52 protein-coding genes and 1 pseudogene (2 of these 53 only partly in view) are annotated in these 56,978 nt (G+C 72.3%); 38 read left to right on the top strand and 15 right to left on the bottom strand.

Going from position 1 to position 56,978, the window contains the following annotated elements:
• From ribH to ACWCSU_RS11700, 6 genes are all read left to right on the top strand, one after another.
• Positions 1-206: the 3' portion of a 6,7-dimethyl-8-ribityllumazine synthase gene (ribH, locus tag ACWCSU_RS11725; protein WP_357705359.1), read on the top strand. It extends 262 nt beyond the left edge of the window; only the last 206 of its 468 coding nucleotides appear in the window; the start codon falls outside the window, past its left edge; its stop codon occupies positions 204-206.
• A gap of 19 nt (positions 207-225) precedes the next feature.
• Positions 226-684: a PH domain-containing protein gene (locus ACWCSU_RS11720; protein ID WP_364091177.1), complete on the top strand. Its 459-nt coding sequence runs from the start codon at positions 226-228 to the stop codon at positions 682-684.
• Positions 685-797: 113 nt separating this feature from the next.
• The gene (locus ACWCSU_RS11715) at positions 798-1,664 is read left to right on the top strand and encodes an AAA family ATPase (RefSeq protein ID WP_357705361.1); all 867 of its coding nucleotides are present in this window, start codon (positions 798-800) and stop codon (positions 1,662-1,664) included.
• Positions 1,657-2,730 carry a vWA domain-containing protein gene (locus ACWCSU_RS11710; RefSeq protein ID WP_449934939.1) on the top strand — a complete coding sequence of 358 codons (1,074 nt, stop codon included), beginning with the start codon at positions 1,657-1,659 and terminating at the stop codon, positions 2,728-2,730. Before ACWCSU_RS11715 ends, ACWCSU_RS11710 begins: the two co-directional genes overlap by 8 nt.
• On the top strand, positions 2,723-3,814 hold the full coding sequence (locus ACWCSU_RS11705) for an XdhC family protein (protein WP_449934938.1): 1,092 nt from the start codon (positions 2,723-2,725) through the stop codon (positions 3,812-3,814). The genes ACWCSU_RS11710 and ACWCSU_RS11705 overlap by 8 nt, the downstream gene beginning before the upstream one ends.
• Positions 3,811-4,365: a nucleotidyltransferase family protein gene (locus tag ACWCSU_RS11700; RefSeq protein WP_449934937.1), complete on the top strand. Its 555-nt coding sequence runs from the start codon at positions 3,811-3,813 to the stop codon at positions 4,363-4,365. Before ACWCSU_RS11705 ends, ACWCSU_RS11700 begins: the two co-directional genes overlap by 4 nt.
• A gap of 34 nt (positions 4,366-4,399) precedes the next feature.
• On the opposite strand, the gene ACWCSU_RS11695 is transcribed toward ACWCSU_RS11700, so the two are convergent.
• Positions 4,400-5,287 (bottom strand): endonuclease/exonuclease/phosphatase family protein, encoded by an 888-nt coding sequence (locus tag ACWCSU_RS11695; RefSeq protein WP_449934936.1) that lies wholly within the window; start codon positions 5,285-5,287, stop codon positions 4,400-4,402.
• Between the two features lie 93 nt (positions 5,288-5,380).
• Here ACWCSU_RS11695 and ACWCSU_RS11690 point away from each other — a divergent pair, with 93 nt between their 5' ends.
• Complete coding sequence (locus ACWCSU_RS11690; RefSeq protein ID WP_364091167.1) at positions 5,381-6,421, top strand: LLM class F420-dependent oxidoreductase; 1,041 nt, start codon at positions 5,381-5,383, stop codon at positions 6,419-6,421.
• 249 nt (positions 6,422-6,670) lie between these two features.
• Complete coding sequence (locus ACWCSU_RS11685; protein ID WP_357705367.1) at positions 6,671-7,969, top strand: dicarboxylate/amino acid:cation symporter; 1,299 nt, start codon at positions 6,671-6,673, stop codon at positions 7,967-7,969.
• A 43-nt stretch (positions 7,970-8,012) separates the two neighbouring features.
• On the opposite strand, the gene ACWCSU_RS11680 is transcribed toward ACWCSU_RS11685, so the two are convergent.
• Positions 8,013-8,222, bottom strand: coding sequence for a helix-turn-helix domain-containing protein (locus ACWCSU_RS11680; protein WP_357705368.1), 210 nt, complete (start codon positions 8,220-8,222; stop codon positions 8,013-8,015).
• Positions 8,222-8,830, bottom strand: a complete 609-nt coding sequence (locus ACWCSU_RS11675) for a hypothetical protein (protein WP_449934935.1) — start codon at positions 8,828-8,830, stop codon at positions 8,222-8,224. Before ACWCSU_RS11675 ends, ACWCSU_RS11680 begins: the two co-directional genes overlap by 1 nt.
• A 152-nt stretch (positions 8,831-8,982) precedes the next feature.
• Here ACWCSU_RS11675 and ACWCSU_RS11670 point away from each other — a divergent pair, with 152 nt between their 5' ends.
• The 8 genes and pseudogenes from ACWCSU_RS11670 (at position 8,983) to ACWCSU_RS11635 (ending at position 16,257) form a co-directional block, all read left to right on the top strand.
• Entirely contained in the window at positions 8,983-10,680 is a 1,698-nt protein-coding gene (locus ACWCSU_RS11670) for a protein kinase domain-containing protein (protein WP_449934934.1), read from the top strand.
• Between the two features lie 179 nt (positions 10,681-10,859).
• Positions 10,860-11,945: a M24 family metallopeptidase gene (locus ACWCSU_RS11665; RefSeq protein ID WP_449934933.1), complete on the top strand. Its 1,086-nt coding sequence runs from the start codon at positions 10,860-10,862 to the stop codon at positions 11,943-11,945.
• Between the two features lie 25 nt (positions 11,946-11,970).
• On the top strand, positions 11,971-12,531 hold the full coding sequence (gene efp, locus ACWCSU_RS11660) for an elongation factor P (protein ID WP_357705372.1): 561 nt from the start codon (positions 11,971-11,973) through the stop codon (positions 12,529-12,531).
• Between the two features lies 1 nt (position 12,532).
• Positions 12,533-12,943: a transcription antitermination factor NusB gene (gene nusB / locus ACWCSU_RS11655; protein WP_449934932.1), complete on the top strand. Its 411-nt coding sequence runs from the start codon at positions 12,533-12,535 to the stop codon at positions 12,941-12,943.
• A 216-nt stretch (positions 12,944-13,159) separates the two neighbouring features.
• A pseudogene (locus tag ACWCSU_RS11650) lies at positions 13,160-13,447 on the top strand (MmcQ/YjbR family DNA-binding protein); the annotation flags it as partial.
• A gap of 144 nt (positions 13,448-13,591) precedes the next feature.
• Positions 13,592-14,347, top strand: coding sequence for a methyltransferase domain-containing protein (locus ACWCSU_RS11645; RefSeq protein ID WP_357705420.1), 756 nt, complete (start codon positions 13,592-13,594; stop codon positions 14,345-14,347).
• A gap of 32 nt (positions 14,348-14,379) precedes the next feature.
• Complete coding sequence (dinB, locus tag ACWCSU_RS11640) at positions 14,380-15,621, top strand: DNA polymerase IV (RefSeq protein WP_357705374.1); 1,242 nt, start codon at positions 14,380-14,382, stop codon at positions 15,619-15,621.
• Between the two features lie 240 nt (positions 15,622-15,861).
• Positions 15,862-16,257, top strand: coding sequence for a DUF3040 domain-containing protein (locus ACWCSU_RS11635; protein ID WP_357705375.1), 396 nt, complete (start codon positions 15,862-15,864; stop codon positions 16,255-16,257).
• 87 nt (positions 16,258-16,344) lie between these two features.
• Here the strand turns inward: ACWCSU_RS11635 and ACWCSU_RS11630 are convergent, their stop codons facing one another.
• From ACWCSU_RS11630 to ACWCSU_RS11620, 3 genes are read right to left on the bottom strand one after another with little or no spacing between them, the layout of a single operon-like run.
• Entirely contained in the window at positions 16,345-18,771 is a 2,427-nt protein-coding gene (locus ACWCSU_RS11630) for a transglutaminase family protein (protein WP_357705376.1), read from the bottom strand.
• Positions 18,768-20,030 (bottom strand): DUF58 domain-containing protein, encoded by a 1,263-nt coding sequence (locus ACWCSU_RS11625; RefSeq protein WP_357705377.1) that lies wholly within the window; start codon positions 20,028-20,030, stop codon positions 18,768-18,770. Before ACWCSU_RS11625 ends, ACWCSU_RS11630 begins: the two co-directional genes overlap by 4 nt.
• Positions 20,027-21,004, bottom strand: coding sequence for an AAA family ATPase (locus tag ACWCSU_RS11620; RefSeq protein WP_352326975.1), 978 nt, complete (start codon positions 21,002-21,004; stop codon positions 20,027-20,029). The genes ACWCSU_RS11625 and ACWCSU_RS11620 overlap by 4 nt, the downstream gene beginning before the upstream one ends.
• Before the next feature lie 466 nt (positions 21,005-21,470).
• Between ACWCSU_RS11620 and mraZ the strand changes: the two genes are divergently transcribed.
• From mraZ to ACWCSU_RS11530, 18 genes are all read left to right on the top strand, one after another.
• Positions 21,471-21,902: a division/cell wall cluster transcriptional repressor MraZ gene (gene mraZ, locus ACWCSU_RS11615; RefSeq protein WP_357705378.1), complete on the top strand. Its 432-nt coding sequence runs from the start codon at positions 21,471-21,473 to the stop codon at positions 21,900-21,902.
• Positions 21,903-22,120: 218 nt separating this feature from the next.
• On the top strand, positions 22,121-23,086 hold the full coding sequence (gene rsmH / locus ACWCSU_RS11610) for a 16S rRNA (cytosine(1402)-N(4))-methyltransferase RsmH (RefSeq protein ID WP_357705379.1): 966 nt from the start codon (positions 22,121-22,123) through the stop codon (positions 23,084-23,086).
• Positions 23,076-23,567: a hypothetical protein gene (locus ACWCSU_RS11605; RefSeq protein ID WP_449934931.1), complete on the top strand. Its 492-nt coding sequence runs from the start codon at positions 23,076-23,078 to the stop codon at positions 23,565-23,567. The genes rsmH and ACWCSU_RS11605 overlap by 11 nt, the downstream gene beginning before the upstream one ends.
• 887 nt (positions 23,568-24,454) lie before the next feature.
• Entirely contained in the window at positions 24,455-26,185 is a 1,731-nt protein-coding gene (locus tag ACWCSU_RS11600) for a peptidoglycan D,D-transpeptidase FtsI family protein (RefSeq protein WP_449935103.1), read from the top strand.
• A gap of 40 nt (positions 26,186-26,225) precedes the next feature.
• Positions 26,226-27,758 (top strand): UDP-N-acetylmuramoyl-L-alanyl-D-glutamate--2,6-diaminopimelate ligase, encoded by a 1,533-nt coding sequence (locus ACWCSU_RS11595; RefSeq protein WP_357705382.1) that lies wholly within the window; start codon positions 26,226-26,228, stop codon positions 27,756-27,758.
• On the top strand, positions 27,755-29,185 hold the full coding sequence (locus ACWCSU_RS11590; protein WP_449934930.1) for a UDP-N-acetylmuramoyl-tripeptide--D-alanyl-D-alanine ligase: 1,431 nt from the start codon (positions 27,755-27,757) through the stop codon (positions 29,183-29,185). The genes ACWCSU_RS11595 and ACWCSU_RS11590 overlap by 4 nt, the downstream gene beginning before the upstream one ends.
• The gene (gene mraY / locus ACWCSU_RS11585) at positions 29,182-30,240 is read left to right on the top strand and encodes a phospho-N-acetylmuramoyl-pentapeptide-transferase (RefSeq protein WP_357705384.1); all 1,059 of its coding nucleotides are present in this window, start codon (positions 29,182-29,184) and stop codon (positions 30,238-30,240) included. The genes ACWCSU_RS11590 and mraY overlap by 4 nt, the downstream gene beginning before the upstream one ends.
• Positions 30,237-31,607, top strand: a complete 1,371-nt coding sequence (gene murD, locus ACWCSU_RS11580; protein WP_397039020.1) for a UDP-N-acetylmuramoyl-L-alanine--D-glutamate ligase — start codon at positions 30,237-30,239, stop codon at positions 31,605-31,607. The genes mraY and murD overlap by 4 nt, the downstream gene beginning before the upstream one ends.
• The gene (ftsW, locus tag ACWCSU_RS11575) at positions 31,597-32,898 is read left to right on the top strand and encodes a putative lipid II flippase FtsW (RefSeq protein WP_397039021.1); all 1,302 of its coding nucleotides are present in this window, start codon (positions 31,597-31,599) and stop codon (positions 32,896-32,898) included. The genes murD and ftsW overlap by 11 nt, the downstream gene beginning before the upstream one ends.
• A gap of 12 nt (positions 32,899-32,910) precedes the next feature.
• The gene (gene murG / locus ACWCSU_RS11570; protein WP_357705386.1) at positions 32,911-33,987 is read left to right on the top strand and encodes an undecaprenyldiphospho-muramoylpentapeptide beta-N-acetylglucosaminyltransferase; all 1,077 of its coding nucleotides are present in this window, start codon (positions 32,911-32,913) and stop codon (positions 33,985-33,987) included.
• The gene (murC, locus tag ACWCSU_RS11565; RefSeq protein WP_357705387.1) at positions 33,984-35,381 is read left to right on the top strand and encodes a UDP-N-acetylmuramate--L-alanine ligase; all 1,398 of its coding nucleotides are present in this window, start codon (positions 33,984-33,986) and stop codon (positions 35,379-35,381) included. The genes murG and murC overlap by 4 nt, the downstream gene beginning before the upstream one ends.
• A gap of 72 nt (positions 35,382-35,453) precedes the next feature.
• A complete protein-coding gene (locus ACWCSU_RS11560) occupies positions 35,454-36,116 on the top strand; it encodes a cell division protein FtsQ/DivIB (RefSeq protein WP_449934929.1) in 663 nt (220 codons plus the stop codon).
• Between the two features lie 335 nt (positions 36,117-36,451).
• On the top strand, positions 36,452-37,981 hold the full coding sequence (gene ftsZ, locus ACWCSU_RS11555) for a cell division protein FtsZ (protein ID WP_449934928.1): 1,530 nt from the start codon (positions 36,452-36,454) through the stop codon (positions 37,979-37,981).
• A 151-nt stretch (positions 37,982-38,132) separates the two neighbouring features.
• A complete protein-coding gene (locus tag ACWCSU_RS11550) occupies positions 38,133-38,825 on the top strand; it encodes a YggS family pyridoxal phosphate-dependent enzyme (RefSeq protein ID WP_364091130.1) in 693 nt (230 codons plus the stop codon).
• A gap of 138 nt (positions 38,826-38,963) precedes the next feature.
• Entirely contained in the window at positions 38,964-39,464 is a 501-nt protein-coding gene (locus tag ACWCSU_RS11545) for a cell division protein SepF (RefSeq protein ID WP_357705391.1), read from the top strand.
• A gap of 80 nt (positions 39,465-39,544) precedes the next feature.
• Positions 39,545-39,838, top strand: coding sequence for a YggT family protein (locus ACWCSU_RS11540; protein ID WP_125630468.1), 294 nt, complete (start codon positions 39,545-39,547; stop codon positions 39,836-39,838).
• Between the two features lie 107 nt (positions 39,839-39,945).
• A complete protein-coding gene (locus ACWCSU_RS11535) occupies positions 39,946-40,821 on the top strand; it encodes a DivIVA domain-containing protein (protein ID WP_357705392.1) in 876 nt (291 codons plus the stop codon).
• 41 nt (positions 40,822-40,862) lie between these two features.
• Entirely contained in the window at positions 40,863-42,677 is a 1,815-nt protein-coding gene (locus tag ACWCSU_RS11530) for a hypothetical protein (protein WP_449934927.1), read from the top strand.
• Between the two features lie 130 nt (positions 42,678-42,807).
• On the opposite strand, the gene ACWCSU_RS11525 is transcribed toward ACWCSU_RS11530, so the two are convergent.
• Positions 42,808-43,491, bottom strand: a complete 684-nt coding sequence (locus ACWCSU_RS11525) for a nucleotidyltransferase domain-containing protein (protein WP_449934926.1) — start codon at positions 43,489-43,491, stop codon at positions 42,808-42,810.
• 76 nt (positions 43,492-43,567) lie between these two features.
• Complete coding sequence (ileS, locus tag ACWCSU_RS11520; protein WP_449934925.1) at positions 43,568-46,708, bottom strand: isoleucine--tRNA ligase; 3,141 nt, start codon at positions 46,706-46,708, stop codon at positions 43,568-43,570.
• 449 nt (positions 46,709-47,157) lie between these two features.
• Here ileS and ACWCSU_RS11515 point away from each other — a divergent pair, with 449 nt between their 5' ends.
• Genes ACWCSU_RS11515 through ACWCSU_RS11505 form a run of 3 tightly spaced genes read left to right on the top strand, consistent with a single transcriptional unit; the run spans position 47,158 to position 49,029 of the window.
• Complete coding sequence (locus ACWCSU_RS11515; protein ID WP_449935102.1) at positions 47,158-47,547, top strand: TraR/DksA family transcriptional regulator; 390 nt, start codon at positions 47,158-47,160, stop codon at positions 47,545-47,547.
• Positions 47,511-48,107 carry a signal peptidase II gene (gene lspA, locus ACWCSU_RS11510; protein ID WP_397039032.1) on the top strand — a complete coding sequence of 199 codons (597 nt, stop codon included), beginning with the start codon at positions 47,511-47,513 and terminating at the stop codon, positions 48,105-48,107. Before ACWCSU_RS11515 ends, lspA begins: the two co-directional genes overlap by 37 nt.
• Positions 48,100-49,029, top strand: coding sequence for an RluA family pseudouridine synthase (locus tag ACWCSU_RS11505; protein ID WP_357705397.1), 930 nt, complete (start codon positions 48,100-48,102; stop codon positions 49,027-49,029). The genes lspA and ACWCSU_RS11505 overlap by 8 nt, the downstream gene beginning before the upstream one ends.
• Positions 49,030-49,040: 11 nt before the next feature.
• On the opposite strand, the gene ACWCSU_RS11500 is transcribed toward ACWCSU_RS11505, so the two are convergent.
• The 6 genes from ACWCSU_RS11500 to ACWCSU_RS11475 are packed head-to-tail and all read right to left on the bottom strand — an operon-like array spanning position 49,041 to position 55,691.
• On the bottom strand, positions 49,041-50,321 hold the full coding sequence (locus ACWCSU_RS11500) for a protein kinase domain-containing protein (RefSeq protein WP_449934924.1): 1,281 nt from the start codon (positions 50,319-50,321) through the stop codon (positions 49,041-49,043).
• A 9-nt stretch (positions 50,322-50,330) separates the two neighbouring features.
• Positions 50,331-50,642 (bottom strand): AzlD domain-containing protein, encoded by a 312-nt coding sequence (locus ACWCSU_RS11495; protein WP_357705399.1) that lies wholly within the window; start codon positions 50,640-50,642, stop codon positions 50,331-50,333.
• The gene (locus ACWCSU_RS11490) at positions 50,639-51,301 is read right to left on the bottom strand and encodes an AzlC family ABC transporter permease (protein ID WP_357705400.1); all 663 of its coding nucleotides are present in this window, start codon (positions 51,299-51,301) and stop codon (positions 50,639-50,641) included. Before ACWCSU_RS11490 ends, ACWCSU_RS11495 begins: the two co-directional genes overlap by 4 nt.
• Before the next feature lie 10 nt (positions 51,302-51,311).
• Entirely contained in the window at positions 51,312-52,175 is an 864-nt protein-coding gene (locus ACWCSU_RS11485; protein ID WP_357705401.1) for an AraC family transcriptional regulator, read from the bottom strand.
• Entirely contained in the window at positions 52,172-53,896 is a 1,725-nt protein-coding gene (locus ACWCSU_RS11480) for a protein kinase domain-containing protein (RefSeq protein WP_449934923.1), read from the bottom strand. Before ACWCSU_RS11480 ends, ACWCSU_RS11485 begins: the two co-directional genes overlap by 4 nt.
• Positions 53,897-53,906: 10 nt before the next feature.
• Positions 53,907-55,691, bottom strand: coding sequence for a serine/threonine-protein kinase (locus tag ACWCSU_RS11475; protein WP_449934922.1), 1,785 nt, complete (start codon positions 55,689-55,691; stop codon positions 53,907-53,909).
• A 286-nt stretch (positions 55,692-55,977) separates the two neighbouring features.
• Here ACWCSU_RS11475 and ACWCSU_RS11470 point away from each other — a divergent pair, with 286 nt between their 5' ends.
• Positions 55,978-56,871 (top strand): chorismate mutase, encoded by an 894-nt coding sequence (locus ACWCSU_RS11470; RefSeq protein WP_449934921.1) that lies wholly within the window; start codon positions 55,978-55,980, stop codon positions 56,869-56,871.
• 27 nt (positions 56,872-56,898) lie between these two features.
• Here the strand turns inward: ACWCSU_RS11470 and ACWCSU_RS11465 are convergent, their stop codons facing one another.
• Positions 56,899-56,978: the final stretch of an SGNH/GDSL hydrolase family protein gene (locus ACWCSU_RS11465; protein WP_449934920.1), read on the bottom strand. Its footprint extends 1,003 nt past the window's final position; 80 of the gene's 1,083 nt are visible here — the last part of the coding sequence; its start codon lies beyond the right edge, outside the window — the gene reads right to left on this strand; the stop codon is at positions 56,899-56,901.

The following is a 56,978-nucleotide window of genomic DNA, read 5'->3' as shown; positions in this document are numbered from 1 at the left end:
TCGACTACGTCTGCGACTCGGTCACCAGCGGGCTGACCCGCGTCTCGCTCGACGAGGAGACGCCCGTCGGCAACGGCGTGCTCACCTGCGAGACGATGGACCAGGCTCTCGACCGTTCCGGACTGCCCGGCAGCAAGGAGGACAAGGGGTACGAGTCGGCCATGGCCGCCCTGGAGACCGCACTCCTCCTGAGGGACCTCCACTGAGCTGCGGTAGGTTTCCCTCGTGCCCGAGCCCGTTACCCCGCCGCCCCTGCCCGTGACCTGGCGTCCCAGCCGGGGCCGGGTCGTGCCCTATGTCTTCGCCGCGCTGGTCGTGGCGGGGGCGGTCCTCATGGCGATCTTCATCGCCGACCCGTTCAAGCTGCCCGACCGGGTGGCGATCGTGGGCTTCGGCCTGGCGGTGGCGTACGTGCTCCACCTGCTGGGCCGGGTCCGGGTGGAGGCCGACGAGAAGGGCCTGACGATCGTCAACGCCCTGCGCGTCCACCGCTACACCTGGCCCGAGGTCATCGACGTGACCCTGCTGGTGGGCGACCCGTGGCCGAAGATCGACTTCTCTGACGGCCGGACGATCGGCGCCATGGGCATCCAGGGCTCGGAGAAGGCCCGCGCCCGCCGGGCCACGGCCGAGCTGGCCGCGCTGATCCGCGAACGCGGCGAGGCCGCCGAGTCCGGCGACTGAAACCCCCGGGACTGAAACCCGGCGCCTGAAACCCGGCGATGAAGGCGAGCCGATATCGCCGGACCGGGGTGGCGACGTAGCCTGAAGGCGTGCTGCGGCGGACAATCAGGGCAATGGACATCGAGTCGCCGGACAAGCTCACCGAGCTGCTCGACCGGCACGACTACCTGGCCGACCGAGGGCTGGCCACGGCCGCCTTCCTGGCGCTGCGGATGGGACGCCCGCTGTTCCTCGAAGGGGAGGCGGGCGTCGGCAAGACCGAGCTGGCCAAGACCCTGGCGACGCTGCTGAAGGCCCCGCTCATCCGGCTGCAGTGCTACGAGGGCCTCGACGCGTCCCAGGCCCTGTACGACTGGGACTTCGCCCGCCAGCTCCTCCACCTCAAGGCCGCCGAGGCCGCCGGGATCACCGACGCCGCCCGGCTGGAGGGGGAGATCTACGACCGCCGTTTCCTGATCGCCCGTCCGCTGCTGAAGGCCGTGGAGACCCAGCCGAGCGTGTTGCTGGTGGACGAGATCGACCGGGCCGACGACGAGTTCGAGGCGTTCCTGCTCGAAGTGCTCTCCGACTTCACCGTCTCCATCCCCGAGCTGGGCACGATCAGGGCGAAGACGCCCCCGGTGGTCGTGGTGACCTCCAACCGCACCCGCGAGGTGCACGACGCGCTCAAGCGGCGCTGCCTCTACCACTGGCTGGAGCACCCGAGCTTCGACCGCGAGGTCGCGATCCTGCTGCGCCGCCTGCCCGGCTGCACCGAGGAGCTGGCCCTGCAGGTCGCGAAGGCGGCCGAGCGGCTGCGGCGGGCGGACCTGGTCAAGCCGCCGGGAGTGGCCGAGACGCTCGACTGGACCGAGGCGCTGCTGACGCTCGGGGCCAGGGAGCTCGACCCCGACCTGGCCGCCGCCACGCTGGGCGCGGCGCTGAAGTACCGCGAGGACGTCGCCGCCGTCCTGGGGAACGGGCTGCTGTCGCATGGATGAGCTGGTCCGGACCGTGACGGGCTTCGTCAGGACGTTGCGCGCGGCCGGGGTGGACGCCGACCACGAACGTACGCGGAGCCTGTTCCAGGCCCTCGGCCACCTCGACGTCGAGGACCGGGACGAGGTCTACTGGGCCGGCCGGCTCACCCTGTGCGCCACGCCCGACGACCTGCCCCGCTACGACCGCTGCTTCGCCGCGTACTTCGGGGGGCGGCGGGCGACGGCGGCCCGTACCGGGACGACCAGCGTCACCAGGCACCTGGCGGCCGGCGACGGCGGCGGCACGGAAGAAGGCGAGGACGGCACGGCCCCGGCCACGGCCAGCCGCGCCGAGGTGCTGCGGCACCGGGACGTGGCCCGGCTCACCGAGGCCGAACGGGCTGAGGTGCACCGCTTGCTGGCCCTGCTCAGGAACGGCCGGGCCGCGCGCCGCTCACGCCGTTTCGAGCAGGCGCACCGGGGCGGGCTGGACCGGCGTCGCACGGTGCGCGAGGCGCTGCGGACCGGCGAGGTGGCCCGGCTCCGGCGCCGGCGGCACACGACCAGGCCCCGGCGGGTGGTGCTGTTCGTGGACGTCAGCGGCTCGATGGCGCCCTACGCCGAGACCCTGCTGCGCTTCGCCCACGCGCTGGTCAGGAGCGAGCCGCGGGCCACGAGGGTCTACTCGGTCGGCACCCGGCTCACCGAGGTCACCGCCGGGCTGCGCCACCGCGACCCCGGCACGGCGCTGAACGAGGTGTCGGCGGCCATCCCCGACTGGAGCGGAGGAACCAGGCTCGGTGAGGAGTTCAAGGAGTACCTGACCCGGCACAGCGCCCGGGGGGCGATCGTGGTCATCGCCTCCGACGGCTGGGAACGGGGTGACCCCGCCCTGCTGGGCGCCCAGCTCGCCAGGCTGGCCCGGCAGGCGTACCGGCTCATCTGGGTCAATCCGCACAAGGGGTATGAGGACTACCAGCCGCTGACCGGGGGGATGCGGGCTGCCCTGCCGTATCTGGACGACCTGGTGGCCGGGCACAGTCTGGCCGCCTACGAGGAACTCAGCGAAAGGCTCGCCCATGCGTGACGTGCTCCCGGAGATCATGCGGTGGTGGAGGTCGGGGCTCAGGTTCGGGCTGGCGACCGTGGTGAGCACGTTCAGCAGCGCGCCGCGCCCGCCGGGGGCGGCGATGGCGGTGCGCGGTGACGAGGTGGTGGGCAGCGTCTCGGGCGGATGCGTCGAGGGCGCGGTCTTCGAGCTGGCCTCCGAGGCCGACACGCCCGTCCTGCAGCGCTACGGGGTCAGCGACGACGACGCCTTCGCCGTCGGCCTGACCTGCGGCGGCATCATCGACATCCTGGTCGAGCCGGTCTCCATCGAGACCTTCCCCGAGCTGGGCGAGATCGCGGCGTCGGTCGAGGCCCACCACCCGGTCGCCGTCGCCACGATCGTCTCCGGGCCCGGCACGATGGGCGCCCGCCGGATCGTCTGGCCCGACCGCTCCTCGGGCACCCTGGGCCTCGACCGCCTCGACGAGGCCGTGGACGACGACGCCCGCGGCATGCTCGCCCAGGGCCTGACCGGCATCAGGCACTACGGCGGCCGCGGCGAGCGGCGGCTGGACGACCTGTCGGTGTTCGTCCAGTCGTTCGCGCCGCCGCCGCGCATGCTGGTGTTCGGCGCGATCGACTTCGCCGCGGCCGTCGCCCGGGTGGGCAAGTTCCTCGGCTACCACGTCACCGTCTGCGACGCGCGGCCGGTCTTCGCCACCGCCAAGCGCTTCCCGGAGGCCGACGAGGTGGTGGTCAAGTGGCCGCACGACTACCTGGCCTCGGTGCAGGTGGACGAGCGCACGGTGATCTGCGTGCTGACCCACGACCCCAAGTTCGACGTCCCGCTGCTGGAGGTGGCCCTGCGGACGCGGGCGGGCTACATCGGCGCCATGGGCTCGCGCCGTACGCACGAGGACCGGCTGGCCCGCCTGCGCGAGTCCGGGCTCACCGAGGCCGAGCTGGACCGGCTGAGATCGCCCATCGGCCTCGACCTGGGCGCCCGCACCCCGGAGGAGACGGCCGTGTCGATCGCCGCCGAGCTGATCCAGCTCCGGTGGGGCGGCTCGGGCCGGCCGCTGTCGCAGACCGGCGGGCGCATCCACAGGGAGTCCTCGTGATCGCCGGGCTGCTGCTCGCCGCGGGGGAGGGCGCCCGGCTGGGCACGCCCAAGGCGCTCGTGGAGTTCGGCGGCGAACGGCTGGTCGACCGCGGGGTGCGGCTGCTGGCGGAGGGCGGCTGCCATCCGGTGGTGGTCGTGCTCGGCGCGGCGACGGCGCAGGTGCGCGGGGCGGTCAGCGTGCGCAACCCGGACTGGCGCACCGGTATGGGCTCCTCGCTGCGGACCGGGCTGGCCGCGCTGCCGCCGGAGGCCGAGGCCGTGGTGGTCGCGCTGGTGGACCAGCCCCTCGTACGGGCCGGCGCGGTGCGGGCCCTGGCGGAGTCGGGGGCCGGGCTGGCGGTGGCCACGTACGGCGGGCGGCGGGCGAACCCGGTGCTGATCGCCCGCGAGCACTTCGCCGGGGTGGCGGAGCTGGCGGTGGGCGACGTGGGGGCGCGGGCGTTCATGAAGGCGCACCCCGAGCTGGTCACCGAGGTCGCCTGCGACGAGCACGGCGACCCGGCCGACATCGACACGCCGCAGGACCTGGACCTGCTGAAAGACCGCTAGACGCGCGGCAGGGCCCGGACCTGCTGGAAGGCCGTCAGAGGCGCAGGGAGGCGATGGCGGCGCGGTGGTCGCTGCCGGTGGCCGGCGCCACGCCCGCCTTGGTCGCCGTCATGCCCCTGAACAGGATGTGGTCGGGACGGGTGATCGGGAACTCGGCCGGCCAGGTGAAGCCGAACCCGTCGCCGGCCACGCTCTGGGCATCGGTCAGCGGCGGGGTCAGCCCGCGCATGCCCCGGTCGGTGGTGGCGGTGTTGAGGTCGCCGAGCAGCAGGACGCGCTTGCTGGGGTCGGCGTCGACGAGTTTGCGGGCGTGGGTCAGGGAGGCGTCGCGGGAGGCGGTGTGGCCGGGCCTGGCCGAGGCCAGGTGCATGACGTAGACGGTGACCTTGCCCTTGGGGGTGCTGACCACCGCGCGCAGCGCCCGCGGCCAGCCCATGCCGACGTCGAGCGGGCTGGTCTCGCTGAGCGGGTAGCGGCTCCACAGACCGACCGTGCTGACCGGGTAGTGGTAGCGGAACATCTTGTTGAGCTGCTTGGCCGCGGGCCCGCCGGGGGTCAGCTCCTGCGCGGCCAGCAGGTCGAGGTCTTCGGCGATGGCCTTGACCGCCTCGCCGGACGCGCTGTTGCGCACGCCGACGTTGACCGTGCCGACGGCCAGGTCGCTGGGGCCGCCGGGCGACGTGGCCAGCAGCGTCGAGCCGAACATCGCCGCCCACACCAGGCCGGGCGCCAGCGCCGCGAGCGCGGCCGCCCTCGACCGCGCCAGGACGGCGAGCAGCAGCAGCAGCGGAACCGCCAGCCCCATCCACGGGAGCAGGCTCTCCAGGACGGGCGTGAACCCGCCGAGCGCCGGGATCAGCGAATGCCCCGCCAGGGCCAGGGCGACCGCTGCGGAGACGACGACGACCACCCGGCTCAGCACCCGAACCAGGCTAGTGCTTCGCCGCGCGACACGCCGACGCGCTAACCTGTGGACGTCGCAACGGAACATCATTCGGTTCATCGGGAGCCCGGCATGCGCATCGGTATGGCACTCAACTACTCGGGCGGTTTCAAGGAGACGGTCGCCGAGTTGGCCGACTACGAGAAGGCGGGCCTCGACATCGTCTTCGTGGCCGAGGCGTACAGCTTCGACGCCGTCAGCCAGATGGGGTACATCGCGGCCAAGACCGAGCGGGTGCAGATCGCCTCGGGCATCCTGCCGATCTACTCCCGCACGCCGACGCTGCTCGCCATGACCGCCGCGGGCATGGACTTCGTCTCCGACGGGCGCTTCACGCTGGGCATCGGGACGTCGGGCCCGCAGGTCATCGAGGGGTTCCACGGGGTGCCGTACACCGCGCCGATCGGGCGTACCCGGGAGGTCATCGAGATCTGCCGCAAGGTGTGGCGGCGCGAGCGGCTGGAGCACGCCGGCCGCAACTACAACGTGCCGCTGCCCGCCGGGGAGGGCACCGGCCTGGGCAAGCCGCTGAAGATCATCAACCACCCGGTGCGCCCGCGCATCCCGATCGTGGTCGCCGCCATCGGCCCCAAGAACGTGGAGATGACCGCCGAGCTGGCCGAGGGCTGGGAGCCGATCTTCTACTACCCGGAGAAGGCCGCGCAGGTGTGGGGCCCGTCGCTGGCCGCGGGCAAGGCCAGGCGCGACCCCGAGCTGGGCGAGCTGGACGTGATCGCTCAGGCGACGCTGGCCATCGGCGACGACGCGGCCGGGCTGCGCGAGTTCGGCCGGCCGATGGCGGCCCTGTACATCGGCGGCATGGGCGCCAAGGGCAAGAACTTCTACAACGACCTGGCCAGGCGCTACGGCTACGAGAAGGAGGCCGAGCAGATCCAGGACCTCTACCTGGAGGGCAAGAAGGACGAGGCCGCCGCGCTGGTCCCGGCCGAGTTGCTGGAGAACATGTCGCTGATCGGCAGCGAGGGCTTCGTGCGCGACCGGATCGCGGCGCTGAAGGAGTCGGGGGTGACGACGCTCAACGTCGCGCCGCTCGGCCGTACGCACGAGGAGCGTGTCCGCCTGCTGGAGAAGGTCAAGGAGCTGGTCGCCTGATCCACCGGGCTCCGGAAGGGGTGTGACGCACATCACAATGTCGAGCGGGAATATGCCCCGTTTCGCACGGTGTTGTACGTCCTCGTGAGGTTCTCTGTGGTTATCGTGCGGCTCGTCGAGCGTCTGCACGTGGATCTGTGCCGTCTGCACGGATCCCTCTGTCGCTGATCAGCGCGTCCCCGGACCCCCCTTCCTCACCTGCGTGCCCACCTTCGCTGTGGCATGCCTGACTTCCGGAGCCTTCCTCCCGTGAAGAGATTCACCTTCTCCCTTCAGCTTCTGCTCGGCCTCGCGGCCGGCATCGCCCTGGGGTTCGTCGCCAAGATCTGGGACGTGGCCTGGCTGGCCGAGACGCTGACCCAGGTCGGCAAGCTCTTCGTCCAGCTGCTCAAGCTGGCCGTGCCGCCGCTGGTGTTCACCGCCGTGCTGGTCAGCGTGGCCAACCTGCGCAACGTCAACGGCGCGGCCCGCCTGGCCTCCAAGACCCTGCTCTGGTTCCTGATCACCGCTTTCATCTCCGTCGCCTTCGCGATCGCGCTCGGCCTGATCATCAACCCGGGTCAGGGCGTCACCCTCGACACCGGCGCCGCCAAGGCCGTCGACATGGAGGGCGCCGGCACCTGGCTCGACTTCGTCACCGGCATCCTGCCCACCAACATCGTCACGGCCTTCACCGAGGTGAACGTCCTCCAGATCGTCTTCCTGGGTGTCGTCCTCGGCGCGGCGGCCCTGGCCGTGGGGGAGAAGGCGGAGCCGTTCCTCAACCTCAGCCGTTCGGTGCTCGAACTGGTGCAGAAGGCCCTGTGGTGGGTCATCCGCCTGGCCCCGATCGGCACCGCCGGCCTCATCGGCAAGGCCGTGTCCACCTACGGCTGGGACCTGCTGGCCCCGCTGGCCAAGTTCAGCGTCGGCGTGTACATCGGTTGCTTCATCGTCCTGCTGGCCGTCTACCCGACGCTGCTGGCGGTCTGGGGCAAGGTCAACCCGATCACGTTCTTCCGTAACGCCTGGCCCGCCATCGAGCTGGCCTTCGTCTCCCGTTCCTCGGTCGGCACGCTGCCCCTGACCCAGCGCGTCACCGTCGAGCGCAACGGCGTGGACCGCGACTACGCCTCCTTCGCGGTGCCCTTCGGCGCCACCACCAAGATGGACGGCTGCGCCTCGGTCTACCCGGCGCTCGCCGCGATCTTCGTGGCCCAGGTGTTCGGCGTGCACCTCGGCGTGGGGGACTACCTGCTGATCGCGTTCGTCTCGGTCGTCGGCTCGGCCGCCACCGCGGGCCTGACCGGCGCGATCGTCATGCTGACGCTCACGCTCAGCACGCTGGGCCTGCCGCTGGAAGGCGTCGGCCTGCTGCTCGCCATCGACCCGATCCTCGACATGATCCGCACCGCGACCAACGTCGCGGGCCAGATGGTCGTCCCGGTCCTGGTGGCCCGCTCGGAGGGCCGCCTGGACGAGGCGGTGTTCAACGCGCCGCCGCAGCCGCTCGACGACGCCCCCGCCGCGGTCCGCCCGTCGCGCGGCCCGGAGCCCGCGACGGCCTGACCGACGTCGCTTCGAGGGCGGGTGGCCGTACGGCCGCCCGCCCTCAGTCGTAGGTCAGCAGGTCTCCCGGCTGGCAGCCGAGGGCCTCGCACAGCCGGGTCAAGGTGGAGAAGCGGATGGCCTTGGCGTGGCCGTTCTTGAGTATCGACAGGTTCACGACGGTGATCTCGACCTGGTGCGACAGCTCGGTGAGCGTCATGCCGCGCTGGGCGAGCAGTTCGTCCAGGCGTACCCGGATGGTGCCTTCGGGCATCAGATCGTGGCCTCGACCTCGTCGAGCAGGACCACGCCCCGGCGGACGATCTCCGAGACCCCGAGCGCGCACAGGCCCGCGACGAGCCCTGCGAGCGGCGCGTCCGGCCGCAGGACGAAGGCCGGGCCGGTCGTCAGCAGCATGCCGGACAGTATGGCCTGCGCCGCCGTGCCGAGCACGGCCGACACGAGCGAACCGATGATCAGGATCCAGCCCAGCCGGCGCAGGTGCCCGGCCGTCACGGCGGAGAACAGCGCCCGGTCGCCCGACCGCGCCCTGCGCAGCGCGCGGACCACGGTGTACAGCGAGAGCAGCCCGGTCGCCGTGGGCGGCGCCCATTGCAGGAGGTAGAGCAGGGCCGCCGCGGGCGAGTGGCCCCGCGGGCGGAGGGTCACGTCCGCCGCGGCACTGACGATCTCCACCCCCGGGACGACGGGGACCACGGGCGGCGTCACGCCGGCGACGTGCAGCGGGACGCCGATGCCGTTGGCCGTGCCGAACACGGCGATCAGGACGGTGGCGCCCAGGGCGGTGAGCGCGCCCAGGCAGCCGAGGACGAGGCCGATGCTCAGCACGACCTCAAGCCGATGGATCCACTTCGTTGCCATAACGATAATCGTAAATAACGATAGTCGTTATGTCGAGGGGTGGCCGGCGCTGTGTGGCGCGGGGTGTGAAGTGTGGATCATGGGGCGGCGGGGGCCGGAGGGCCCTATGGTTGGTCGGAAATAACCCACTTTTCGAGTTTTTGGCGGGGGATATGTCCGACGCTACGCCTTCGATGGTCGCCGACCGGTACCGGCTTGACGAGCTCATCGGCAGCGGTCCGATGGGTGAGGTGTGGCGGGCCTACGACACCCGCGCCGACTGGGTCGTGGCCGTGAAGATCCTGGGCGCGGGGGCGGCCGGCGAGGCCGCCAGGGAGGCGCTGAAGCAGCACGCCCAGGCGGTGGCCAGGGTGATCCACCCCAACGTGGCCATGGTCCTCGACGTGGGCGACCAGGACGGCGCCCCCTTCCTCGTGACCGAGTTCCTCACCGGGACCAGCCTGGGTGAGGACCTGGCGGCCGAGGGGCCCCTGCGGATCGTCGAGGTCTGCGACCTGGTCGGCCAGGCCGCCGCCGGGCTGGACGCCGCCCACCGCGCCGGGGTCTTCCACGGGCAGATCGACTCCGGCAGCTTCCGGCGGGCGGCCAGCGGGGTGCTGAAGGTCGTCGGGTTCGGGCTCCCGGACGAGGAGCCGTCCCAGGCCGAACGCCGCTACCTGGCCCCCGAACGGGCCTCCGGCCGTCCCGCCACGGCCGCCGCCGACCTGTACGCCCTCGGCGCCGTCTGCTACGAACTCCTCTGCGGCCGCCCGCCCGGTTCCACCCCTGACCTGCCGGTAACCGGCATGCGCGCCCTCCCTGGCCAGACCCCCGGAACCACGGGCCCCGGCAGCGCGGCCCCCGGGACTGCGGGTCCCGAGACTTCGGGCCCTGGAAGCACGGCGCCTGGAAGCACGGCGCCTGGAAACGCGGCGCCTGGAAGCGCGGCACCTGGGAATGCGGGTCCTGGGGGTGCGGGTCCCGGGAGTGGCGGGCACGGCGTCGTCCCGCCCAGTGCGCTCCGGCCCGAGATCCCCGCCGAGCTGGACCGGCTCGTCCTCGCCATGCTCGCGCCCGACCCCGCCAGGCGTCCCTCCGGCGGCGAGGCCATCCGCCGGGCCCTGGCCGCCATCGCCCGCCCCGGCGCGGCCCCGGGCGCGGCCCCCGCTGCCGGAAACGCCGCCGGAAGCCCTGTCGGCGCCCCGGCCGGCGCGCAGGCGGGACGGCCGGGCGACACCCAGGTGTACGACTTCAACGGCGTCCCGCGCGCCGGCGACACCGCCGTCTACGAGTCCGCCGACCTGGACCCCGCACCTCCGCGCACCGGCAACAAGCTGCTGGTCCAGATGGGGATCGCCGTCGCGGTCATCGCCGTCGTGACCGTCGGCATGGTGATGTGGCTGGGCTCCGGCAAGGAGACCCCGGTGGCCGAGCCGAGCGCGAGCACGTCGCCCACGGCCGTCCTGTCCCCGGCCATCACCTTCACCGCCGGCCCGGCCCCCGAGGAGCCCGACCCCACGCCCACCGACCTCACCCCGGGCGACATCGCCACCGGCCTGGTCCAGACCGTCGGCCCCAAGACGACCCTGGGCGCCGACCGGCCCCCGGCGGGCGGCTGGGACTACTGGCTGATCAAGTTCGACCAGACGCTGACCTCCCAGGAGGAGATCGGCGACATCGACCCCAAGGTCGCCGAGAAGGCCCACGACAAGCTCAGGAAGGCCGCCAGGAAGCTCCAGGAGGGCCAGTTCAAGCCCGCCCGCAACCAGATCGCCGACGTCTACGAAGACCTGCGCCGCGCCCAGAGGAAGGGCGAGGCCCCCTCGTCAGGCCCGCTCGCCTCGTTCCTGAACGACTTCGCCCTCAACTGACCACCCCCACCCGACCGCCCACACCCGACCGCCCACACCCGACCGCCCACACCCGACCAGGCCCTCCCCGACCGGGCCCTCCCCGCCTGGGCTCTCCCGGCCGGGCTCTCCCGAGCGGGCTCCTGATCGGGTTCTCGGCCGGGGTGGGGGAGGGGCGGGGGCGCGCGTACATTGGCGGGATGACCATCGACTACCCGGCGCGCCGCGCACGCCTGGCCGCGGCGCTGCCGGCGCACGAGGTGCCCGCGCTCCTCGTCACCTCCCCCGTCAACGTCCGTTACCTCACCGGGCTGGTCAGCTCGAACGCGGCCGTCCTGGTCAGGGCCGACGGCTCGGCGCTGCTGGCGACCGACAACCGCTACATCGACATGACCCGCGCCCTGGACGTCACCGCGGTCGAGGCCCCCGACGTGGCCGGCAGGCTCGCCGAGCCGGGCGCGGGCATCGAGGCCGCCGCCATGAGCGTGGCCACCTTCCGCCGCCTGAACGCGGGCCTGAACGCGGGCCCGAACGCGGGCGGAGGCGAGGGCGGGGGCGGGGGCCTGGTGCCGCTCGGCCCGCTGGTCGAGGAGCTGCGCGCGGTCAAGGACGAGGCGGAGCTGGAGCTCATCCGCACCGCCTGCGCCCTGACCGACCAGGCCTTCGCCGACGTGCTCCCGCTGATCGCGCCGGGCCTCACCGAACGCGCCGTGGCCCGCCTGCTCGACAACCGCATGACCGAGCTGGGCGCCGACAAGCCCGCGTTCGACACGATCGTCGCCGCCGGCGAGAACGGCGCGATCCCGCACCACGCCCCCACCGACCGCGAGCTGCGCGCCGGCGACCTGGTCACCATGGACTTCGGCGCCCGATACCACGGCTACCACGCCGACATGACCAGGACGGTCTGCCTCGGCGAGCCCGCGGACTGGCAGCGCGACCTCTACGACCTGGTCAGACGCGCCCAGCGGGCCGGCCGCCACGCCCTGACCCCGGGAGCCGAGGCCAAGGACGTCGACGCCGCCGCCCGCGGCCTGATCGCGGCCGCCGGGCACGGCGACCACTTCCGGCACGGCCTGGGCCACGGCGTCGGCCTGGAGATCCACGAGGACCCGTTCCTGGGCCCCTCCAGGACCGGTAGACTAGAGGATCGAGTTCCGATCACCGTCGAGCCGGGGATCTACCTCCCCGAGCGGGGCGGGGTTCGCATCGAGGACACCCTCGTGACACGTGAGGGCGGTCCGGAACTTTTCACCAAGACGACCAAGGAGCTGCTCGTCCTTTAGAGCGGCCACACGCGGGAGAGAACGAGTGGCGACGACCAACGACCTCAAGAACGGCATGGTGCTGAAGCTCGAGGGCGGTGAGCTCTGGAGCGTTGTCGAGTTCCAGCACGTCAAGCCGGGCAAGGGCGGCGCGTTCGTGCGTACCAAGCTCAAGAACGTGCTCTCCGGCAAGGTCGTCGACAAGACCTTCAACGCCGGCGTGAAGGTCGACGTGGCCAACGTCGACAAGCGCGAGATGCAGTACTCCTACAAGGACGGCGACGACTTCGTGTTCATGGACACCGAGACCTACGACATGGTCAACGTGCCCGCCCGCACCGTCGGCACCGCCGCCAACTACATGCTGGAGAACACCCTCGCCACGATCGCCTTCAACGAGGGCTCCGCGCTCTACGTCGACCTGGCCGCCGCCGTCGAGCTGACGATCTCCAACACCGAGCCCGGCCTGCAGGGCGACCGCTCGACCGGCGGCACCAAGCCCGCCACACTGGAGACCGGCGCCGAGATCAAGGTGCCGCTGTTCATCACGACCGGCGAGAAGGTCAAGGTCGACACCCGTAGCGGCGAATACCTCGGCCGGGCCTGAGGTGTCTGCACGCGGCAAAGCACGCAGGCGCGCCCTTGACATTCTCTTCGAGGCCGAGCTGCGCTCGGAGGACCCGCTGCGGATCCTCGCCGAGCGCGTTGAGCGGCAGGAGCCGCCGGTCAACGAGTACACCTCGACCCTCGTCGAGGGCGTCGCCCGCCACCACGCCCGCATCGACGAGCTGATCACCACCTACTCCGAGGGCTGGACGCTCGACCGCATGCCCGCGGTCGACCGCAACCTGCTGCGCGGTGGCACGTACGAGCTGCTGTGGGTGCCCGACGTGCCGGAGGGCGTGGTCATCAGCGAGTGGGTGCACCTGGCGGGTGAGCTGTCGACCGACGAGTCGCCGCAGTTCATCAACGGGCTGCTGGCCCGGTTCAAGCAACTCAAGCCAAGCCTCACCCTTTAGACAAAGGCCGCGAAGGCCGTTTTGAGGTACGTTCCACTCACGCGGCCCGTACGGCTCGCGAGAGACGAGGGAAGGCGCGCCGCCGTGGGGTCGGGCCGCCTTCCGGGCGAGGCCCCCGGCCTGTCCGCGGGCCCCGAGCCGGTCCGGGGAAGTGGCGCGTCACCAGCCGCGACGCGCCCTTTCCGGCCCCCGTCCGCCCGTGGCAGCATCGGGTCCATGGTGACCGAAGACGAGGCGCGCGCCCTGGCCCTGGCGCTCCCCGAGACCGCCGAGAAGCCCATGTACGGCACGCCCGCCTTCTACGTGCGCGGCCGGTGGTTCGCGCGGATCACGGAGGAGGGCGGCGTGCTCGTCGTGCCCGTGGGCGGCGAGGAGCTCAAGCACGAGCTGATCGCCGCCGCCCCCGGCACGTTCTTCACCACGTCCCACTACGACGGGCATGCCGCGGTGCTGGTGCGCCTGGCGGCCGTGGCGGCCGGCGAGCTGGCCGAGCTGCTGACCGACGCCTGGCGGCTGAGGGCGCCCAAGAGGGTGGCGGCGGCGTTCGACGGTCAGGTCCGGCCTGCGGGCGACGGCGCGTACGGCGTAGGCTGGGCCCGTCCGCACAGGGCGAGGGCCGCCCGCGGAGGAGAGAGAGGCGAGCCGACGTTGCGAGCAGAAGGCGTCACCACGAAGACCCCGGCGGTGCGCACCGCCGTCGTCTGGGGCGCGTTGCGCTCGGTGCTGGCCGAGCGGGCCCAGGCCGTCGGCCGTGACGCGCTCGACATCGTCGACGCCGGCGGGGGCACCGGAGGGTTCGCCGTGCCGCTGGCCGAGCTGGGCCACACCGTCACCGTCGTCGACCCCAGCCCCGACTCGCTGGCCGCGCTGGAGCGCCGGGCCAAGGAGAAGGGCGTGGGCGTGCGCGGCCTGCAGGGCGACACCGCCGACCTCGGCGACCTGCTCGACCGCGACAGCGCCGACCTGGTCCTGTGCCACAGCGTCCTGGAGTACGTCGACGACCCGACCGCCGCGCTGGCCGCCGTGGCCGGGCTGCTGCGTCCGGGCGGCGCCGTCAGCGTCCTGGCCGCCAACCCCGTCGCCAGCGCGATCCACCGGGCGCTGGCCGGGCAGTTCGACGAGGCGAGGGCCGTCCTGGCCGACCCGCGCGGCACGTGGGGCGACCGCGACCCCACGCCCAGGCGCTTCACCGCCGAGACCCTGTCGCAGCTGCTGACCGCCACGGGCTTCACCGTCGGCGCGGTCCACGGGGTGCGGGTCTTCGCCGACCTGGTGCCCAGCAGGCTCGTCGACGGCGAGCCCGGCGCGGCCGACGCGCTCGTGGCTCTGGAGCAGGCCGCCGCCGTCCACCCCGTGCTGCGGGACGTCGCCACGCAGGTGCACGTCCTCGGCCGCCGCCCCTAGTCTGGAACGTCTGTTCGGATAGAATCGACGGCGTGTCCCGCAAGCAGATCACAGGCATCGGCCCCGCGCCGCGGACCGGGGCCGATGACAGCGGCTGCCCGATTCTCCATGTCGACATGGACGCCTTCTTCGCCAGCGTCGAGCTGCTCGACCGGCCGGAGCTGCGGGGCCGCCCGGTGATCGTCGGCTCGCCGGCCGGGCGCGGCGTCGTGCTCAGCGCCACCTACGAGGCCAGGGCCGTCGGCGTCCACTCGGCGATGCCGATGAGCCGGGCGCGCCGGCTGTGCCCGCAGGCCACGATCATCCCGCCCAGCCACGGCAAGTACTCCGAGGTCTCCCGGGGCGTCATGGAGATCTTCCACTCGATCACCCCGCTGGTCGAGCCGATCGCCTCCGACGAGGCGTTCCTCGACGTCGGCGGCGCCCGGCGGCGGCTCGGCCCGCCCGCGGCGATCGCCGCCATGATCAGGGAACAGGTCCTCGACCGCTACGGCATCACCTGCTCGGTGGGGGTGGCCGGCAGCAAATTCGTGGCAAAGCTGGCCTCCAAGCAGTGCAAGCCCGACGGGTTGCTGGTGGTGCCCGAGGGCGAGGTGGTCGACTTCCTCCATCCGCTGCCGGTCTCGGCGCTGTGGGGCGTGGGGGAGCGCACCGAGCAGTCCCTCGTACGGCTCGGCATCCGCACGGTCGGCGACCTGGCCAGGGTGCCCCTGAACACGCTCCAGCGCGAGCTCGGGCAGGCCGTCGGCGGCCACCTGGCGACGCTGGCCTGGGGGCGCGACGAGCGTCCGGTGACCGCGCACGTGCCCGACAAGAGCATCGGCAACGAGGAGACCTTCGCGGCCGACGTCGACGACCCCGAGGTGATCCGGCGCGAGCTGTTGCGCCTGGCCGAGCGCGTGGCGGCCCGCATGCGTAAGGGCGGACACGTGGGCAGAACTGTGAGTGTGAAGCTGCGCCGGGCCGATTTCACCACGATCACCAGGTCGCGCACCCTGCGGGAGCCGACCGACGTGGCCCAGGTGATCTACGCCACCGCCTGCGAGCTGTTCGAGGCCGCCGGTCTCCAGCGCGTGCGCCTGCGCCTGGTCGGGGTCCGGATGGAGAACCTCCGCCCGGCCGGCGAGGCCACCCACCAACTCGGTCTGGGCGAGCGCGAGACCGGCTGGCGCGAGGCCGAACAGGCGATGGACAAGGCGATCCGGAGATTTGGGCCCGATGCGGTGCTCCCGGCGTCGCTGGTACGTGGCAAGCTTGATGAAATAGAGACATGACGCCCATGTCCTACTTGATCGGTCAGTCGGGTAGGAGAAGGATGTCGCGATTTTGGGGAGAGGGGTGAGAGATGGTCCACAATGGAGCCATGACGTCACCTCCGGTTTGGTCTGCGTTGGACGTTTGCTTTCGCCTACGTCTACAGCCTCGTATTCTGGGGATAACCGACCGCGAGGTTCGGACACCCCGTGTCGTCCGTTGCCGTCTTCCCCGTCCTGGGGCTGTCCTTGGGAGGCGCCGTGCCGCTCTCTGAGCACGAGCAGCGCTTGCTCGACCAGATCGAGCAGGCCCTCTACGCCGAGGACCCGAAGTGGGCCAACACCGTACGGATCAGTGACCCGCGCAGCCATTACAAGCGTCGCCTGATCAAAGCCTCCATCGGCTTTGCCCTCGGCGTCGTCATCATGATGGTCGGCGTGGTCATGAGTCAGATCCCGCTCGGCGTCGGCGGTTTCGTGGTCATGCTCGCCGCGTGTCTGTGGGGTCTGTCCAGCTGGAAGCGCATGAACGGATTCGGCGACTCCCCGCCGGCTCCGGGCGCGGGCGCCCCGGGCAGGCAGCCCCGGCGCGCCAACCGGGGCACCTTCATGGAGCGCATGGAGGAGCGCTGGCGCCGTCGTCACGACGAGCGCTGATCGCCTCCCCGAACTTCCGGGCACAGACGAACGTGCGGCCGTTCCCCTTCCGGGGAGCGACCGCACGTCCGGTCCTGGACGAGCGGTTCAGGCGCCCTTCGACGCCGCCGTCCGCCGCAGCCTGATGTTCTCCAGCAGGTCGAACCCGTCGAGCAGGCGCTCGCCCAGCGCCCGCAGCCGCCGCAGCGTCGAGGGCGGCAGCAGCACCGCCCGGATCCGCCGTCCCCGCGACACCGTCGCCGCCAGGGCCTGCCGCACCTTGCGCAGGTCCTTTCTCATGGGCCCGATCGTGCCCGGGTCCCTGGCGAACAGCACCCGCTCGACCGTCGTCGCGATGGCCGTCATGGCCGCCGTCGAGTCGGCGTCGAACTCGTACTGCTCGCTCAGCCGCCTGGCCAGCGCCCTCGGGGTCTCGCTGACGCCGCGGGCCATGCCGTAGTCGTGGAGCACGTCGTCCAGTTCGGCCCACACGGCCGCGATCGACGGGTGGTGAGCGGTCGCGATCCTGGCCGTCAGGTCGTCGGCCGGTCGCGAGACCTTCCAGCCCAGCGCGCGCACCCGCCGGTTCCTGGTGAGCAGCCGCAGCGCCGCCGGGACGAGCAGGAGCAGCAGCAGCGCGCCCGCGCCGATGCCGATCTTGCCGATCAGCGGCATCGAGTCGTCCGGCGGCAGGCCGCCCGTCGCGATCAGGCCCTCACGGTCGAGCTCCCGCGGGTTGCGCCGGGTGGAGGGGTTGATCGGGTCGTCGGCGCCGGAGTCGGTCGCCCCGCTGGTCGGCGAGGTGGACGGCGTCGTCGAGGGCGCCGGCGGGACCGTGTAGTCCGGCACCCGCGCGCTGCCCTGCCCCAGCGACCCGGACGGCGTCGGCTCGAACGGCAGCCAGCCCACACCCTCGAAGTACAGCTCGGGCCAGGAGTGGGAGTCAGCCGTCGTGACCGTCCAGTTGTCGCCGGCCTTCGTGCCGCCGGTGTAGCCGATCGCCACCCGCGACGGGATGCCGACGATCCTGGCCAGCACCGCCATCGAGGCCGCGAACTGCTCGCAGTAGCCCGTACGGTCGCGCAGCAGGAAGTCCTGGAGCGCGGAGTTGCCGTGCCCCTGCGTCCTGAGGTCGTAGCGGAAGTCGCCGTCCTTGGTGAAGAACTGCTGGAGCTTCACCGCGGCCTCGTAGCTGGAGTTGGTCTGCGCCGTCAGCGAACGCGCCAGCCGGACGATCTCCGGCGGCAGGTTGTCCGGCAGCTTCAGGTACCGCCGGTCCACGCTCGGCTGGACGCCCTCCAGCGACTCCAGCAGCTCGGGCGTGGCGGCCGGCTCGCCGGTGGCGACCTCGTACTCCAGCCCGGCGGCCTCGTCGGGGATGGAGAAGACCATCAGCGTGGCGACGTCGGCGCGCCAGTCGCCGTCCACCCGGATCTGCCGCGGCGGGTACGGAAGCGGCAGGAACTGCAGCTTCTCGATCTCGTCGCTCATCCGGATCCTGGTCACCACGTTGGTGACCTTCGTGCTCGCGCTCAGCCCGGGAGGCGGCGGCAGCGGGCCGTTCTCCGTCCTGTTGTCCGGCGAGCCCTCCGGCTTGGTCATGCCGAACTGCTGGCCGTCGAAGGTGTCCAGCGCGTAGATCCGCAGATACCTGGGCTTGTCGTCGTTGTTGTTGTAGGTGAGCACCACGCGCCGCTCGGGCAGTTCGAGCTGGCCCCTCAGGCTGGCGATCGGGTTCGCGATGCTGATCGAGTTGCCCTTGCCGCCCCCGCGTCCGCCCACGCCGAACTGGAAGAAGGAGACCGGCTCCATCACCGGCAGCGCGGCGGGCAGCAGGATGGCCAGCGCGATGGCGGCGAACCCGATGCGCTTGCCCGACAACCTCAGGCCGCTCGTGTCGGCCCTGGCGCCGTCGTTGTCCGGGCGCGGCCCGGTCGCCACCCGGGTCCGGCGGACGAGCACCGCCCGGCCCCAGTGCCCCACCCGCTCGCGGCCGTCGGCGATCAGCAGGCTGACGAAGCCGAGCGCGGCGATGATGAAGGCGGGCCAGCTGATCGGCTCGGCCAGGATCGTCGCCGGGACGGTGGCCAGCGCCAGCAGCGGCAGCCCGGCCAGCGCCGCCCGCCGCAGCCGCGCGGCGAGCAGGTCCACGGCGACGGCGATGACGCCCACGCCGCCCGCGGTCAGCAGCGTGATGCCGTCCGTGGGCGGTACGGGAGCGGCGTAGCGCTGGATGTCGGCCCAGCCGACGCCGAGCAGCCTGCCCAGCTCCCACACCGACTCCTTGGTCGGGACCACCAGCGCCCACGCCTTGCCGGAGGCGAAGACCACGGTCAGGAAGATCCACAGCGCGGCCAGCCCCACCAGCGGCGCGGCCCAGGCGGGCAGTGACAGGCGGGAGCTGAACAGCCCGGCGGCCGTCACGGCCAGCACCGCGCCGAGGGACGTCCAGAACCAGGCGCCGCCCTGGAAGAGCGGATAGAGCAGGATCGCCGCGGCGAACGCGGCCACGCCCGAGGCGCCCGTCAGCCTCATGCCGCACCTCCCGTGGGGTTGAGCGCGTACCTGCCACGGTTGGCGGCGTCCGGCCAGACCGAGGCGATGGAGGTGCCGGCGGGCAGGCGGACGATCCGCCAGCCGTAGCCGGCCAGCACGCCCTGCACGGCGTCGAAGTTCTCGTGCGAGCCCCGGCCGGCGCCCTCCCAGGTGCCGGCGTCCAGCAGGACCGCGACGCCGGTGACGCCGCTGTGCCGTAACCGGGCCAGTTCCCTGGCCTCCTCGGGGTCGAGCGCGCCGAGCACGGCCACGATCAGGCCGTCGCCGCCGCCCTGGCGCAGGGCCGAGACGCCCATCTCCAGCGAGCGGGCCGAGCTGTGCCGCACCACGGCGAGCGTGTCGAGCAGCGAGTGGCTGAGCCCCTGGTCCGTCAGGTGCTCGGCGCCCTGGTCGGTGACCAGCCGCAGGCCCAGCCCCTCGTGGGCGAGGTGCACGCCGATCGAGGCCGCGGCCGAGACCGCCACCTCGAAGGAGGAACGCGGGCCCTCGCCGCGGTGGGCGTGCCTGCGGGTGTCGAGCAGGAGCGCGCCGCGGCTCTGCCACTGCTGCTCCTCGCGGCGCACCATCAGCTCGCCGTACCGGGCGGTCGAGCGCCAGTGCACCCGGCGCAGGTCGTCGCCCTGCCGGTACTCGCGCGGCGCCACGTCGTCGTCGCCCGCGGCGGCCACGCTCCGGGTACGGCTGTCGCCACCGCCCGTCCACTCGCCCGACAGCCGTACGTGCGGCAACGCCACGACCTGCGGCGTCACCACGAGCGTGTCACTGATCGTGAACGCCCGGGTCAGCTCCACCAGCCCGAACGGGTCGGCGATGCGCACCGACAGCGGCCCGATCGTGTACCTGCCGCGCAGGTCGGACCGGACCCGGTAGTCGATCTCGCGCACGCCCTTGGACTCGACCCGGTCGAGCACGAACCGCGGCCGCACGCCCAGCGCGTACGGCACGGTGTCCTCGATCAGCAGCAGCCCGGTCGGCAGCCTGGTCACGTTCTCCAGGCGCAACGTCACCGTGGCCTCCCCGCCCACCTCCGCCCGGGGCGGGTCCAGCCTCCGCGCGCAGCTCAGCCGGTACCTGGTACGTGCCACCACCAGCGCGGCCAGCAGCGGCAGCGCGGTGACCAGCACGCCGATCCTGAACAGGTCGTTCTCGCCCAGGAGCAGGGCCATCAGCAGCGCCGCGATCCCCGAGGCCAGGAACGACCTGCCGCGGGAGGTCAGCGCCCGCAGTCCGGCCCTCACGACGCTCGCGTCTCCGGCACCGGCACACGCCTGACGAGGTCGGTCACCACCTGCTCGGGCAGGCGGCGCTGGCCCTGGGCCTCGACGCTGGGCAGCAGCCGGTGCGCCAGCACGGGCACCGCCAGGTCCTGGAGGTCGTCGGGGATGACGTAGTCGCGCCCGGCCAGCGCCGCGTGCGCCCTGGCCGCGCGGACGAGCTGCAGCGTGGACCGGGGCGAGGCGCCCAGCCGCAGGTCGGGGGAGTGGCGGGTGGCCACTACGAGGTCGATGGCGTACTTCTTGACCGGCTGCGAGACGTACACGCCGCGCACGGCCTCGATCAGGGCGCGCACCTCGGCGGTCGTGGCGACCGGCTCCAGCTTGTCCAGCGGCGAGGTGCTGCCGTGCACGTCGAGCATCTCCAGCTCGGCCGTCGGCTCCGGGTAGCCCATGGCGACCCTGGCGGTGAACCGGTCGCGCTGGGCCTCGGGGAGGGGATAGGTGCCCTCCATCTCGATGGGGTTCTGGGTGGCGATCACCATGAAGGGGGCGTCAAGGGGGTACGTCACGCCGTCCACCGTGACCTGGTGCTCCTCCATGCACTCCAGCAACGCCGACTGGGTCTTGGGCGAGGCGCGGTTGATCTCGTCGCCCACGACGATGTTGGCGAACACCGGGCCGGGCTTGAACTCGAACTCACGCGTCTGCTGGTTGTAGGCGCTGACGCCGGTGATGTCACTGGGCAACAGGTCGGGCGTGAACTGCACGCGGCGCACCGGGCAGTCGATGGACCGCGCCAGCGCCTTGGCGAGCATCGTCTTGCCGACGCCCGGCACGTCCTCGATCAAAAGGTGGCCTTCGGCGAGCAGGACGGTCAGCGTGAGGCGGACGGCGTCGCTCTTTCCCTCGATCACCGACTCGATGGCCTGCCGGATGCGGTGGGCGGTGGAGACCAGCTCGTCGAGCTGGGGAGGGACGTCATGGGTTAGTGCCACCAGGCCTCCATAGTGCGACGGCTGTCCCGCACTGTGCCATTACGGGAGCCATGCCATTCCTTTTCCATTGTCTGTACGACCCTACGACGCTGTGGGTTCTTCAGCGACATTTGTGGATATTCCAGGAGACCTCGCTGATGTTCCTGTTCTTGTCGCATAGCAGTGCGAATCCCGTGACACTGTCCCCCTCGGCCGCCCCACTTTCCTCCACCCGGCCTTCACGTCCGCTCGCGAGCCCCTATACCGCCGGACTTCGCAACCCTCGACACGCCCATGAGGGTTGCGCCGCCCCCCTGGCGCCCCCCACCCCGCTCCACCGCTCTGACCTGCGGTAACGCAACGGAAACGAATGGCGAAGACGGTTCAGATCAGTTGACGGTGGGGAGAAGTGGAGTATGGTGGTGCGCAGTGGAGGGCCCGGTGCGCCAGCGCTGAGCGCTTCGCTGAGGCACGGGAGGTGGCGCCGATGTTCCTCGGCACCCACCAACCGCGTCTTGACGACAAGGGACGGCTGTTCCTGCCGGCTAAGTACCGTGAGGAGCTGGCGGAGGGTCTTGTGATCACCAAAGGCCAGGAGCGATGCCTCTACGTCTTTCCAGTAGAGGAGTTCCAGCGCATTACCGAGGCTCTCAGCACCGCCCCGGTCACCGCCAAGGCGGTGCGTGACTACAGCCGCGTCTTCTTCGCCAGCGCGTCCGACGAGAAACCAGACAAGCAGGGACGCATCACGATCCCGCAGAGCCTGCGTCAATACGCCGGCCTCGACCGTGACTGCGTCGTCATCGGGGCCAACACCCGCCTGGAGATCTGGGACTCGCAGGCTTGGGACACCTATCTCAACGCGCAGGAGCAGGCGTTCGCCGATCTGTCGGAGGAGGTGCTGCCAGGGATCTTGTAGTGACCACGGTCGATCCGTCGGTGAGGTCGTTCGGCGAGGTCTCCACCCGCAACCACTGTCCGTCAACTGATGCACCTTCCCCGGTGTCAGAGGACGGACTCCACGAAGAGGGTGCGGATGGGGACCTGGCCGGACGGCGCCGGGTGGGGACCCAGGAATGACTGACGATTGACCGAATACGCGTCATCCGCGAGCAGGACGCGAGAGGGGGGTTGGAGATGGACGACAACGTAGGCACGAGCGGCCACGTTCCGGTGATGCTCGACCGCGTGCTGGAACTGCTGGGCCCGGCGCTGGCGGGGCCGGAGCCGGTCGTCGTCGACGCCAACCTCGGGCTGGGCGGCCACTCCGAGGCCCTGCTCGCCACCTTCCCCAAGCTGCACCTCATCGGGATCGACCGCGACCCGTTCGCGATCGACTTCTCCACCCGCAGGCTCGCCCCCTACGCCGGGCGCACCACGCTGGTCCACGCCTCCTCCGGCGACCTGGCGCAGATCGTCGCCGACGCCGGGCGTCCCGCCCTCGACGGCGTGCTGTTCGACCTCGGGGTCTCGTCGCCGCAGCTCGACGAGGCCGAGCGCGGCTTCGCCTACTCCTACGACGCCCCGCTCGACATGCGCATGGACACCGAGCAGGAGCTGACGGCCGAGCGCGTGGTCAACACCTATCCGGGCGCTGACCTGGTACGAATCCTGCGCGACTACGGCGAGGAACGTTTCGCGCCAAGGGTCGCGGGGCTTATCGTCAAGGAACGCGCCAAGGAGCCCATCACCTCCACCAAAAGACTCGCCGACATCGTGCGCGACGCGATCCCCGCGGCGACCAGGCGCACCGGCGGCAACCCCGCCAAGAGGACTTTCCAGGCGCTGCGCATCGAGGTCAACGCGGAGCTGTCCGCCCTGGAGGCGGCGCTGCCCGCGGCACTCGACGCGCTGGTGCTGGGTGGGCGGGTCGTCGTGCTCTCCTACCACTCCCTTGAGGACCGGCTCACCAAGCAGGCCCTCACGGCGCGAACCAAGGACACCAGCCCGCCGGGGCTGCCTGTCCCGCTACCGGCACACCAGCCGAGGTTCCGCCTGCTGACGAGGGGAGCCGAGCTCCCCAGCGATGAAGAGCTCGCCCGCAATCCGCGGGCGGCCTCGGCCCGGCTACGGGCGGCAGAGAGGATCCGCGTTGACGATTGAGCAGGAGACCGGCCGGGTCACGCCCGTCCGCCGTGCCGTGCCCAAGCCGGGCACGCGCAGGCCGGGCGCCTCGCACCAGACCAAGCCGCGGCCGCGTCCTGACACCGACGTCCGGCGGCCGGCCGCCGCGCGCCCCGGCGAGCCCGTCGCGTCCGCGCGCCGTCCCGCCGCGCGGCGACCCTCGACCAAGCGGCAGCGGGCGCCGTTCGTGCTGCTCGTCGTCGGATTGATGTGCGGTGGGCTGGTGAGCCTGCTGCTGCTCAACATCATGCTCAACCGCGACGCCATCACCGACGCCAAGCTGCGCGAGGAGATCGCGGCCGCCCAGCAGGAGAAGGAAGCGCTCCGGCTGGAGTACGAGCGCAAGATGCAGCCCCAGAACCTCGCGGACCGCGCCGAGGCGCAGGGCTACCACCTGGACAAGAACCTGCGGCCCTGGGACAAGGGCGAGCCGAGTGTCCCGGCGGTCCCGGAGCGGTGAGGGATTCAGGCGGCAGGGGACAGGGTCCCGGCCGCGGCGCAGGCGGCGCCGGCTCTCCTGGAGGGCCCGGCGCCGCTCGTCGTACGCCGGGCGGTCCGGGGCGGGCAGGGCGAGGAGGCTCTGCCCGTTCCGAGGGGGCGGGCCGCCCGGCGTCGCCGGACGACCCGCCGCGCAAGCGACCTCCGGACCCGTTCGACCTGCCGTTCGACGACGACCTGAGGGGGCGCCGGCCCCAGGACCCCGGCGACGACGCGCGAGACAGCGCCCGCCGCGACTCCGCGGGCGGCTCCCGCGGCCGGCAGCGCCGCGACGACGGCGACCGCGCGCGGCCCCGCGACGACGACGAGGGCACACGCTCGCGCCGCGACCCGGGCGACGGCCCCCGCCGCCGACCCCGCGACGACTCCGGCGGCTCCCGTGGCCGCGCCGCCTCCCAGGGGCGCGACGACGACGACCGCCCGCGCGGGCGCACCCCCCAGAGCCGCGACGACGACCGCCGGCGTGGGCGCGCTCCCCAGGGGCGCGAGGAGAACGACCGGGCGCGCGGACGCGCGTCCCAGGAACGGGACGAGGGCGCCAGGGGCAGGACGCCGCAGGAACGGCCGCGCAGGCGTGGCGACGGCCCCGGCCCCGACCAGGCCCGCGGCTCCAGAGCGGACCAGCCACGCGGTTCCCGGTCCGATCAGTCAGGCGGCTCCCGGCCGGAGCAGTCGCGCGGCTCCGGGCCCGGCCGGACGCGCGGTTCCGCCTCCGGCCGGTCCCGCACGTCCGGGCTGGACCAGGCGCGGGGGCGTGAGCACGGCGTGCTGCGCCGGGGCGCGGACGTGCCGCCCCCCAGGGGCCCGCGCCGCCCGCCCACCCCGCCGCGCCCGCCGAGGCCCCCGCTGATCCTGCGCCTGGGCAGCCCGCGCAGGCGCATCAACATCGGCCTCATCGGCATGACGTTCGTCCTGTCGATCTTCGCCGGGCGGCTGATCCAGATGCAGGGCCTCGACTCCAAGGTCTACGAGGCCGCCGCGGTCGGCCAGCGCCAGCACGTCGAGGAGATCCCCGCCAAGCGCGGCGCGATCACCGACGTCAACGGCAACGCGCTGGCCCGCACGTCGGAGGCCCGCGAGGTGTCCATCGACCCCTCCAAGGTCCCGGCGGACGTCCGCGCCAACGTGGCCACGATCCTGGCCAGGCAGCTCGGCAAGACCGTGGAGGAGATGACCGCCAAGCTGTCCAGGACCGAGAGCCGCTACCAGCTCCTGGCCAGAGACGTCGACCCGGTCGTGGCCACGCGCCTGCTCCAGGCCCGCGTGCCCGCCCTCAGCACGAAGAAGACCTACCGCCGCGACTACCCGGCCGGCGACCTGGCCGGCAGCCTCATCGGCTTCGTCGGCGACGAGGGCAACGGCCTGGGCGGCATGGAACAGGCCAAGAACCGCATCCTGGCCGGCCGCGACGGCAAGCAGCGCGTCGAGACGGGCCGCGACGGCCTGCGCATCCCCATGACCAGCAGCGAGCGCACCGCGCCCGTCAACGGCCAGGACGTACGGCTGACCATCGACCGCGACATCCAGTGGGCCGCCCAGAAGTCGGTCGCCGACCAGGTGCGCGAGTCGGGCGCCAGCAGCGGCGCGGTCATCGTCATGGACGTGCGCACCGCCCAGATCGTCGCCATGGCCAACGCGCCCGAGCTCGACCTGGGCAACTGGCGCAGGGCCCCCGCGTCCTCCTACGTCAACAAGGCCGCCGCCGACGTGTTCGAGCCCGGCAGCACCAACAAGGTGATCACCGCCGCCGCCGCGCTGGAGGCCAAGGAGGTCACCCCCGACACGGTGTTCCAGGTGCCCGACAACATCAAGTGCGCCGACCGGGTGCTGCGTGACGCCCACCCCCACAAGCCCGAGGCGATGACGTTCCGGCAGGCCATGGCCCAGTCCAGCAACGTGGCCACGATCATGGCCGCCCGCAGGGTCGGCAGCGAGCGTCTGTACACGATGCTCAGGGCGTTCGGGTTCGGCACGACCCCGGCGGGCGGCGTGCCGAACGCCGAGGCGGGCCTGCTGCCCAACTACAAGAACTGGTCGGGCAGCCAGAGCTGCACGGTCGCCTACGGCCAGGGCGTGTCGGTGACCGCCCTGCAGACGGCCAGTGTCTACCAGACCATCGCCAACGGCGGCGTACGCGTCGATCCGCAGATCGTGGCGGGCACCACCGACGCGACCGGCAGGTTCGTCCCGGCTCCCGCGGGCAGGCAGACCAGAGTGGTGAGCGAGACGACCGCCAAGGAGATCACGACCATGCTGGAGACCGCGGTGAGCGCCGAGGGCACCGGCGCGCTGGCCGCCATCCCCGGTTACCGGGTGGCGGGCAAGACCGGCACGGCCGACCGCTACGACGCCGAGCTGGGCCGCTACGACGGCTACACGGCCTCCTTCGTCGGGTTCGCGCCCGCGGACGCGCCCCGGCTGGTGGTGCTCTCGGTGCTCCAGAACCCCAAGAACGGCCATTTCGGCGGCCAGCTCGCGGCCCCCGTGTTCAAGGATGTGATGACGTTCGCCATCAAGAGCAGGAAGATTCCTCCCACAGGCTCGGACGTGCCCCCGGTGCGTACGCGCGCGGGACAGTGAGCAGGGAAGGTACGCTCTCGCCGTGCGTCCCCCGTCGTCTATGCGTCCCAAGACCAGCCCGCCCCGTCCGCTGACCGGGCTCGCGACCATGCTCGACGCCGATTCCGGCACGTCGAGGTCACCTCACGCCGCCCTGACCGGCGTCACCATCGATTCCCGTGCCGTGCAGCGCGGCGATCTCTACGTGGCGCTGCCGGGCAACCGCGTGCACGGCGCGACCTTCGCCGCCGAGGCGATGGCGCGCGGAGCCGTGGCCGTCCTCACCGATCCGGCCGGGCGGGAGGCGTCCGTGGCCACCGGCCTGCCGGTGCTGATCGTGCCCGATCCGCGCGCGCTGCTCGGGCAGGTCTCCTCCTGGGTCTACGGCCAGCCGGCCCACGACATCCAGGTGATCGGGGTGACCGGCACCAGCGGCAAGTCCACCACCACGTTCATGCTGGAGGCCGGGCTGAAGGCGGCGGGCCACACGACGGGCCTGGTCGGCGGCGTCGAGATCCACGCCGGAGACATCGGCTTCGAGCCCACCCTGACCACGCCCGAGGCCCCGCAGCTGCACGCGCTGTTCGCGCTGATGCGCGAGCAGGGGGTCACCGCGGCCACCATGGAGGTCTCCAGCCACGCGCTGGCGCTCGGCCGGGTCGACGGCGTCTTCTACGACGTCGCGCTGTTCACCAACCTCTCCCAGGACCACCTCGACTTCCACAAGGACTTCGAGGACTACTTCGCCACCAAGGTCAGGCTGTTCCAGCCCGAGCTGAGCCGCGTCGGCGTGACCAACATCGACGACCCGCACGGCCGGGAGCTGCTGCACCGGGCCAAGGTGCCGATGACCACGTTCTCGGCGCTCGGCGACCCGGAGGCGGAGTGGCGGGCGCTGGAGGTCAGGCTCGGCGCCGACGGCAGCGCGTTCCGGGTGGCCGGCCCCGGCGGGGTCGAGGCCGACGCGCAGATCTCGCTGCCGGGGCCCTTCAACGTCGCCAACGCGCTCGGCGCGATCGTCTGCCTGGTGGAGTCGGGGGTGCCGCTCCAGACCGCCGTGCACGGCGTGGGGACCCTCACGGGGGTGCCCGGGCGCATGCAGCGCATCACCTCCGCCGAGGAGGAGTTCCAGGCGCTCGTCGACTACTCCCACAAGCCGGGCGCCGTGGAGTCGGTGCTGCGCTCGCTGCGGGAGGTGACCGCGGGCACGCTGACGATCGTCCTCGGCTGCGGCGGCGACCGCGACACCGGCAAACGCCCGCTCATGGGCGAGATCGCCGCCCGGCTGGCCGATGTGGCCATTTTCACCAACGACAACCCGCGCTCGGAGGATCCGCTCGCCATCCTGGCCGCGATGATGGAGGGAGCGCTCGGCGTTCCGCCCCGCGACCGCGCTCATGTGATCATTGAGCCCGACCGCGCGGCCGCGATCGACCTGGCCGTCGGCCGGGCCGGCCGCGGCGACGTGATCGTCGTGGCGGGCAAGGGTCACGAGCAGGGCCAGTACGTCTCAGGCGAAGTGATCCCGTTCGACGACCGCGAAGTGGTCGCCGAAGCGATCGACGCACGCAAGGAAAGCAGGAAGCACCGATGATCCCGTTGCCTCTGGCCAGGATCGCCGAGATAACCTCGGGCGCCCTGTCGGGCATGGCAGACCCCCGCGCCGTGGTGCGCGGGCCCGTAGTGATCGACTCACGCGCGGTGGAACCGGGATCGCTGTTCGTCGCCCTCGCCGGGGAGCGGGTCGACGGCCATGACTACGCCGCGCAGGCGATCCGGGCCGGAGCGGTGGCCGTCCTGGCCTCCAGGCCGGTCGACGCGCCGGCGGTGATCGTCCCCGACGCCGCGGCCGCGCTGGCCGAGCTGGCCGCCGCGCAGACCGCGGCGCTGCCCCAGGCCACCGTGATCGGCGTGACCGGCTCGGCCGGCAAGACCAGCACCAAGGACCTGCTGGCCAGGCTGGCCGGCCGGATGGGGCCGACCATCGCGCCGGTGGGCAGCTTCAACAACGAGCTCGGCCATCCGCTGACCGTGCTGCGCGCCGACGTCGACACCCGGTTCATGGTGCTCGAACTGGCCGCCCGCAACATCGGCCACATCAAGGACCTCACCCGCATCGCGCCGCCCAGGATCGGCGTGGTGCTCAACGTCGGCACCGCGCACCTCGGCGTGTTCGGCGGCAAGGAGGCCATCGCCAAGGCCAAGGGCGAGCTGGTGGAGGCGCTGCCGCGCACCGGCGTGGCGGTGCTCAACGCCGACGACCCGCTGGTGGCGGAGATGGCCTCGCGCACCGAGGCGCGGGTGACGTACTTCGGGCGCGGCGAGGGCGCGGCCATCCGGGCCGAGGAGGAGACGGTCGACGCGCGCGGGCGGGCCTCGTTCCTGTTGCGCACGCCGTCCGGGGCCGCGCCGGTCACGCTCCAGCTCTACGGCGCGCACGCCGTGGAGAACGCCCTGGCCGCCGCCGCCGCGGCCTACGAGCTGGGCCTGCCGGTCGCCACGATCGCCGAGGAGCTGTCGGAGGCCACGCCGCGCAGCCGCTGGCGGATGGAGGTCACCGACCGTTCCGACGGCGTCACGGTGGTCAACGACGCCTACAACGCCAACCCCGACTCGATGCGGGCCGCGTTCGACATGTTCGGCGTGATGGGACGCGAGCGGCGGCGGTACGCGGTCATCGCGGCCCTGCGCGAGCTGGGCGACGAGAGCGCGGCGCTCAACGCCGAGCTGGGGCGGCTGGCGGGCGGTTCGGGCCTGACGGGCCTGGTCGTCGTCGGGCCGGACGCGGGCCCGGTGCTGGAGGGCGCGAACGAGGCGGTGTCGGCCGCCGCGGGACCGCCGGGTGGCGGAGGGCCATATGCTCCCCAGATGACCCGGATCGTACACGTCCCTGACGCCGAGGCAGCGGCGGCCGCACTGGCCGGCCTGCTGCGCCCCGGCGACGCGGTGCTCGTCAAGGGCCCCCGCGCGATGGGCCTGGAACGCACGGCGGAGCTCCTTCTCGGAGGTGCCGCTCAGTGATCAACATCGTCATCGCCGGCGCGGTGGGCCTGGTCCTGTCGATGCTGGGGACCCCCTTGGCGATCAGGCTGTTCTCCCGGCGCGGCTACGGCCAGGAGATCCGCGAGGAGGGCGTGCAGGCCCACCTCGGCAAGCGGGGCACCCCCACCATGGGCGGCATCGTCTTCGTGCTGGCCGCGCTGCTGGCCTACGGCGGTTCCCATCTGGCCACGCTCACGCCGCCGACGGTGTCGGGCATGCTCGTGCTGTTCCTGATGACCGGCCTCGGCGCGGTCGGGTTCCTCGACGACTTCATCAAGATCTACAAGCAGCGCAGCCTGGGCCTGCGCAGCGGCGCCAAGGCCCTCGGCCAGCTCGTCGTCGGCGCCGTGTTCGCCGTGCTGATCACCCGCCAGCCCAACGTCTACGGCATCACCCCCGCCGAGACCCGGCTGTCGTTCCTGCGCGACATCGGCCCCTCGATCGGCATCGTCGGCTTCACCATCTGGGTGCTGTTCATGATCGTCGGGTTCTCCAACGCCGTGAACCTCACCGACGGCCTCGACGGCCTGGCCAGCGGCGCGACCGGCGTCGTGCTCGGCGCGTACGTGCTGATCGGCAACTGGCAGCTGCGCAACAACTGCATCGACCAGCTCGGCCCCAACTGCTACTGGGTGCGAGATCCACTCGACCTGTCGGTGGTGGCCGCCGCCGTGCTGGGGGCGCTGGTCGGGTTCCTGTGGTGGAACGCGCCGCCGGCGAAGATCTTCATGGGCGACACCGGCTCGCTGGCCCTGGGCGGCGTGCTGGCCGGGCTGGCCATCGCCACCCGCACGCAGCTTCTGCTGATCATCCTGGCCGGGCTGTGCGTGATCATCACGGCGTCCGTCATCATCCAGGTCGGGTTCTTCAAGATGACCGGTAAACGGGTGTTCAGGATGGCGCCGCTGCAACACCACTTCGAGCTGAAGGGCTGGGCCGAGACCACGATCGTGGTGCGGTTCTGGCTGATCGCCGGGCTCTGCGCGGCGCTCGGGCTCGGGCTGTTCTACGTCGAGTGGATGCCCAAGTCATGACGTTCACGTGCGTGGCCGGGCTCGGCGTCTCCGGCACCGCGGTGGCCGAGGTGCTGGCCGAGCGCGGCGAGCGGGTCGTGGTCGTGGAGGCCGTGGAGGGCGAGCGGCAGCTCGCCGCCGCGGCCGCCCTGGCCAGGGCCGGGGTCGAGACCAGGTTCGGCGAGATGGCCCTGCCCGAGGGCGTGACCAGGCTCGTCACCACCGGCTGGGCGCCGCACCACCCGCTGATCGCCGCCGCGCTGGCCGCCGGCGTCGAGGTCGTGGGGGAGGTGGAGCTGGCCTGGCGGCTGCGCCCGCCGCACGCGGCCCCCTGGCTCGCGCTGACCGGCACCAACGGCAAGACCACCGCCGTACGCATGCTCACCTCGATCCTGGTGGCCGCCGGGCGCAACGCCCTGGCCGTGGGGAACGTGGGCGTCCCGGTCGTACGCGCCGTCGCCGAGCCGTACGACGCCCTGGCCGTCGAGCTGTCCAGCTTCCAGCTCCACTGGTCCAGCACCCTGGCCCCGCACGCGGCGGCGATCCTCAACATCGCCCCCGACCACCTCGACTGGCACGGCTCGATGGCCGAGTACGCCGCCGCCAAGGGCCGCATCTACGAACGCGCCGGCACCGTGATCTACAACGCCGACGACCCCGAGTGCGCCCGCCTGGCCGAGCCCTACGAGGGCGCCGTCGGCTTCACGCTGCGGGTGCCGCGCAGCGGCCAGATCGGCGTGGTCGAGGACCTGCTGGTCGACCGGGCGTTCGTGGACGACCCGGTGGAGGCGGCCGAAGAGCTGGCCACGCTGGCCGACATCCGGCCCCTGGCCCCCCACAACGTGGCCGACGCCCTGGCCGCCGCCGCCCTGGCCCGCTCGCTCGGCGTCCCGTCGGAGGCCGTACGCCTGGGGCTGCGCGCCTTCAAGCCCGACCCCCACCGCCTGTCCCACGTCGACCGGGTCGGCGACGTCGACTACGTCGACGACTCCAAGGCCACCAACCCGCACGCCGCCGCCGCCGCGCTGAGCGCCTACCCGTCGATCGTGTGGGTGGCCGGCGGTCAGCTCAAGGGCGCCGACGTCGACGACCTGGTCCGGCGGGCCGCGCCCCGGTTGCGCGGCGCGGTGCTGCTGGGCGCCGACCGCGCGGCGATCGCCGAAGCACTCGCGCGACACGCGCCGAATGTCCCCGTCGTGGACATCCCGGGCCAAGACACTGGTGTGATGGACACCGTCGTCACCGAAGCCGCGCGCCTGGCCTCGCCAGGGGACACCGTGCTGCTCTCCCCCGCGGGCGCCTCACTCGACATGTTCCCCGGCTACCCGGCGCGAGGGGAGGCCTTCGCCCGTGCCGTCCACGAGCTGAGGCGGCGGCGTGAGCAGTAGCACCGGGACCGCCGGCACCCGTCCGGCCGCGGGTCAGGGCAAGGCGCAGGAGAGCCCGGCGAGCTGGTTCCGCGAGCAGCGCGCCGTGCTGAAGGAACTGCTCGACAAGCCCCTGACGACCTACTACCTGATCATCATGTGCAGCGCGCTGCTGCTCGCGCTCGGGCTGATGATGGTGCTGTCGGCCTCCGCGATCGAGGCGCAGCAGAAGACCGGCAACCCGTTCTCGTGGTTCATCAAGCAGTCGCTGTCGGCCGGCGTCGGCGTGCCGGTGATGTACGCCTGCTCACGCCTGCCGCCGAAGTTCTTCCGCTGGGCGGGCTACCCGCTCATGGCGCTGGCGGTGCTGGCGCTGGTCATGGTGCTGTTCATCGGCGAGTCCGAGCTGGGCGCGCAGCGGTGGATCTACCTCGGCCCGTTCACCCTCCAGCCGTCCGAGCCGGCCAAGCTGGCGCTCGTGCTGTGGGGGGCCGACCTGCTGGCCAGACGGGCCAGGCAGGGCCGGATCGAGTGGCGGCAGATGCTGATCCCGCTCATGCCCGGCACCGCGATCCTGGTCGTCATGGTCCTGCTCGGCCGCGACCTCGGCACCACCCTCGTGCTCTTCATGATCTTCCTGGCGCTGCTGTGGGTGGTGGGGGCGCCGGTCAAGCTGTTCGGCGGCATCCTCGCGCTGGCGGTGCTGGCCGCGGTCATCATGATCAAGGTCGAGCCCTACCGGATGAAGCGCATCGGGGCCTTCCTCGACCCGTGGGCCGACGCCCAGGGCGCCGGCTACCAGGCCGTCCAGGGGCAGATCGCGATGGGCTCGGGCGGCTGGTTCGGGCTCGGGCTCGGCAGCAGCCGCCAGAAGTGGAGCTGGCTGCCCCACGGCGAGAGCGACTTCATCTTCGCCATCCTCGGCGAGGAGCTGGGGCTGATGGGCACGCTGATCGTGGTGGCGCTGTTCGGCCTGCTCGGCTACGCGGGGCTGCGGGTGGCGGTCCGGGTCAACGACGGCTTCGTACGCCTGGCCGCGGCCGCCATGGTGGCCTGGATCGTCGGGCAGGCGACCGTCAACATGGGCGCGGTGCTCGGCGTCCTGCCCATCACCGGAATCCCGTTGCCGCTGGTCTCCTACGGCGGATCGTCCCTGCTCCCCACGCTCGCGGCGCTGGGCATCCTGCTGTCGTTCGCCAAACGCGAGCCCGGCGCGCGCGAAGCCTTGGCCGCGCGTGGCCCCGGACCCGCCGCACGGGGCCTAAGCTGGCTTGGCCTGGGGGGTACGTCCAGAGGCCGAGTGAGACGTTAGGGAGTGACCGAGATGAGGGTGGTCCTCGCCGGTGGGGGGACGGCCGGGCACATCGAGCCCGCGCTCGCCCTTGCGGACGCGCTGCGCCATCTTGACCGGAGCGTCGGCATCACCTGCGTGGGCACCGAGCGCGGCCTGGAGACGCGGCTCGTGCCCGCCAGGGGCTACGATCTCGAACTGGTGCCGGCCGTGCCGCTGCCCAGGGCGATCACTCCCAGCCTGCTGACCGTGCCGGGCCGGCTGGCCGGGGCGATCAACGCCGTCTCCGGCGTGCTCGACCGGGTCGGCGCCGACATCCTGGTCGGCTTCGGCGGCTACGTCGCCACGCCGGCCTACCTGGCGGCCAAGCGCAAGGGCCTGCCGATCGTCGTCCACGAGGCCAACCCCCGTCCCGGCCTGGCCAACCGGCTGGGCGCCCGGCTGACCGACCACGTCTTCACCGGCTTCCCCGACGCCTCCCTGCCCAAGGCCGAGTTCATCGGCACCCCGCTGCGCCGCGAGATCGTCACGCTCGACCGGCTGTCCACCGGCGACAAGGCGCGCTCCTGGTTCGGGCTGGAGAACGACCGGCCCACGCTGCTGGTGTTCGGCGGCTCCCAGGGCGCCAGGTCGCTCAACGAGGCCGCGCTGGCCGCCGCGCCGGTGCTGCGCGGGGCCGGCATCCAGGTGCTCCACGTGCTCGGACTGAAGAACACCGTCGAGCACGAGCCGCCGCCCGGCGACCCTCAATACGTGCTGCTGCCCTACGTCGACCGCATGGACCTCGCCTACGCCGCCGCCGACGTCGCGCTGTGCCGCAGCGGAGCGCTCACCTGCGCCGAGCTGACGGCCGTGGGGCTGCCGGCCGCGTACGTGCCGCTGCCCCACGGCAACGGCGAGCAGACCGTCAACGCCGAGCGCGTCGTGCGGGGCGGCGGCGGCCTGATGGTCGACGACTCCGACCTGTCACCCGATTGGATCATCCAGAACGTGCTGCCCATCCTCCGCGACCCCGAGCGGGTCGTCGTCATGTCGGAGGCCGCCTCCCGACTGGGGCGCAAGGACGCCGATATCATGCTTGCCAGGAAAGTGTTGGAGATAGCCCGATGAGTCTCGTCAAGCTGGTCGATCCCGTAGCCGTCGAAGAGCTCGGCCGCGTGCACTTCATCGGCATCGGCGGGGCGGGCATGTCGGGCATCGCCCGCATCCTGCTCAAGCGCGGCGTCCGCGTCACCGGAAGCGACGCGCGCAGCTCCGAGCTGGTGACCGAGCTGCGCGAGCTGGGCGCGACCGTGCACATCGGGCACGCCGCCTCCCACATCCGCGACGTCGACACCGTGGTCGTCTCCACCGCCATCCGCGACTCCAACCCCGAGCTGGGCGAGGCGCTCAAGCAGGGCCTGCGGATCATCCCGCGGGCCGCCGCGTTGGCCTCGGTGATGGCCGGCCGCACCGGCGTGGCCATCGCCGGCACCCACGGCAAGACCACCACCACCTCCATGCTGACCGTGGCGCTGCAGAAGTGCGGCGCCGAGCCGTCCTACTGCGTGGGCGGCCAGCTCGTCACCACCGGGCTCGGGGCCGACGAGGGCACGGGCGGGGTGTTCGTGGCCGAGGCCGACGAGAGCGACGGCTCCTTCCTCATGCTGGCCCCCGACATCGCCGTGGTGACCAACGTCGAGGCCGACCACCTCGACAACTACGGCGACCCGCGCGCGGTGCACGACAGCTTCGCCCGTTTCGCCGACCGGGTGGGCTCGCTGCTCATCCTGTGCGCCGACGACCCGGGGGCCGCCGAGCTGGCCGGGCGGGCGCGCGAGCGCGGGCTGCGGGTCAGGACCTACGGCGAGAGCGGCGACGACTACCGGGTGACCGGCGTGCGGCCCGACGGCTTCGGCACGGTCTTCTCCATCGAGGGCAGGGGAGACGTGCGCCTGGCCGTCCCCGGGGCGCACAACGCCCTCAACGCCACCGCCGCCATCGCCGTGGCCGACGAGCTGGGGCTGGCCTTCGAGGACATCAGAGACGGCCTGGCGGCCTTCACGGGGGCCAAGCGGCGCTTCGAGGCCAAGGGCGAGGCGGGCGGCGTCGCGGTGTTCGACAGCTACGCCCACCACCCGACCGAGCTGGCCGCCGACCTGCGGGCCGCGCGCGACGTCGTGGCCTCCTACTCGGGCACGGGCCGGGTCATCGCGATCTTCCAGCCCCACCTCTACTCGCGCACCCGCTTCTTCGCCGACGACTTCGGCGCCGCGCTCGCGCTGGCCGACGAGGTCATCGTGCTCGACGTCTACGGCGCGCGGGAGGATCCCGAGCCCGGCGTGTCCGGCGCGATGGTGGCCGGGCGCGTGCCGCTGCCGGCCGAGCGGGTGGCCTACGCCCCCGACCGGGCGGCGGTGCCCGACCTGGTGGCCGGGCGGGCGCGTCCCGGCGACATCGTGCTCACGATGGGCGCGGGCGACGTGACCGAGCTCGGGCCGCAGCTCGTGGCGCGCCTGTCCTGAGCCGTACGGGCGTGGCGGGCGGGTGCCGGGCGGCCCGTGGCGTACGTTCGTAGCCGGCGTGCGAGGAGGGCGATGAAGGCGCGTAACGCGTTCCTGGTGCTGTTGACGGCCGGGGTGGTCGGCTCGGCCGCCTGGCTGGTGTTCTTCTCGCCGGTGCTGGGCGTGCGGTCGATCGAGATCGTGGGAAATCTCACAGTCACCAGCGAGCACATCAAGCAGCAGGCGGCCGTGCCCGACCTGCACCCGCTGGCCACGGTCGACCTGGCCGACGTCCAGACGCGGGTCCTCGGCATCCGGCAGCTCGCCACGGCGAAGGTCGACCGGGTGTGGCCCGGCACGCTCAAGATCGAGGTGGTCGAGCGCGAGCCCGTCGCCGCGATCCCCGCGGGCGGCCGGTTCGCGGTCGTCGACAGGCAGGGCGTGGTGATCGAGGTCAAGGACACGTTGCCGTTCATGCTGCCGTTGCTCAAGGTCGACCGGCCGGCGGCGGGCGATCCGGCCACCATGGCGGCGCTCCAGGTCGTCCAGGCGCTGCCGCCGGTGGTGGCGGGCAAGGTCCGGCAGGTGCGCGCCGCCTCGGCCGAGGGCGTGACGCTGGAGCTGTCCGACGGCCGGACCGTCCTGTGGGGCGGCGCCGACAGGCCGGAGGAGAAAGGCCGCATCCTGGTCTCGCTCCTGGGCCGCAAGGCCACCCTGTACGACGTCAGCTCTCCCGACGTCGTCACCTTGAAGTGATCACGAGTGTCAGGGTCTGGCAACTCCGTGGCAAGGGCATCGCGTGCCTGTGCGAGGTGGGGGTCGCGGCGTGAGAGCCTGTAGATCGGACCTTCGGAAGAGGAAGGCCCCGACCAGGCGCGACTTCGGAGCGAATCGGACAGCCCGCGACACGCCGGACGCGCTTGCGGCGCGGTTAGTTGACCCGCCTGGTAGGGGACTCCTACTGTCCGTATCAATCCTCAGGTTGACATAAATCTAAATCTCAACCTGAGGTTGAGAGTTACGAAAACTGAGAAAAAGCGGAGACGATCCGCACCGAAATGGCAAGTCAACGAGCGGAAAGGCCCCTCGTCGTGGCAGCACCGCAGAACTACCTCGCGGTCATCAAGGTCGTCGGCATCGGCGGCGGCGGAGTGAACGCCGTCAACCGGATGATCGAAGAGGGACTCAAGGGCGTCGAGTTCATCGCCATAAACACCGACGCCCAGGCGCTGCTGATGAGTGACGCCGATGTGAAACTCGACGTGGGCCGCGAGCTCACGCGCGGACTGGGCGCCGGAGCCAACCCCGACGTGGGGCGCAAGGCGGCCGAAGACCACCGTGAGGAGATCGAGGAGGTCCTCAAGGGGGCCGACATGGTCTTCGTCACGGCCGGCGAGGGCGGTGGCACGGGCACCGGCGGCGCGCCGGTCGTGGCCAACATCGCCCGGTCGCTCGGCGCGCTGACGATCGGCGTGGTGACCCGGCCCTTCAGCTTCGAGGGGCGGCGTCGCGCCTCGCAGGCCGAGGCCGGCATAGAGACACTGCGCGACGAGGTCGACACCCTCATCGTGATCCCCAACGACCGTCTGCTGTCGATCTCCGACCGGCAGGTGAGCGTGCTCGACGCGTTCAAGGCGGCCGACCAGGTGCTGCTGTCCGGTGTCCAGGGCATCACCGACCTGATCACCACGCCCGGCCTGATCAACCTCGACTTCGCCGACGTCAAGTCGGTCATGTCGGGCGCGGGCTCGGCGCTCATGGGCATCGGCCACGCGCGCGGCGACGACCGGTCGGTCGCCGCCGCCGAGATGGCGGTCTCCAGCCCGCTGCTGGAGGCGAGCATCGACGGCGCCCACGGCGTGCTGCTGTCCATCGCGGGCGGCTCCGACCTCGGCCTGTTCGAGATCAACGAGGCGGCCCAGCTCGTGTCGATGGCCGCCGCGCCCGACGCCAACATCATCTTCGGCACGGTCATCGACGACGCCCTCGGCGACGAGGTGCGGGTCACGGTGATCGCGGCGGGCTTCGACGACGTGCCGCCGCCGGTGGAGAAGCCTCTGCCCAGGCCCGCGGCCCGTCCGGCCGCCCAGCCCGCGGCGCCGGTGTCCTCCTCGGCCCTGCGGCCCGGCGTCCCGGCCTCGCCCAGCGTGAAGTCGGAGCCGCCCGCGCCGCGTCCTGAGCCGCGTCCCGAGCCGCGTGCCGAGCTTCGGTCGGAGCCCCGCCAGGAGTTCCGCGCCGAGCCCAGGCCGGAGGCGCGTCCCGAGCCGCGCCAGGAGTTCAGGCCGGAGCCCCGGCAGGAGTTCCGGCCGGAGGCGCGTCCCGAGCCGCGCGAGTTCAGGCCGGAGGCGCGTCCCGAGCCGCGCGAGTTCAGGCCGGAGCCGCGTCCTGAGGCGCGTCCGGAGCCCGTGCGCCCGGTGGAGCCGGTCCAGCCCGCCGAGCCCGTCGCCGCCGCACTCGGCGACGACGAGCCGCAGGCCCCCGTCTCGATCCCGAGGCCCACGCCTGAACCGGCCAATCCGCCCACGCCCATCACCTCCCGCATGTCGGAGCCTCCCAAACGTCCTCGGGTGATCTTCGAGGAGCAGGAGGAGGAGCTCGACGTCCCCGACTTCCTCAAGTAGCTCACCACCCACCGCCGCTCCCCGCAGGCATACGGGAGCGGCGCCGTCGTGTGTGCCGGGAACCGACCCGCGGCACGGAAAGGGGGCCATCGTGGCGTACGGCGTACAGGCCGAACTGCGGGACGATGGAGGCAGGGAGAGGGAGACAGGCGTGCGAAGGGACGAGATCGCGGCCGGCCTCGCCGAGGTCGAGACCCGCATCGGCGAGGCCTGCCACGCGGTGGGCCGCGACCGCGGCGAGGTCACCATGATCGCGGTCACCAAGACCAGACCGGCCGACGACGTGCGCATCCTGTGCGAGCTGGGCGTGCGCGACGTCGGCGAGAACCGTGACCAGGAGGCCGCGTCCAAGGCGCACGAGCTGGCCGGCCTGCCGCTCACCTGGCACTTCGTGGGCCAGTTGCAGACCAACAAGGTGCGGTCCGTCGTCGGGTACGCCGACGTGATCCACTCGCTCGACCGCCTCCGGCTGCTGGAGGCGATCAGCAAGGAGTCCGTGCGGCAGGGCCGCAACGTCGGCTGCCTGATCCAGGTGGCGCTCGACGACGACCCCAGCAGGGGCGGCGCCCGGCCCGCCGACGTGCTCGCGCTGGCCGACGAGGTGGCGCTGGCCGAGGGCGTGTGGCTGGGCGGCGTCATGGCGGTCGCCCCGCTGGGGGAGGAGCCCGCCCGGGCCTTCGCCGTCCTGCGCGATGTCGCCACCCGCGTCCAGGAGCAGCATCCGCGGGCCACGATGGTCTCCGCGGGCATGAGCCAGGACCTCGACGAAGCGGTCGCGTACGGTGCGACACACGTGCGGATCGGTACGGCGTTGCTCGGTCGTCGCAGGCCCTTCGTCAGGTAATGTCCCCTCAAGTGGGTCTTCAGGCCCATGATCAAGTAGAGGTCGATCCGCGGTGAGCTCCAAGGGGGTACGGCTGCCGCCTCGGCCCCGGCGACGGGTCCGAGCGAGTGCGACCATGAGCAGGAGGACGACTTAGCGATGGCCGGCGCGATGCGCAAGATGGCGGTCTACCTCGGTCTCGTGGAGGACGACCGCTACGAGAGGTACGAGACCTACACCGACGAGTACGCCTACGACGACGATGTCCAGCGGACCGGCGAGGAACGGCCCGTGGCGGTCCAGGACCGCGACGAGGAGGCCGAATCCGGGGTCCCCGCGCCCAGGCCCGCCACGACGATCCTGGAGCGCCGTACGACCGACCTGGCGCGCATCACGACCCTCCATCCCCGGACCTACAACGAGGCCCGAACCATCGGAGAGCACTTCCGCGACGGCACCCCGGTCATCATGAATCTGACCGAAATGGTTGACAGCGACGCGAAGCGGCTCGTGGATTTCGCGGCAGGTCTGGTCTTCGGGCTACATGGAAGCATTGAACGTGTTACCAACAAGGTGTTCCTGTTGTCCCCTGCCAATGTCGAGGTGACCGCCGAGGACAAGGCCCGAATCGCGGAACGCGGGTTCTTCAATCAGAGTTAGAGTCTCTGTATGTCCATCGCACCCAACCGGGTCCACGCGCGGCCGGGAGGGCACACCAGAAGTGGAGGCGCGGCCGGGCCGTGGAGATCGTGAGTGGGATCTTGGTCGTAGTCCTGTCTCTGTATTTGGTTCTGCTCATCGGCAGGATGATCTTTGAGACGGTACAGGCGTTCGCCCGGCAGTGGCGGCCTTCCGGGGTCGTGCTGGTGCTGGCGGAGGCGACATACACCGCGACCGACCCGCCTCTCAAGTTCCTCCGCCGTTTCATTCCCCCGCTCCGGTTGGGTACGGTGGCCTTTGACCTAAGCTTCACTGTCCTGTTCATCGTCGTCCTGATCTTGATCCAGATCGCTGGGTCACTGGGCGGCCGGTGAGGCGGGCTGGTGGGGTGCCGGTCGTGATCCAACTCGTGTCCGCGCTGAAGTGATTCGGGTTCACCGTCCCTCCGGACAGACTCCAAGCGCGCCAAGGAGACCAAAAAATGCCGCTGACGCCCGCTGATGTGCGGAACAAGCAGTTCAGTACCACCCGGCTGCGGCCGGGCTACGACGAGGAGGAGGTCGATGCCTTCCTCGACGAGGTGGAGGCTGAGCTCGACCGCCTGATCCAAGAGAACGAGGAGCTACGCGCCAAACTGGCCGAGTGCCTGCGTGGGAAGGTGCCGGGCGGCATGGGCATGCCCATGGCCTCCGCCCCCGTCCAGGAGCAGCCCAAGCCGGAGATGATGGCGCCGCCGCAGCCGGAGCCCATGCGGGCCCCCGAGCCGCAGCCGATGCGAGCCCCCGAGCCGCAGCCCGTGGCCATGAGCATGCCTCCCGCCGAGGACAACATGGACACCGCGGCCCGCGTGCTGGCCCTCGCCCAGCAGACCGCCGACCAGGCGATCTCCGACGCCCGCCGGGAGGCGGACGAGACGGTGACCCGCGCCCGCCGTGAGGCCGACGAGATCCTCACCAAGGCCCGCCGCCAGGCCGAGCAGGTCATCGGCGACGCCCGTGCCCGCGCCGAGACGCTTGAGCGCGACGCGCAGGAGCGCCACCGCCAGGCGATGGGCTCGCTGGTGCAGACCCGCGACGAGCTCGAGCGCAAGGTCGAGGAACTGCGCAGCTTCGAGCGCGAGTACCGCAGCCGCCTCAAGCTCTACCTGGAGAACCAGCTCGCCGAGCTCAACGTCTCCGCCGAGGGCAGCGGTGGGTTCCCGGTCATGTCCGGTCCGCAGGGGCAGGCTCCCGCCATGTCGCACGCGGTTCCCCAGGGTGGCCAGCAGCCTCTTCCCGGTGGTCCCAACCCGTTCGGCGGCGAGGCTCCGCAGGGCGCCTTCCCCGGCAGCGACGGCCCGCACAACGACCGCCGGTAAAGTAACGGGTCACTAGGACCTGTCACTCGAAAGAGCCCCCTGTGATCCTTATCAGTGCTGGTTTGGTGCTCGCGGCGGTCGTGCTGCTGATCGCGGGCTTCGTACTGGCTAAGCCGTTCCTGATCATGTGGTCCATCGTGGTCAGCGTGCTGTCCGCGCTGTTCCTGGTGATCGGGGCGCTGCTGCGGCGTCACGAGCTGTTTCCCGGTGGTGGGCGGGCCGCTGCGCCGGCCACCCCTCCGGCCCCGCTCCCGCCGCCTGGCCTGCCGTACAACCAGACCGGTCCTGCCGGGCCCCAGCCGCGGCCACAGCCCCACCCGCACCCGCAGACGCCTCAGCGGACCGCCGTTCCGGCCTCCGCGCCTCGCCGCCCCGCGGCGAGCGGCATCTCGCCGGACGCGATCGTGCTGGTGATCCCGGGCCGCAGGAGATACCACGTGCCAGGCTGCCGCCAGCTGGCCGGACGGGATCACGAGGAGCTCACCCACGAGGAGGCACGCGAGGAGGGCTTCACGCCCTGCACGACGTGCCTTCCAGACGCAGCGCTCGGCGGACGGCAGTTGCCGCCTGCCGCCGGCCCCGAGCCCGTCGTCACGCCCGGCCCCGGCGCCACCCCCTCCAAAGTGGCGGACAACCGGGCCGAGGCCTCCGCGGAGACCCGGGACCTGCGCCCGCCGGTCGCACCGCCGAAGCCCGACGCGAAGGCTTCCACCCCCACCCCGGAGCCCGCCGCCTCCCGCGAGGAGGGCACCACCGGGTGGTTCGGGCGTCCGGCCGCCGCCGCGCAGGCGGGCGACCAGGCCAAACCCTCTTCTTCCTCCTCCGCTGTCGCGCCTGACGCCGATGACGAGCAGGGGGACATCCAGACTTCGTACTTCCGGCCGCCGTCGGAGCGCGAGCGGCCCACGCGTCCCTCCTCCGAGGACGCCGCCAAGGGGGCGTCGGCCGCCGCTCAGAGCGCTTCCGCCTCGTCGGAGAGCCCGTCCGCCCCGGCCAAGAGCCCTTCGGCGCCGGCCAAGGAGGCGTCTGGGCCCGCCAAGGGATCCTCGGGTTCGGCTTCGGCCGAGGGCGAAGGCGCGGTCTCGGCGTCCAAGGGCGCGGCACCGGCATCGAAGGGTGCGGGGCCGGCGTCCAAGGGCGCGGCTGCGGCGTCCGTCGAGCGGCCCGCGTCGGCGGGCAAGCCGGGAGCCGGTGCGGCTTCCTCGGGCGGGACGGGCGCCGATGCGGCGACTTCGGGCAAGTCGGTCGAGAGCGCGCCGGGCAAGCCGTCTACCGCGGCCCGGCCGTCGCCCACCGACCAGCCCGCACGACCCGCCGGTTCACCCGCACGGCCCGCCGACGGGCCTGCACGGCCTGCCGATTCGCCCGTACGGCCCGCAAAGCCCGCCGAACCGGCCGCGCGGCCTGCCGATGAGGACGATTCCTCGGATCCCGACACGGCTCCGCAGCCTCGGGTGACGGCCTCCGGGCTGCCCGTTCAGGCGGAACCCTCGGGTGGGGCTGCTGGGGCGTCCGAGCGGCCTTCTGGGGCTGCGCCGGCCTCTTCTGGTGGCCCTGCGGCCCCGAAGGCGGAGGGCGCCAAGCCGCCCACCGCCCCTGCGAAGCGCGGCTCGGCCGGCGCCGGCAAGAAGGGCGAGGCGCCGGAGGGCGGTTCCGGAGACGGGCCCGCGCGAGCGGGTGAGCGTTCCGCGACGGTCAAGGTCATCGTCGGCACGCGCCGCTACCACGGCACCGCCTGCCCGCTGATCAGAGGCGCGGGGGACACGGGCGTGGAGACCATGACGGTCGCCGAGGCCGAGGCCGCCGGTCTCACCAGCTGCTCGGTGTGCCGGAACGACCGCGAGACGACCGACTAAAGAACTCCGCCGCTCCCGGCCCCGGCCCCGCTCCCGGCCCGGAAGGCTCTCCAGGAGACCGGGGTAGGGGGTGACTGGCGAAGGGGCCGTCCGCGAGGTCAGGGGCCCCAGAGGCCAGGGGAGCCGGAGGCTAGGAGCCCCGGAGGCCAGGGGCCCAGGGGGCAGGGGCTCTGGTGAGGGGCTCCTGGTCAGGGCGCCCGGAGGTCAGGGGGAGTAGGTGGGGGAGCCAGGGGTGGAGGGTGTGGTCGGTTCGGAGGGCTGTGGCCAGCCAGTGACGTTGGGCGTCGTTCATTAGGGGCAGGACGGTGGCGAAGTCGATCTCGTCCTTCGGGCGGCGATCCTTGGACTTGTAGAGCAGTTGCACTTCCGGGACGACGTACCGGAAGCCGTCCCGCCCGATGGTCAGGTCTGTCAAGGGACGGTGGATGCGCGGGTCGCGCCGGTAGATCCACTCGTCTGCCGCGGACTCGTCGAGCATGAGCTGGAAACGCCAGGGGCCGCCGGGGTGTTCGCGTACCCAGATGTCGTGGGCGGAGCCGGGGAGCGGTTCGTCCACGGGCCAGGGGCTGAGGGTGCCGGGGGTGATCGCGGCGTGGACGTCCCAGCCGGTCAGGAGGCGCCGGGCGGCGAGCTGGTCGCGGCGCAGGAGGGCGATGTCGACGTCCGCGTGCTCGCGGTAGGCGCGTCCGGCGGTCAGTTCCAGCGCGTGGCCGCCGGCCACCCACCAGGGCGCGGCCAGTCCGCGCATCAGCGCGACGACCTCGTCCAGGGGCAGGGCCTCCCACGGGCCCCACGGGGTCTCGATCCTCGTCATACGACCGATTGTCGCCGTTTCAGGGGGAGGCCCGGAGGGCCCCCGCGTCGGAGCGGGGGCCCAGGGCGGCGCGGTGTCAGGCGCGGCGGAGGTGGAAGGTCAGGCCCAGGTCCTCGTCGTGGTGGGCCGGGAGGTCTTCCCGGGGCCCCTCGGTGAGGGACGTGGCCAGCACCTCGTCGGCGACCGTCCCGCCGTCGGCGCGCAGGGCGGCGGCCAGGTCGGGGGAGGAGGCGGTCCACCACAGGTCGATGCGGTCGGTGATTGACAGGCCGGAGGACTTGCGGGCCTCCTGGACCAGGCGGATCACCTCGCGCAGCAGGCCCGCGCGGCGCAGCTCGTCGGACAGCTCCAGGTCGAGGGCGACGGTCTCGCCGGTGCCGGTGCCGATGGCGCCGCTCTCCACGGCCCAGCCCGCGCGCGGCTGCTCGGTGACGATCACCTCGTCGGGGCCGAGCATGATCTCGCCGAGCTCGTCCGCCTCGATCATGACGGGGGTGCCGCCACGCAGCGTACGGGCCACGCGGGTGGCGTCGGCGGCGGTCACCGCGGCGGCCACCAGCTTGGTACGCGACCCGAACCGCTTGCCGAGCGCCCGGAAGTTCGGCTTCACCGTGTACGACACGAGATCGGAGTCGAATCCGGACATGTCCTCAAGAGCCTGGACGTTCAGCTCGTCCGCCACCAGCCCGCGCAGCTCGGCGGGCAGCGACGGCCACCCGTGCGCGCCCACCAGCGCCCGGCGCAGCGGCTGCCGCGTCTTCACACCGGAGGAGGCACGGGCCGAGCGGCCCAGCTCGACCAGGCGGCGGACCAGCGCCATCTGGTCCGACAGCGCCGGGTTGAGCAGGTCCTCGCGCACCTGCGGCCAGGAGGCCAGGTGGACGGAGGAGGGCGCGCCGGGCGCGCGCAGCACGTCCCAGAGGTAGTCGGTGACGAACGGCGTGATCGGCGCCATCAGCCGGGTGACCGTCTCCAGGCACTCGTACAGGGTGGCGAACGCGTCGCGCGAGCCCTGCCAGAAGCGGCGGCGGGAGCGGCGGACGTACCAGTTGGACAGGTCGTCGAGGAAGTCGGCCAGGCGGCGGCCGGCGCGCTGGGTGTCGTACTCGTCCAGGGACGCGGTGACCTCGGCGACCGTCCGGTGCAGCTCGGCCAGCACCCAGCGGTCCAGCAGCGGACGCTCGGCGGCCGGGGGAGCCGGCTCGGCCGGCGTCCAGGACTCGGCGTTGGCGTACAGGGTGAAGAAGGAGGAGGTGTTCCACAGGGTCAGCAGGACCTTGCGGACGATCTCCTCCAGGGTGTTGTGCCCCACCCGGCGGGCCGACCACGGCGATCCGGAGCAGGCCATGAACCAGCGCAGGGCGTCGGCGCCGTGCTGGTCCATCAGCGGGATCGGCTCCAGGATGTTGCCCAGGTGCTTGCTCATCTTGCGGCCGTCCTCGGCCAGGATGAGGCCGAGGCAGAGCACGTTCTCGTAGGAGGACTGGCCGAAGACCAGCGTGCCGACCGCCATCAGCGAGTAGAACCAGCCGCGGGTCTGGTCGGTGGCCTCGCAGATGAACTGCGCGGGGTAGACGCCCTCGGGCTTGCCGCGCGCGCCCCACTGCGCGAACGGCATCGAGCCCGAGTCGTACCAGGCGTCGATGACGTCGGGCACGCGGGTGGCCGGCGCGCCGCAGGAGGGGCAGTCGAAGGTCACGTCGTCGACGTACGGGCGATGGGGGTCGAGCGCGGAGACGTCCTGGCCGGCCAGGGTGCCCAGCTCTTCGAGCGAGCCGACGCACGTGACGTGGCTCTCGTCCTCCGAGCACACCCACAGCGGCAGCGGCGTGCCCCAGTAGCGCGAGCGCGACAGCGACCAGTCGACGTTGTTGCGCAGCCACTCGCCGAACCGGCCCCACTTGATGGTCTCGGGGAACCAGTTGGTGCCGGCGTTCTCCGACAACATCTGGTCCTTGACCGCGGTGGTGCGGATGTACCAGGACGGCAGCGCGTAGTACAGCAGCGCGGTGTGGCAGCGCCAGCAGTGGGGGTAGGAGTGCTCGAAGTGGCTGCCGCGGAACAGCAGGCCGCGCCGGCGCAGGTCCTCGGTGAGCTCCTCGTCGGCGTCCTTGAAGAAGCGGCCGCCGACCATGGGCACGTCGTCGAGGAAGCGGCCGTCGGGGCCGATCGGGTTGACGATGGGCATGTCGTACCGCTTGATGACGGCCATGTCGTCGGCGCCGAAGGCGGGGGCCTGGTGGACCAGGCCGGTGCCGTCCTCGACGGTGACGTAGTCGCCGAGCACGACGTAGTGGGCGCCGGGGATGTCGACCAGGTCGAAGGGGCGGCTGTAGCGGGTGCGCTCCAGCTCGCGGCCGGTGCAGCGGGCCACCTCGGTGACGTCCTCGCCGAGGACGGACAGCAGCGGCTCGGCCACCACGAGCACCTCGCCGTCGGCGGTCCTGGCCGCGACGTAGGTGACGTCGGGGTGCACGGCGACGGCCGTGTTGGACACCAGCGTCCAGGGCGTGGTCGTCCAGATGAGCAGCGCGGCGCCCAGCTCGGCCAGCGGCCCGGACGTGACGGGCATGCGCACGTAGACCGACGGGCTGGAGACGTTCTCGTAGCCGCCGGGCTGGCCCAGCTCGTGGTCGGACAGGCCGGTGCCGCAGCGCGGGCAGTACGGCGTGATGCGGAAGTCGCGGAACAGCAGCCCCTTGTCGAAGACGGTCTTGAGTGACCACCACACCGACTCGATGTAGGACGGGTCCATCGTCCGGTACGCCTGGGACAGGTCGATCCAGTAGCCCATGCGCTCGGTCATCTGCTCGAACGCGTCGACGTGCCGCAGCACCGACTCGCGGCACTTGGCGTTGAACTCGGCGATGCCGTATTCCTCGATGTCCTTCTTGCCGGTCAGGCCCAGCTCACGCTCGATGCCGACCTCGACGGGCAGGCCGTGGCAGTCCCAGCCGGCCTTGCGCGGGACGCTGAAGCCGCGCATCGACTTGTAGCGCGGGAACAGGTCCTTGAACACCCGGGCCTCGACGTGGTGCACGCCGGGCAGGCCGTTGGCGGTGGGCGGGCCCTCGTAGAAGACCCAGGAGGGGTTGCCGGCGTTCTGCTCGACGGACCGCTCGAAGATCTTCCCGTCCCGCCAGCGGTCGAGGACCTCGCGCTCGAGCGCGGGCAGGTCGACCTGCGCGGGAAGAGAGCGGAAAGATGGGGAAGACATGTCGGGCAGGACCTCCACGCGTCAGCGGCCGGTTGTGGCTTGCGTGAAGGGACGAAGCCTCGCGGCTCCGCGGTACCACCCTTCTTGGCCTCGGGAGAGGCCCTCTTCATTCGCCTGCTGCCGGGTCTAGTGAGCTCTGCCGAGCCGTTCTTCCGGCGGCTCCGGGGTGATATCCCTCACAGCGGGCCCCATCAACGCCTTGCAGTCTCAAACCATAACGCAGAGTGGGGCCGAAGACTTCCAGAGCCCCCGGACGCCCGCCGCGTCGGCACACCGCGTTGGTACACGGGGAGGAAATTTGTGGGAATGGACGTGCCTGGGCAGGAGTTGAACGGGCGAGGCGGGATAGTACGGGTGAGGTAAACCATCCGGCGGGTCGTTTGCCGTTCCGTTATGAGGATCCTAAGCTGCCCGCACCATTCACGGCCTTGATCAGCATGGAGGCAGCCATGGCGGCAGTCACGCAGACCGCTACACCGTCGATGTGGTCGGAAGAGGAGCTGGCCGAGGTACGCGGCAGGCTGCGGACCGAGGTCGACGAGCTGGAGGCCGACATCCTCCGCCACGAGTCGGAGATAGCCTCGGGTGATGTCACCCAGGGCGCGGGCGACGACCAGGCGGACGCCGGCGCCAAGACGTACGAGCGCGAACGCGAGATCGCCCTTACCCTGAATGCGCGCGATCTGGTCGCGCAGAACGAACGTGCGATCGCCAGGATCGACGCAGGGACCTATGGAGTGTGCGAATCGTGCCACAAGCCGATCGGCAAGGAACGCCTTCAGGCGTTCCCGAGGGCGACGCTGTGCGTGGCCTGCAAGCAGAAGGAGGAACGCCGGTAGGCAGACCGCGCGGACGTCTCCTCGCGATCCTCACCGCGCTGGCGGTCGTCGTGTACGCGGCCGACCTGATCAGCAAGACGATCGTGTTGCGCACGCTCGAAGGCAAGGCACCCCTCGTCGTCCTCCAGGACGTCCTGCAGTTCCGGGTGATCTTCAACTCGGGCGCCGCGTTCAGCATCGGCACGGGGATGACGTTCGTGTTCACGTTCATCGCGGCGGGCGTGGTGGTGGCGATCGTGCGCACCGCGCGCAAGCTCCGCAGCCTGCCGTGGGCGATCACCCTCGGGCTGCTCCTCGGCGGGGCGCTCGGCAACCTGACCGACAGGCTGCTGCGCTACCCGTCGGGGTTCGGCCGGTCGTCGCAGCTGCAGGGGCACGTCGTCGACTTCATCGAGGTGCTGCCCGGTCACTTCCCGGTGATCGACTACTTCCCGGTGTTCAACGTCGCCGACTCGGCGATCGTCTGCGGCGGCATCCTGGCGGTGCTGCTGGCCTGGCGCAACGTGCAGATCGACGGCACCAGGGAGACCACGACCGGGAAGGAGGCCCAGGATGACTGAGCGGCGCAGCCTGCCCGTTCCCGACGGGCTGGAGGGCGAGCGGGTCGACGCGGCCATCTCGCGGCTGTTCGGCTTCTCCCGTACCCGCGCGGCCGAGCTGATCGCCGCCGGCGAGGTGCAGGTCGACGGCGGGCAGCCGGCCAAGTCCGACCGCGTGCACGCCGGCGCCTGGCTGGAGGTGACGCTGCCGCCGCCGGTCACCACGCCGATGCCGGTGGCAGAGCCGGTGCCGGGCATGACGATCGTCTACGAGGACGACGACATCATCGTGGTCAACAAGCCGATCGGGGTGGCCGCCCACCCGACCGTCGGCTGGACCGGCCCGACCGTGATCGGCGGCCTGCTCGGCGCCGGGCACACGATCGCCACCAGCGGCGCGGCCGAGCGGCAGGGCATCGTCCACCGGCTCGACGCCAACACCACGGGCGCGATGGTCGTGGCCAAGAGCGAGCACGCGTACTCGGCGCTGAAGCGGGCCTTCAAGGAGCGCACGGTCGACAAGCGCTACCACGCGCTGGTCCAGGGCCACCCCGACCCGTTCAGGGGCACCGTCGACGCGCCCATCGACCGCCATCCCTCGGGCGAGGGCAAGTTCGCCGTCGTCGCGGGTGGCAAGCCGTCGGTCACCCACTACGACACGATCGAGGCGTTCCGGGCGGCCTCGCTGCTCGACATCAAGCTGGAGACCGGCCGTACGCACCAGATCCGCGTGCACATGTCGGCCCTGCGCCACCCCTGCGTCGGCGACATGCTCTACGGCGCCGACCCCACGCTCGCGGCCCGGCTGGGCGTCACCCGGCAGTGGCTGCACGCGGTCGCGCTCGGCTTCGAGCACCCGGCCACCGGCGACTGGATGTCCTTCAGCACCGACTACCCCGAGGACCTGCAGAAGGCGCTCGACGCCGTCGCCGCCGACTCCTGAGCGGACCCGCGCTACTCCTCGCCGTCCTGTGACGGGTCGATCTGGCCCGGGGACCTGGAGGGGGCGTCGTCCTGCTTCTGCCGCTGCTCGTCCTTCTCGGTCGCGGACCTGGTGGGCGTCGGCTTCTTCGCGGGGGCGCTGGTCCGTTCGCCGCGCGGCGAGGGATCGGCCGATCGCGCGGGATGCGAGGTGGCGGGGGGCGGCTGCGAGCCGGTGACCGTGTCCTTCGGCGTGTCCTCCGGCGTGGTCTTCGGCGTGTCCTTGGGCGCGTCGCTGACGGGTGGGGTGACGAGCGCCGGGATCGTCGGGGCGCGGCCCTGCACCGGCCGGTCCGACTGCTTCGTCCACCACGCCGCGCCGCCGGTGACCAGGCCCACCAGCAGCGCGCCCGCCGCGACGGCCAGGATCGGCGTCCTGCGGGGGCGGCGCACGGCCATCGGGGGCACCGGGACCGGGCCGGTCTGCTCCAGTGGCCCGCCGGTCAGGATCAGCCTCAGCCGTTGCTCGGCCTCCTCCAGCGACATGCGTTGCGAGGGGTTCTTGCGCAGCAGCCCGAGGAGCACGGGGGCCAGCACGCCCGCGCGGGCCAGCGGTTCGGGCTCGGCGTGCATGACCGCGCCGAGCGTGGCCAGCGCGTTGTCCCGGTGGAAGGGGGAATGGCCCTCGACCGCCATGTACAGCGTCACGCCCAGCGACCACAGGTCCGAGGCGGGCCTGGCCTGGCCGCCGGCCGCCCGTTCGGGGGCCATGAAGGCGGGGGTGCCGATGAGGATGCCGGTCCTGGTGACGGGGGCCTCGTCCTCGGTGGTGGCGATGCCGAAGTCGGTGAGCACCGCCCGTCCGTCCTCGGTCAGCAGCACGTTGTCGGGCTTGACGTCACGGTGCAGCACGCCCGCCGCGTGCGCGGCGCGCAGCGCCTCCAGCAGTTGCATCCCGATGGCGGCGACCTTGCCCGGCGGCAGCGGGCCGTCGGTACGGATGATCTCGCCCAGGGTGCGGGAGTGCACGAGCTGCATGACGATCCACGGATGCCCGCCTTCCTCCAGCACGTCGTAGACGGCCGCCACCCCCGGGTGCGCCACCCGGCCGGCCGCCCGCGCCTCGCGGAACGTGCGTACGGCGAACACCTCGCGTTCGGGGCCGCTCAGGTCGGGAGGCGGGAGCACCTCTTTGACGGCCACGTCACGGCCGAGCACCTCGTCGTGGGCCTGCCACACGGTTCCCATACCGCCCTGGCCGATCGTCCTGAGCAGCCGGTAGCGGCCCCCGACCATCCCCGCAGAATCGGACATGCACGCCGACTACCCGAGAAACATCCGGGCAAGCGCGGTGACGACGGCCGCCGCCGCCAGGATGACGAGGAACGGCGCCCGCAGCAGCAGGGCGACCACGGCCGCCGCCAGCCCGGCCGTGCGCGCCGGGTCGAAGGCGGGCCTGCCGTCCTCGGTGAACATCTGCACCGCGATCAGGGCCGCCAGCAGCGCCACCGGCACGAGTTCGGCGAACCTGCGCACCGCCGGATGGTCCAGCACCCGGCGCGGCGCGGCCAGCCCGGCCAGCTTGAGCGCGTAGCAGCCGAGGCCGACCGCGACGACCGCCCACCACACCGTCATCGCACCATCACCACCAGCACCGCCACCGCCGACAGCAGCACCGGCACGCCGGGCGGGAAGAACGGGCTGGCCGCCAGCGCGACCGCGGCCCCGGCCACGGCCAGCACCCGCAGCCGCCCGCTGGCGGCCAGCCGCGGCCACAGGATGGCCAGGAACGTGGCCGGGCCCACGGCGTCGAGCCCGAGGACGCGCGGGTCGCCCAGGAAGGACGTGCCGACCGCGCCGGCGAGGGTGGTGAGATTCCAGGCGACGTACAGGCTGGCGAAGGTGGTGAGGAATCCGGTGCGCGCCGACGGCTCGTCCGGCTGGGCGAGCGTGACGGCCGTGGTCTCGTCGATCACGCCGTGGGCGGCCAGCAGGCGGCGCGGGCCGCGGACGTTCAGCAGGTCGGCCAGGCGCAGGCCGTAGAGGGTGTTGCGGCCGCCGAGCAGCAGCGCGCCCGCCGACGCCGCCACCAGGTCCCCGCCCGCGCCGATGGCCCCGGCCAGCGCGAACTGGGAGGCCCCGGTGAAGGCCAGCAGGCTCAGCACGCACGCCTGGGGCACGCTGAGCCCGGCGGTGACCGCCGCCGCGCCGAACGCGAGGCCGGACAGCCCCACGGCCAGCCCCACACCCAGGCCGTCCCGCACCGCGGCGGACCGGCGAGTTGTCTGTTCCATGAAGAAAAGTTTATGAACTGGGCAAATGTCCGGTCTTGTACGTTCCTGCGGCCCGTTGGTAGGCGGCGGGCGGCACGCCCACGACGCGTTTGAAATGCCGGTTCAGGTGGGCCTGGTCGGTGAAGCCGACGTCCGCGGCCACCTGCGCCGGGCGTATCCCCGCCAGGAGCAGCCGGCGCGCCTGCCGGATGCGCAGCGAGGTGAGGTAGGCGTGCGGCGGCAGGCCCGTCACGGCCTTGAACGCGCGCAGCAGCGGGAACGGCCGCACCCCCACCGCCTCCGCCAGCGCCTCCAGCGTCGGCGGGTCGAGCAGGCTCTCGTGCAGCAGCGCCATGGCCTCGCGCACCGCCTGCCGGCCGGCGCCCGGCGGTGCCGCGTCCGGCCTGGGGGCGGCGTGCCTGGTCAGCAGCCGGGCGAACAGCGTGCGCGACAGCGTGGAGGCGGCCAGCGCGTCGCCGCGCTCGGCCGCCTGGTGCGCCCGTTCGAGCAGCGCCGCCATCTCCGGGTCGCGCACCACCTGCTCGGGGAAGTACGGGGTGGCGAGCGGCGCGTCGAGCTCGGCCGCGATCCCGGCCACCGCCTCCACCGACGGATAGAGCATCCGGTACGCCCACCCGCCCGGCGTGCCCGCCTGACCGGTGTGCACCGAGTCCGGGTTGACCAGCACCAGCTCGCCCGCGCCCGCCCGGTGCAGCGTGCCGCGGTAGTCGAACTCCTCCACGCCCGCCACGATCAGCCCGATGGCGTACCCGTCGTGGACGTGCCGGGAGAAACGATGGGTGACGTAGCGGGCCTTGAGCAGGTCGGTCCCGGGGACCGCCGGATGCCGCCAGAACCGGGCCCGTTCGCGCGCGCCGTCGTGCTCCGGCGTCATTCCGGGCGGAAGGTCTTGGCGAAGGTGTCGAACCAGCGCCGGTCGGTGGCCCAGCGGGAGTCGAGGGTCTCCCAGTACAGGGCGTACGGGCGGCCGGCGGCGGTGTGGAAGCCGCGGTTGATCACGTGGATGAGCTCGCCCTCGCGCATGCGGGTGAACTCCCAGTCGGCGGCGCGCAGGCCGAGGTAGTCGGTGGGGGTGATGCCGATCCGGGTGTAGCGGTCGAACTCGCCCTTGGCCTTGATCTCCTTCTCCAGGCCGATCCAGTGCTGCTCCGGGTCCTTCCAGGGGATGTCGGGGACGGTCCACTCGACGATCAGCACGCCCGGGGTGCCGGGGCCGGAGATGCGGATGCTGTCCCTGGTCGGGTTCTTGGCGGCCTGCCAGGTCTTGGGGACGGCCATGGAGAAGTGGCCGGTGGCGCTGGTGAGGGGGCGCCAGCCGGCGGGGACGTGCGGGGCTGTGGTGGTGGGCTCGTCCGTCGGCTTCTCGGTGGGGTCACCGGAGCGGGTGGGCGTCGGTTCCTTCGACGGCGGCGTCGAGGGGGTGGGGACGTCGGTGGCGGGCGGCTGGGCGCCGATCGTCGGGGTGGGCGTGGAGGGGCCCGACAACTGCTGGTAGAGCAGCACGCCGCCGCCGCCCAGGAGCGCCAGGACGGCCACCGCGGCCGGCACCGCGACCCACGCCGCCCGGCCGCGCCGCCGCGGGGCTCCGGGGACCGTCCGGTGCGGCGGGCGCCCGTCATCGGTGACGGGCCTTGAGCCCTGCGGCGCGGGGTAGGGGCCGCCCGGCATGGGCTGGGGGCCGCTCGGAGCGGCGTGGGGGTTGTCCGGGGTGGTGTGGGGGTTGTGCGGGGCGGGGGCCGGGGGCGCGAAGGGGGTCGACCACATCGGGGTCTGGTCGGCCATCAGGGGTTGCCCGGTCGCCACCTGGTGGAGCAGGCGCGCGGCCTCTCCCGCGGGCATCCTGGCCGCCGGGTCACGCTGCAGCAGCCCCATGATGACCGGCCGCAACGCCGCCGAACGCACGGGCGGCTCGGGCTCGTCGCGCAGCACCGCCGCCACCGTCGCGGCCCACGAGTCGCGCTTGAACGGCGGCCGCCCCTCCACCGCCGCGTACAGGGTGGCGCCCAGCGCCCACAGGTCGGACTCGGGGCGGGCGGGCTCGCCGTTGAGCCGCTCCGGCGGCATGTACGCCGGGGTGCCCACCAGCCCGCCGGTCGCCGTCAGCCCGGACTCGGCCTCCAGGGCGGCGATGCCGAAGTCGGTGAGCACGACCCTGCCGTCGTCGGCCAGCAGCACGTTCTCGGGTTTGACGTCACGGTGGAGCACCCCGGTGGCGTGGGCGGCCCGCAGCGCGTCGAGCACCCGGCCGCCGACCATCGCCACCAGCGCCGCCGGGAGCGGGCCGCGCTCGCCGATCACCTCGGCCAGGGAACGGGACCGGACGAGCTGCATGACGATCCACGGCCGGCCGTCCTCCTCGACGACGTCGTGGATGACGATCACCGACGGGTGGTCGAGGCGGCCCGCCGCCCTGGCCTCCCTGATGGTCCTGCGGTTGAGGTCGGCCCGCTGGGCGTCACCGACGCCCGTGTAGCGGACCTCCTTGATCGCCACCGTACGGTCGAGCAGCTCGTCGTAGGCACGCCAGACCACCCCCATGCCGCCCTCGCCGAGGGGCTCGATGAGGCGATACCGGTTGCTGACCTGCCTTTCCACGCAGGGAAGCCTACTTCGCGGGTTTGAAGGTCGCGGCGAAGCCCTCGAAGAAGTGGTAGTCCTTCTTCCAGTGGCTGTTGAGGGTGTGCCAGTAGATGGCGTACGCCCTGCCGTTGTCGGTGACGAAGCCCCGGTCGCGCACCCGTGTCTTGCCCGTGTCGGTGTTCCAGGTGAAGTCCCAGTCGGCGGCGGCCTTCATGTAGTCGACCTTCTTGATGCCGAGCTTCTTGTAGCCGCCGAAGTTGTTCTTGAGCGACGGCTCCTGCCTCTTCCAGTCCTTGTACGGGTCCTTGCCGGGCTTGGCCGCCTCCTCGATCATGAGGTAGGCGTTCGGGGCGCCGCCCGGGCCCTTGAACTTGACCTGCCGGCCGCCGCGGGTCCAGACGTCCCAGCCCTTGGGCAGCCCGATGGAGAAGCCGAGCTGCTTGTCCTTGTACATCTTCCAGCCGCTGGGCAGCGGGTCGGACTCCTCCGTCTTGTCCGGCGTGGACGAGGGCGAGGAGGACGGCGTGACGGTGGGCGCGACGGTGGCGGTGGCCGTGGGCTTCGGCTCGGTGGCCGAGGCGGACGCGGAGGGCGAGTGGTGGACCTTGGCGGACTGCCTGGCCTGCGGCGAGCTGGACGACTGGTTCTCGGGGGCCGAGCTCAGCCCGAGGTAGCCGCCGATCCCGGCGACCAGCACGACGGCCCCGGCCGCCAGCGCGATCGGCCCGTACCTGCGGCCCTCCTGGCGGGCGCTCATCGTCGGCTCGCCCGTGGGCGCGGCGTCCCTGGTCGAGACCGTGGGACGCCGGCCGGTCTCGGGAGGCGGCGGCGTGCCGGTGGCCCTGCTCCTGGGCGTGGGCACGGGGGCGGGGATGGGCAGGTCGGGGTCGGTCGGGGTGTCGTCCTCGTCCTCGTCCTCGACGGGGGCGGGCGCGGGAGGGGGGACGCGCAGCTTCCGGCTGGGGAAGCGCCTGGTCTCCGGCGCGCTCGACGCGGTGGCGGCCTCGCGCAACATCCGCGCGGCCTCCTCGTACGACAGGCGCTGCACCGGCTCCTTGACCAGCAGCCCGCTGATCACCGCGGCCAGCGGGCCCGCGTGCGTCGCGGGGTCGGGCTCGTCGGTCAGGACGGCGTGCATCGTGGCCAGCGCCATGCCGCGCTCGTGCGGCGAGCGGCCCTCGACGGCCGTGTAGAGCGTCGCGCCCAGCGACCACAGGTCGGACTCGCGGCGCGCCGGCAGCCCCTTGAGCCGCTCGGGCGCGATGAACGCGGGCGTACCCGCCAGGCCCGTCACGGTGAGCTGCGTCTCGGTCTCCAGCGTGGCGATGCCGAAGTCGGTGAGCACGACCCTGCCGTCGTCGGCCAGCAGCACGTTCTCGGGCTTGACGTCGCGGTGGAGCACGCCGGCCTCGTGCGCCCGGTGCAGCGCGTCGAGCACGGCGATGCCGATCCCGGCCACCCGCTCGGGCGACAGCGGCCCCTCCTGCTTGATCACCGCCCCCAGGGAGCGCGACTGGACCAGCTGCATGACGATCCAGGGCCGGCCGTCCTCCTCGATCACGTCGTGGACGACGATCACATTGGGGTGCTCGAACCTGGCCGCGGCCCGCGCCTCGCGCATCGTGCGCCGGTTGAGCAACTGCACCTCGTCGCCCAAGGCGGCGGCGTAGCGGACCTCCTTGACCGCGACAGTGCGGTCGAGGAGCTCGTCGTGGGCTCGCCAGACGATGCCCATGCCGCCCTTGCCGATGGGCTCCAGCAGCTCGTACCGGCCGGCGATGCGGCGTCCGTCCTGCTTGCGATCCGACATCAACGGCCTCAAACCCTCCCTCTCGGCCAAGAAATACTCCCATAGCGAGGGATCATCGGCGACTCGCCAGAAGGTCAGTCCGGCATATGAGAAGGAACGTCCAGCAGGTGGAGGCGGGTGTAAGGTTTCAGACATGACTTGTCGCTACACCTTTACCGAGCCGGCTCCGGGAGGGCCGGTCGTCAGCTAGCGACCACCTGGAGTCGGCACAAGGCAGAGACGCCCCGTCTCTGCCTTTTTGGTTTTCCTGCCGGCTTCGCTGGGCCGGCCCGAGTGGGGAGTCGAGATGACATCGACCTTGGAGCGGCACATGGTGACGATAGGCGGGCTGCGCGTGGGTGACGGCCCGGCCGTGGTGATCGGCGGGCGGGTGAGCCTGCGCCCGCATCGGGGGCAGCTCGACGCGCGTGAGGCGCTGCGGGAGGGGGCCACGCTGGTGGAGCCGTACTCGGCGGCGGACCTGCCGGCGATCGCGGCGCTGGCCGCCGCCGTCGTGGTGGGGTCCGCGTGGACGCGGGACATCCCGCTGGTGCGGGCCGCCGCCGGGCTCGGGCTGCCGGTGGTGGTCGAGCGGCGGCCGTCGGCGTCGGTGGAGGAATGGGTGGGGCTGGCCGGCTACTGCGCCGCCGAGGGCAACGAGCAGGTGGTCCTGTGCGAGGGAGGCCGGCTGGACCTCGGGGTGCTGCGGGCGGCGCGGGCCGCGTCGGGGCGTCCGGTGCTGGCCGACGTCTCGCACGACCCGGGGCTGGCGGCGGCGGCCGTGGCGGCGGGCGCCGACGGTCTCGTGGTGGCCGGGCCCGGCGGCTCCGGCGCATCCGTCCAGGACGGCGGTCCGGGGGGCGCGGAGGCGGACGTGAGGGCCGCGGAGGAGGCCGTGACGCTGGTCGGTGCGCTGCTGCGGCCCGAGTCGCCCGCCACGCTGGCCGAGTGCCGGGAGGCGATCGACCGGGTCGACGCGGCGCTGGCCACCCTCCTGGAGCGCCGTGCCTCCCTGGCGGGCGTCGTGCAGCGGCTCAAGCCCGTCGGCGGGTTCGCCGGGCGGGATCTGGCGCGGGAGCGGGCGCTGGTGGCCAGGATGGCGGCGCGGGCGCCGCAGCTGGGTGAGGAGCGGCTGGCGGCCGTCATGAACGCGGTCATCGAGGCGGGCCTCCACCTGGCCGAGGAGCGCGCCCGTCGCTGAGCCCCGGCGGGCCGGCCGCCCGGGGGCTCAGCCGTCGGTGAGCCGGAAGTTGTGCAACGGGCGGCCGGGGCCGGTGGTGATCTGCCGGTTGATCAGCTCGGCGAAGC

This window comes from Nonomuraea sp. NPDC001699 (assembly GCF_053596455.1).
Note: the sequence above shows the minus strand (reverse complement) of the source record. Positions and strands in the feature narration are given on the sequence as shown.

Excerpts from the sequence above, each read along its gene's own strand:
- ACWCSU_RS11715 (WP_357705361.1), top strand. The coding sequence starts at position 798 with ATGGACATCGAGTCGCCGGACAAGCTCACCGAGCTGCTCGACCGGCAC.
- ACWCSU_RS11710 (WP_449934939.1), top strand. The coding sequence starts at position 1,657 with ATGGATGAGCTGGTCCGGACCGTGACGGGCTTCGTCAGGACGTTGCGC.
- ACWCSU_RS11705 (WP_449934938.1), top strand. The coding sequence starts at position 2,723 with ATGCGTGACGTGCTCCCGGAGATCATGCGGTGGTGGAGGTCGGGGCTC.
- ACWCSU_RS11690 (WP_364091167.1), top strand. The coding sequence starts at position 5,381 with ATGCGCATCGGTATGGCACTCAACTACTCGGGCGGTTTCAAGGAGACG.
- ACWCSU_RS11680 (WP_357705368.1), bottom strand. The coding sequence starts at position 8,222 with ATGCCCGAAGGCACCATCCGGGTACGCCTGGACGAACTGCTCGCCCAG.
- ACWCSU_RS11675 (WP_449934935.1), bottom strand. The coding sequence starts at position 8,830 with ATGGCAACGAAGTGGATCCATCGGCTTGAGGTCGTGCTGAGCATCGGC.
- ACWCSU_RS11670 (WP_449934934.1), top strand. The coding sequence starts at position 8,983 with ATGTCCGACGCTACGCCTTCGATGGTCGCCGACCGGTACCGGCTTGAC.
- ACWCSU_RS11665 (WP_449934933.1), top strand. The coding sequence starts at position 10,860 with ATGACCATCGACTACCCGGCGCGCCGCGCACGCCTGGCCGCGGCGCTG.
- ACWCSU_RS11630 (WP_357705376.1), bottom strand. The coding sequence starts at position 18,771 with ATGAGGCTGACGGGCGCCTCGGGCGTGGCCGCGTTCGCCGCGGCGATC.
- mraZ (WP_357705378.1), top strand. The coding sequence starts at position 21,471 with ATGTTCCTCGGCACCCACCAACCGCGTCTTGACGACAAGGGACGGCTG.
- rsmH (WP_357705379.1), top strand. The coding sequence starts at position 22,121 with ATGGACGACAACGTAGGCACGAGCGGCCACGTTCCGGTGATGCTCGAC.
- ACWCSU_RS11595 (WP_357705382.1), top strand. The coding sequence starts at position 26,226 with ATGCGTCCCAAGACCAGCCCGCCCCGTCCGCTGACCGGGCTCGCGACC.
- ACWCSU_RS11590 (WP_449934930.1), top strand. The coding sequence starts at position 27,755 with ATGATCCCGTTGCCTCTGGCCAGGATCGCCGAGATAACCTCGGGCGCC.
- murD (WP_397039020.1), top strand. The coding sequence starts at position 30,237 with ATGACGTTCACGTGCGTGGCCGGGCTCGGCGTCTCCGGCACCGCGGTG.
- murG (WP_357705386.1), top strand. The coding sequence starts at position 32,911 with ATGAGGGTGGTCCTCGCCGGTGGGGGGACGGCCGGGCACATCGAGCCC.
- murC (WP_357705387.1), top strand. The coding sequence starts at position 33,984 with ATGAGTCTCGTCAAGCTGGTCGATCCCGTAGCCGTCGAAGAGCTCGGC.
- ACWCSU_RS11560 (WP_449934929.1), top strand. The coding sequence starts at position 35,454 with ATGAAGGCGCGTAACGCGTTCCTGGTGCTGTTGACGGCCGGGGTGGTC.
- ACWCSU_RS11545 (WP_357705391.1), top strand. The coding sequence starts at position 38,964 with ATGGCCGGCGCGATGCGCAAGATGGCGGTCTACCTCGGTCTCGTGGAG.
- ACWCSU_RS11535 (WP_357705392.1), top strand. The coding sequence starts at position 39,946 with ATGCCGCTGACGCCCGCTGATGTGCGGAACAAGCAGTTCAGTACCACC.
- ACWCSU_RS11525 (WP_449934926.1), bottom strand. The coding sequence starts at position 43,491 with ATGACGAGGATCGAGACCCCGTGGGGCCCGTGGGAGGCCCTGCCCCTG.
- ileS (WP_449934925.1), bottom strand. The coding sequence starts at position 46,708 with ATGTCTTCCCCATCTTTCCGCTCTCTTCCCGCGCAGGTCGACCTGCCC.
- ACWCSU_RS11515 (WP_449935102.1), top strand. The coding sequence starts at position 47,158 with ATGGCGGCAGTCACGCAGACCGCTACACCGTCGATGTGGTCGGAAGAG.
- ACWCSU_RS11505 (WP_357705397.1), top strand. The coding sequence starts at position 48,100 with ATGACTGAGCGGCGCAGCCTGCCCGTTCCCGACGGGCTGGAGGGCGAG.
- ACWCSU_RS11500 (WP_449934924.1), bottom strand. The coding sequence starts at position 50,321 with ATGTCCGATTCTGCGGGGATGGTCGGGGGCCGCTACCGGCTGCTCAGG.
- ACWCSU_RS11495 (WP_357705399.1), bottom strand. The coding sequence starts at position 50,642 with ATGACGGTGTGGTGGGCGGTCGTCGCGGTCGGCCTCGGCTGCTACGCG.
- ACWCSU_RS11490 (WP_357705400.1), bottom strand. The coding sequence starts at position 51,301 with ATGGAACAGACAACTCGCCGGTCCGCCGCGGTGCGGGACGGCCTGGGT.
- ACWCSU_RS11485 (WP_357705401.1), bottom strand. The coding sequence starts at position 52,175 with ATGACGCCGGAGCACGACGGCGCGCGCGAACGGGCCCGGTTCTGGCGG.
- ACWCSU_RS11475 (WP_449934922.1), bottom strand. The coding sequence starts at position 55,691 with ATGTCGGATCGCAAGCAGGACGGACGCCGCATCGCCGGCCGGTACGAG.
- ACWCSU_RS11470 (WP_449934921.1), top strand. The coding sequence starts at position 55,978 with ATGACATCGACCTTGGAGCGGCACATGGTGACGATAGGCGGGCTGCGC.